This is a genomic window from Secundilactobacillus folii (assembly GCF_009720675.1).
GTDB lineage: Bacteria > Bacillota > Bacilli > Lactobacillales > Lactobacillaceae > Secundilactobacillus > Secundilactobacillus folii.
Map to the genome: position 1 here is coordinate 115343 of NZ_WNJO01000004.1, position 57671 is coordinate 173013.

Sequence of the window (57671 nt, forward strand, 5' to 3'; positions counted from 1 at the left end):
TTTAGTTTTAATTGCGCATCAATTCGTACCGGTATTTTGTTATAATTTAATTGGAAGTGACGCTGAGGTTCTGATGGGAGCGAATGAGCATGCGAAAAGTGCAGGTACCCTTTGAGATTGTTTTTAACGGTGAATGGCGGCGTTATTTAAGTTTCTTGCGACGTCATGAATTAGAGGATTCGATTGGGGTTGATCATGAAGTTGCGTGGACCGCGATCAAAGCCTTGTTTCAAGTGATGTATGACGTTTATGACCTGCCTTTTTCAAACTGGCAACCAGGCAATCTTCAACTGTTGTTATATCGTTTTTTTAACACTGCTTATGAGCGTGAATATAACATCCAAAGAACCGCTGAGGTCTATGACAGTATTGACCTGTTTATTACGGCTGAATGCTTAAACGGTCGGTTGCCGTTTTCTTTTCAAGAATTGGATGACTTAATGAAGCCAGTCAAGACGGAATATTATTTGCCATTAGGGCAGCAGCGGGAACTACCGGAATGGTCAGCTTACGTCAAACAGTCGATTCAAGAATACACACAGGAATGGGTTAAGGCTTTCAGTGCTTCAAAAGACGCTGAGCAATTTCAGCAGTCAATGACGGCTGACGACTTTGATCTATATGCCTTAACGTTTGCAACGCAGCTGTATGACCGTGAACGTAAAACGCTTAAAAATGCATCTAAGCAATCGGTTAAGGTAGTCTTAATGGATCATTTTGCAGGATTGCTATTAAAGAAACGGGACTATCTGTCAATACAACAATTTCTACCCGCGTTCCTCAATTTTTTAGGAGCCAATGGTTTCATGCCTGCAGCGCACACCCATGCCATGATTACCGGATTTGACGCCGGAATTTCCATTTTAATCAAGGAGCTGGAAAATCATCAGTGGTACGAGTACGCCAAACAGCGGTATGCCAAAATGGAACGCACCTATGGATCAGACTTTGGCGTTGACTGGGCGGAAGCGTTTTTTGTTAATTCAAATGAATTTGAAGAGGATTATAGGTAGCGTCAATCTACGACGAATGAAAGTTATTTAAAAAGTGGTCTAATTAGGAACAAAGCGTTCTTTTATTTAGTTCATGAAAACGACATTGGAAATAAAGAAGCGGCACTCAATTTGGTCAATCGAAATTGAGTGCCGCTTTATGATATTCAGATAACCTTACAAAGGATCTTTCAAGATCGATGAATTCATTATAGTTCTACTGATTACTGGGCAGTCGCACCACCATCAACTGGCAGCTCAACGCCGGTAATGAAAGACGCATCATCTGAGGCTAGGAAGGCAACCGCTGCGGCCACTTCCTCTGGCTTTCCTAACCGGCCAAGTGGGTGCATCTTACCCAGTTCATCAGCAGAAGCTTGGTAAACATCAGAAGCGTAGTCAGCCATTTCGGTTGCAATCAGACCTGGATGGACGGAGTTGACCCGCACTTGAGCAGTGGCATATTCCATGGCGGCATCCTTGGTCATGATTCGAACGGCACCCTTGCTTGCGCCATAGAGTGTGGCCTGTGGGCTGCCAGCTAAGCCGGCGATTGAAGAGGTGTTGATGACCGATCCGCCACCCTGCTTCGCCATAACTGGAATGACGTGCTTCATACCAAAAAAGACGCCCTTAACATTGATCGACATTAATTGATCCCATTGTTCTTCAGTCGTGTCCGGAAGATTGATCAAACGAAAAATCCCCGCATTATTAAATAGAATGTCGATTTTACCATAACGGTCGAGGACGGTTTGAACCACGTTTTCCCAATCGGCTTCTTTACTGGTATCCTGCTTAATAAACGCTACTTTGTCCGTGTTGAACTCTGCTTCAGTAGCCTTGCCGGTTTCGTCATTGATGTCGGTAAAGACGACCGTGGCGCCTTCATCCAGAAATCGCTTAACGGTTGCCTTTCCAATTCCAGCGGCACCGCCAGTCACAATTGCAATTTTACCATCTAAACGTCCAGTCATTATAAAAACCCCCTTAATGATAAAGTAAATTGTACCCAATATTATTTTACTCTCATTCTTGTGAAATATGTAACAAATTTGGACTATAAATTTGTTATTTTTAAGACGTTTGAGCCGATTGGGCATCTAATTAGAACTATTTAGTAAAAATGCCGTAGATTTACAATCTATCCTGTTCAAAGATAGCAGGTATCCCATAATAATCTTAAATTTTGAATACGTTATCATTATTTAGGGTAAAACCAATCGCATTGATCTCTTTTTAGTGTAAAATGAGAGGTAATTAATTGGCATTTATGAATAATCAGCCAATGTAAGTGAGGGACTTAAATGATGAAAGTACGTAAAGCTGTTATTCCGGCGGCGGGTTTAGGGACGCGTTTTTTGCCCGCAACTAAAGCGCTGGCTAAGGAAATGTTACCAATCGTTGATAAACCGACCATCCAGTTTATCGTTGAAGAAGCCAAAGCAAGTGGTATTGAGGATATTTTGATCATTGAGGGCAAAGGGAAACGCTCAATTGAAGACCACTTTGATTCTGCTCCGGAGCTGGAACAGAACTTGCAACAAAAGGGGAAGACGAAGCTCCTTAATCTGGTCAATCAGACGACTGCTGCTGGATTAAATATCTACTACATTCGTCAGCCATATCCTAATGGTCTTGGTGACGCGATTCGTTACGCAAAATCGTTCATTGCTGATGAACCGTTTGTCGTGATGCTGGGTGATGATTTAATGAGTGATGAGGTGCCACTGACTAAACAGCTTATTAATGAATATGAAAAGACCCATGCCTCGATTCTAGCCGTCAAGAAGGTGCCTCACGAGGAGGTTTCCGCTTATGGTGTGATCGATCCGCAAAGCGAAGTCGATACTGGCCTCTACAACGTGAATAAGTTTGTTGAAAAACCGGCTGTTGAGGATGCCCCCAGTGATTTGGCAATTATTGGTCGCTACTTGCTAACGCCTGAAATTTTTGATGTTTTGGCTAAGCAGAAACCGGGTAAGGGCGGCGAGGTTCAGTTGACGGATGCTATCGATACGCTGAACCAGACACAAAGAGTTTTTGCCCACGAATTCAAAGGTCAACGCTACGATGTTGGTAATAAGTTTGGCTATGTTCGTACGAACGTTGAATATGGCTTGGAACACCCTGAAATCAAGGATGAACTGCGTGCTTACATTTTAGCAACTGCCGATCGGCTCCGTAAGGAAGATGCAGCTAAAAAGCCCGCAAAAAAATAAATAAAAGTTTCAATGTTAAACGGGTGGCTAGGCTCCAGTTAATGGAACTTAGCCACCCGTTTTGAGTCTGATTAAACTTCCAGGTCAAACGAAATATCTAAAGCTTGGACGCTGTTGGTCAGGTAACCAAGCGAGATGAAATCAACGCCCGTTTGTCCGTAGGCGGGTAGATTGGCCAATTCTATACCGCCAGACGCCTCCGTTTTTATGTTAGCAGGAATGCGTTGACACCAATCCGCTACAGTGGTCGGTGGCTGGTTATCAATAAGAATCATATCGACTTGGCTATCAATCGCCTGTTGTAATTGATTCTCATTTTCGACTTCGACTTCAATGGATTTGGTTGGACCAGCAGTCTGTCGAAGAACTTTCACGGCCGTGGCTAATTTTCCGAAAAGCTGCCAGTGATTGTCCTTTAACATGATTGAATCGTAGAGACCCATCCGGTGATTAACACCGCCACCACAGCTGACGGCATACTTATCTAATTGGCGAAGACCAGGCACCGTTTTGCGGGTGTCCAAGATGCCAACGGCGGCGTTATCTAGTGTCGAGACGGCTTTGGCGGTGGCCGACGCGATACCACTCATCCGCTGAATCAAGTTGAGCGTGACGCGTTCTGCTGCTAATAAGTCACGGGCACTGCCGTCGACGGTGGCAATTTTGGTGCCGGCTGCCACAGTGTCGGCGTCTTTAACCAATGGCTGATAAGTGACTTCGTGTTCAAACAGCCGATAGATCAGTGCTGGGATTTGGATGCCGCTGATTACGCCAGCTCGTTTAGCTAGAAAATAGCCGTGAACCGGCTGGTCTGGAATGACACTAGCAGATAGATCGCCAGTTCCAATGTCTTCAAGCAAAACTCGGCGCAATATTGGTATCAGATATTCATCATTAAGCATCATGGCTGACCAACTTCCTTGACTTCAGCTACGTGATCACGAACACCAAAGACCAGCAAAACGATACCAATTAATAGAATGCCGACGAATAAGGCCCAAATAGTCGGTACACCAAAATTCAATTGCAAGAGCACCCCAACCATGTAAGGACCGATTGTTGCGCCAATTCGGCCAATTGACTGAGCCATACCCATGCCAGTACCACGAATTGCCTGCGGAAACTGGGAAGGCGTGAAGGCAATTAGTGTTCCCCAAGCACCAAGGTCAAAAAATGACAACCACGCACCACTGATCAAAATGGCGGTGTTGTTGCTGGCGATGCTAAATGCAATGGCACTGATCACAGTTCCCAACAGGTAAATGGTCAGCACCGTCTTTCGTTGCAGCTTACCCATCAAATAAGCAGCCAAGTAGTAACCTGGAAGCTGAGCTAAGCTAATCAGCAATGTGTAGCTGAAACTGGTGACGATTGGGAAACCGCGTAATAATAACACACTAGGTAGCCATAAGAACATGCCGTAATAGGTCAGCATCACCACGAACCAAAGCGCGCTCAAAAGCACAGTCTGTCGACGGTATTCAGGTTGCCAAAGGGTTCGATAAGACTGCTTTTTCGTCGGCCGGGAAGGTGAATCAGCGGGGAGATGCCGCCGCATGAGGAGGGCGTATAAAACGGTGATCCCGGTTGCCAATACAGTCCATCGCCAACCGATTAGTGGCATGACCCAGAAAGCTAAAATTGAAGCAATGATCCAGCCAATCGCCCAGAAGCTGTCAGCTAGCACTAGCATCCGTGACTGCTGGGTACCACGATAGTGATCAGCAATTAGTGTGGCGGCCACAGGTAATTCACCACCGAGGCCCACACCAGTTAAAAAACGGGTGGCAATAAACAAAGTGACATTTGGCGTCATGCCGAGTAGGATGTTTCCAAATGAGAAAAGGATCAGGGTATACATGAGAACGCGTTTACGGCCGATTCGATCCGCTAAATAACCGCAAATACTGGCGCCAAAAACCATCCCGACTGATGTTGCCGCGCTGACAAGCCCTAAAGTGGCTGGGGTTAACTGCCATTCAGTTTTTAGATAAGTCATGATAAATGACAGCATCGCCACGTCCATGGCGTCAAACAGCCAGGCTGTACCCACCACCCCAAGTAATTTGTACTGCTTAAGTTGCATTAGAAGTTCCTCCCATAACATAAAAAGTATAAAGTACCTAAACAACTGCAAAAAATAAAAGTAATAAGAACTTTTATATTGGTCAACAATATACGGGAAATGGTGAACAATGTCAAGGGAATTTGCTTGGGGAATATCATTTTAAAAAGTTTGTGAGTTGTAAATTTAGTCGTTTTCGGGACGCTTTTTGAAGTGCCCAGCGTTTTAATAAAGCTTGCATCAATGTATTCTGGAAAGCACTTTGAGCCTCATCTGGGACATCTTTTGGGGGACTATTTACGGATGTATCTTAACCGGTAAACCTTTGCTGGCCGGCCGGGTCGGACACTGGTTGAGGTTCCAACTGATTCAAAAATATGGCGGTGATTTTTTTTGAAGTTGGAATTATCAATGTCAGCGAGTTTGACTTTCTCGAAAACTGCGAACACCTGGCGAGCCTGCTTCAAAGTAAATGTTGGTCCAAGAATCAGCAAAATATTAGGCTGGTAATCTAATTTATTTCGAATGCGTTCGCAGGCAATTTTGAGGATCCAGTCATGGTCGAAGGCCATTGTTGAGTGTAATTTTGAATTTCGTGTAAATAACCTGTGATAATACTCGGTCTCACCAGTCATTTCAGCGGTTTCAAAATGATCCTTGTCGTGCTCAAAAACGTAGTGGTCACCATCTGAGTTCAGGGTGAACCATTCGGCGTCAAGGGCGCCGTAACTTGGTTTTAAAGCCGGTTTTTCAGGCAGAAAAGTCATGTAGGCAAGTGATAGTGTTCGACCGTCCGGAGTTCGTTTAGGGTGGGTGAACGTGGCCAGTTGCTCGGTATGAAAGCTGGCTAGTTTTAGTCCGATCTTTTCTTGCACTAAACGTAGTGCAGCTTCATCAGCACTTTCTTCCGGCCGCATTAGAGTCTCGGGCAATCCCCAAAAATTGGCAAAGGGCTCATCGGCTCTTTTTACCAACAACAAATTGACTTGCTGTGATTGTCGGTCAAAGCTCCAAATAATGTTTGTAATATTGATTGTTAACGGTTTTGCCATAACGGATACCTTCCTGGAATTAAGAGTCACATTCATTTTACTTGAAAAGGTTTTAAATTGCAGTAAATCTGATAATATGCTTTAAAAAGAGGTACATGAAGCTATGTGAAAGCGTATACATTAAAAACAAAAATGGGTTATACTTATGTATGAAACAACCCTAATTATTGAATGGAGGAAATTACCGTGACAAAAATTTTTGGTAGTCCATCATCGTATATTCAAGGTCGTGGCGCACTTTTTGAAAGTGCAGACCCGTTGCATAAGTTGGGTGAAAAACCGGTCGTTATGGCTGATTCAACGGTTTATAAAATTGTGGGTAAACAGTTTATTGATTACTTAGGACAGCAAAAGTTCGACGTTCGTAAGGTGACTTTCAAAGGTGAGGCATCAGATCAGGAAATTGACAGAATCACAGGTATTGGTCAAGACTTCGGTGCTGATTTGATTATTGGTCTCGGCGGTGGTAAAACATTGGATTCAGCCAAGGCAATTGCTGATAACTTAAAGTTGCCAGTTGCCATTTTACCAACGTTGGCCTCGACTGATGCGCCTTGCTCACGTTTGTCAGTGATCTATACTCCTGATGGGGGTTTTGAAAAATACCGGTTCTATAGTAAAAATCCCGATTTAGTTCTGGTTGACAGTCAGTTAGTCGCAAACGCACCGACGCGTCTGCTTGCATCTGGCATCGCGGATGCACTGGCAACCAACGTTGAAGCCCAAGCCGTCGCTCAAGCAAACGGGCAAACGATGTTGGGAGCTAAGCAAACCTTAGTTGGAAATGCGATTGCTCAAAAATGTGAAGAAACCTTGTTTGCATATGGTCTGCAAGCCATTGACGCTGCTAAAGCTCACGCAACGACCCCAGCTTTGGAAAAGATCATCGAAGCCAATACTTTGATGAGCGGGGTTGGTTTTGAAAGTGGCGGTTTGTCTGGTGCTCATGCAATCCACAACGGGTTAACGGCGCTGCCAAATGAAGCCTTGCACGCTAAGACTCACGGCGAAAAGGTAGCCTTTGGAACGCTGACCCAGCTCTTCTTGGAAGGCCGTGACACGGATGATATCAACGATTATCTGCAATTTGACCTAGCCTTAGGACTGCCAACAACCTTTGCAGACCTAGGCGTTGCTGATATTTCCGATGACGATCTTTTGAAAGTCGGCCAAGCCGCAACGGCACCAGCTGACACAATGTCTGAAATGCCTTTTGAAGTGACACCTGAAGACGTTGTCGCTGCTATGAAGGGTGCCGACGCATACAGTCGTGCGATTCAGGGAATTGCTTAAAAATGAGTTGATAAGGTTTAAAAGATAAGACCCTTAACTGTCTTCATGATGACGGCTTAACCAAGAGGTGCTAAGCATTGATTTTTAAAATACTTGGCACCTCTTTACTATGCAATGAGAACCACGTGCTGACCTCATAGTTGATTTTGCTTGTGAATGGCAAGTAGCAACAGTATAATGTGATAGTCTTCAAGTGCTAAAGCATTTTAATCATAAAAGGCAAAAGGGGTGAAGGGTCATCAACACGCAAAGAAGGGCTTATCGAATCTCCATTTTAGCGTTATTTATTGCAATTGTCGTTATTCAAAATATTATTCCCTTTTTAGGCTATATTCCGATCGGACCTTTCAGTATTGTGATCATTCAAGTGACAGTGGTGGTTGCAGCGATTATGCTGGGACCTGCAGATGGTGCTTGGGTTGGTCTGACCTGGGGTTTGATCAACTGGATTCGCGCGTTTGTCTGGCCGACTAGTCCGCTGGCAATCTATGTACTAGTTAATCCGCTGGTGTCAGTTCTGCCACGAGTTGCCGTTGGTTTGATCAGCGGCTATTTTCTACTAAGTCTGGTGAATGATCCTCGTCATGCTAAAATTTGGCAACTGTCATTGACTGGAATCGTTGGTTCAGTCATCAATACCGTGTTGGTACTGGGTTTTATGGGAATTTTGTACTATCTAGGTTGGCTGCCGTTAAATAAACTCAATGTTCACGCTGTAATGCCTTGGCTCCTAGGTATCATGGGTACTAATGGTGTGCCTGAAGCCGTCTTGTCAGGTGTACTGGTGCCGTTGATCAGCAAACCATTGCTGCGTTTTGTAAAATAAAAATTCAATTAGACCATTTGCTTAAATGTAGCTGCACCGTTTCTTTTCTGATATACTGAAGGTTCTAAGAAAGAAGCGGAGGAAAAGTAATATGAAGATTGTGGTATTAGCAGGTGGCCGCTCAACAGAACGCAACGTGTCCCTGTCTTCGAGTGCCAAAGTAGCCAATGCTTTACGGCGGAAAGGTTACGAAGTTGCCCTAGTCGATTTATTTCTTGGTCTGCCGGATACAGACGATAGTTCATTAGCCGCATTATTCACCAGTGAGGAACAAACAGTGGACCTCAACATCTCAGATGAGATCATGACGGATGATGTGATCAATGCACTTCGCCCGGATGGCAGCACCCAGCTGTTTGGTCCAAACGTTTTAAAAATATCAGCGATGGCTGATATCGTTTGGATCGGACTGCATGGTGGTGATGGTGAGAATGGTAAGGTTCAGGCCGTTCTCGATTTGAATAACATCCCATATACGGGTAGTGATCCACTGGCTTCGGGGATCACGATGGATAAGAACGTTTCTAAGCAGCTGATGTTATACAATGGCATTAAGACGGCTCAGTTTGTGAATTTAAAACAGGATGATTTGGGCACCGTTGTGCTGCCATTCGGTTTTCCGGTGGTGATTAAACCGGCTAATGGCGGTTCCAGTGTTGGGATGTACATTGCTAAGAACGAGGATGAATTTAAGCGGGACTTGAAGAAGGCCTTTGAATTCGAAAATGATCTGGTGGTTGAAGAGTATATCGCTGGCCGTGAATTTTCCATGGCAGTGGTCAATGGAAAGGCGTTATCAGCCATTGAAATCATCGTTACTGATGGCTGGTATGATTTTGAGCATAAATTTGTAACTGGCAATACAACTAAGTTTGTGACGCCACCAGATATTCCAGATGATGTACACGAAGAAATGAAACAAATTGCCCTGAAAACATTCAACGTACTTGGTTTGAGCAACTATGGTCGAATCGACTTTTTCTGGAATGATAATGGTCTATATGTGATCGAAGGCAACTCATTGCCAGGGATGACACCATTATCGCTGATGCCTCAAGAAGCCGAGGCTGATGGTATCCGCTACGATGACCTCTGCGATCAGATCGTTCAGGGTCAGGTCAAAGCACTTGGTTTGAAGGTCAATTAATATTAGAACCGGATCGGGACTGTTTTGGAAAACGTGATTGATTGAGACCCCAATGATTTGCGTGGATGATTGCACTGAAACTTGAGTAAATTAAGAGACTAACAAAAAAAGGTGATTTCCTAGACTGTGGGAAATCACCTATTTTGCTTATTGATTAAGTTTGAAGTGGTGCTGGGTGGCCATTCTTAATTATTGAGGATCAAAAAGTTGCCTGGCCTGTTTGATCACCATTTCTGCCCCCTGAGTTAACGACAGGTCATACGTCCAGCGTCCGCCCTTCAATCGTTACCCGGTCACGCCCGCGCTGTTTTGAGAGGTACAAACTGTGATCGGCTGCTTTATAAATATCGTGTGAATTATATTGATCAGTGCGGCTATTTGCCTGGCCGACAGAAACGGTCACGTTGACAAGCTCACCGTGAATGTTAAATTTGAGGCTGCCGATATGCTGCCGAAGCTGGGTGGCAATTTTTGCCGCCACATGTTTATCGGTACAGTCATGATGAACGATCAAGCTAAATTCTTCGCCACCGATTCGGTAGGCACGAACGGGGAAGGAGGCGTTAGCAGTAAAGAAGGCTAATTCCTGTGCAACAGCCCTTAAAACGGTGTTGCCCATGGGGTGCCCGAAACTATCGTTGACCCGTTTAAAGAGGTCGATATCGAGTTCAAATACGGCGTAGGGGACTTGGTCAATTTGAAATTGGATGAACGCCTGATTCAAATCGTAGTCAAACTGGCTAAAATTATTGAGGCGCGTCAGCCCGTCCGTTCTTGCTAGCCAAGCGGTCTGCCGGTTACGCTTTAACGTTTTTGTGGAGGCCCGTGTGTATTCAATTCCTGTGATGCTTAAAATGATCAGAGCAGAGATTTGTCGTAACCAAAAATAGCCGTCAGTCTGTGGTGCCCCCATACTGGCAATCAGCGAGATAGTGCAAAACGCCATCAAAGCTAAAGCTAGATACATCAGCCAACCGTGCTGGAAAAGAACCTCGCGCCACTGGTAACTGACGAACAGCATGACGATGAACCCAAAGTAAAAAGTCAGGGTGATGAGGCTTAAGTGGCTGGGATACAACAGGACATACAAGAACATCAAGACGGCTTCAATAATGCCTTGCCACCAGATGCCGAGGTGAATATTTAAAAGGAACATAATGATGATCAGCATGTTTAAAAAGGTCCAGTGTAGCCCAAAGCCGTTGGGCTCGATGGTCGTATGCAACCATGATTCCCCCCAGAGAAAGACGAGAAAGAGGGTGCTGAGGATCGTTTCGATTAACGGGCGCCAACGAATGACCTTTAAATTGGTCTGTTCGTCGAGCCAGTATAAGAATGAGATTGAGCCACTGAGTACAATCATGTTAGTTATTAGGGATAGAATAAAAGATACCCAGATATCGAATGGACTCATTTGGACACACCTTTCTGATCATCGGTAGCTTCATCATACCAAAATTTTGACGAGGGTAACAGACACACCGATAACTCAGCGGCACAAAAATCACAGGTCTAAACAAAAAAGTGATTTTCCAGCTCAATTTACTGAAAAATCACTTTGGCTCAGAACCCAAACGTTCGATAGCAGGCGACTAATCATCCTTGTCGTCTGTTTCTTCAGTATCTGGAGCTGCTTTAATCAACTTCAGTTTCTTTTTGTTGATGACGACGCGATCATGATACTTATCCAAAATTTCTGCGTCATCAGTTTTGAAAGTAATCATGAACGAATTCTGATATGCCTTATCGATGAATCCGGTAAAGTCTTGACCTTCTAGCTTAAAACTCACTTGATCGCCAATTTTCATTTCAAATTCATCTCCCAATTAAACATTCCTATAAATTACTCGATTTTCCTGTATTTGTCAATCTTATTGACGTGAATTGAGAAAAAATTTGTATTTGTAACTTTTTGTAAGGGCTTCCTATTGAAGATTCACTTATCGGTCGATATAATAAGGTATGTAGCATAGGATTATTTTTTGTAAAGCTGTTGAATAAATTGGAATGTTCAATGGTCATAACGAGTCCTAATTGCGTCATCCTTTGCTCAAGGATTCGTTAACTAATGTCAGGGGGGGTATCATGTTAAGTGCTGGTCTTACAGTATTAGGTTTATCGCGTTTCCAGTTTGCTATGACGACGGTTTTCCACTACTTCTTTGTTCCGTTTTCAATTGGTTTAGCTATCGTTGTCGCCGTTATGGAAACTGTTTACGCGGTTAATAAAGATGAGACTTACAAGAAGATGGCTCAATTTTGGGGTAAGATCTTCCTGTATAGCTTCGCAGTTGGTGTCGTTACCGGGATCATCCAAGAGTTCCAATTTGGGATGAACTGGTCGGAATATTCACGGTTTATGGGTGATATTTTTGGTGCACCACTAGCAATCGAAGCTTTGGCTGCGTTCTTCTTGGAGTCGACGTTTATCGGTTTGTGGATGTTTACCTGGGATCGATTTAAACCGGGGATTCACGCACTGTTTATTTGGTTGGTTGCCTTTGGTTCATCGCTGTCAGCGATTTGGATCTTGGCGGCGAACAGTTTCATGCAAAACCCAGTTGGATTTGCGATCAATAAAAGTACGGGGCGCGTTGTGATGACGAGTTTTGGTGCCGTAGTTTCGAACCCACAGTTGTGGTTGGAATTTCCTCACGTTTTGATGGGTGCTGGAATTACTGCGTCATTTGTTGTCGCGGGGGCATCAGCATGGCGCTTACTGAAAAAGGATCACGAATCCTTCTACCGTAAGTCAATGAACGTTGCTTTGATTATTGGGTTGATTGCAAGTTTGGGGTCAATTGCTTCCGGCGATATGCAGACTCGGTTCTTGATCAAACAGCAACCGATGAAGTTTGCCGCTATGGAAGGGTTGTACAAGAACTCAACAAATAAAGGTGACTGGGCTGTTTATAGTAGTTTTAACACCAAGCAGCATAAGACGACTTCTTCGTTGGAAGTGCCTTACGTGCTTAATATTTTGAGTTATCACAAATTAACAGGGACGGTCAAGGGTCAAAACGCAGTCAATAAAGAGATGCATGCGACCTACGACAAGAAGTTTGGCAAGGACATGAACTACTACGTCCCAACCAAGACGTTGTTTTGGAGTTTCCGGTTGATGGCGGTATCAGGCGGCTTATTCGCACTGGTTGCGATCATTGGCCTGTTCTTCAACCGTAAGAAGTCTCAGATGATTATGCGACAGCGCTGGTTCTTGTATATTATGGGTCTGATGCTGTGGTTACCGTTCTTGGCAAATACAGCTGGTTGGTTCATCACAGAATTCGGTCGTTATCCATGGGTCGTCTACGGTCTCTTAACGATCGCCGACGCTGTTTCACCAACGTCAACGGTTACTGGCTTACTGTTTACGAATATTGTTTACTTCTTACTCTTTGCTGGTCTAGGGTTAGTGATGATTATTCTGTCTCACCGGGTTCTTAAAGCTGGTCCAGACTCCGTTGAAACCAATGGTTACTCAACGGAGGATCATAATGAAGGCAAAGTTGAAGATCCTTACGGAACGGAGGCGTTTAACCATGACTAACTTGCAATTTCTGTGGTTCCTGTTGATTGGCGTTTTGTTCAGTGGCTTCTTCTTCCTCGAAGGTTTTGACTTCGGTGTTGGGATGTCGATCAAGTTCTTTGGTAAGAATACCGCTGAACGTGATACGATTATTCAGACTATCGGCCCGCACTGGGACGGTAATGAAGTTTGGCTGATCACTGCCGGTGGTGCAATGTTCGCCTCATTTCCAATGTGGTATGCATCATTGTTTTCAGGTTACTACATCGTTTTGTTCTTAATTTTAGTTGCTTTGATCTTCCGTGGTGTTTCGTTCGAATTTCGGGCTAACATGCAGACGGCAGGTTGGCGAAACTTTTGGGAATGGGCAGCCTCAATTGGTAGTTTCTGTGCTGCATTCTTATTTGGCATGATGTTTACCAGCATGATCGAAGGTGTACCGATGGATAAGGATGGTAACATCTTCGGAAGCTTTACGACTTACGTGAACTGGTTCTCGTTAGTCGGCGGTGTCGCAGTGACGCTGTTATGCCTCATTCACGGCTTGAACTTCTTGCAGTTAAAGACGATGGGTGAACTGCGTGACCGGGCACAGAAGTGGAACAAAGTCCTGTATCCCATTTTGATCGTTGGTGAAGTCTTGTTCGTGGTTCTGCTTTACCTAAGCACCGATTTCTTCGCAAAGAAGCCTGGTTCAACTTGGGGAATCCTGATCGTCCTCGTTTTGTTGACCCTCATTGCATGGTGGGGCGTTGTCAAAGCGCACAACTGGACCTCATTTATCGCCAGTGGTCTATCGCTGATCAGCGTCGTGGTTTTGATCTTTAACGGTCTCTTCCCACGGGTTATGATTGGCACGAACAACGTGAACTCGATTCTAATTAAAAATGCATCGAGCTCACCTTACACTTTGCACTTAATGACGATTATTGCCTTTTCAATTTTACCAATCGTTTTGATTTACTTCATTTGGAGCTACTGGGTCTTCTATAAGCGTCTTAAGAGTCCAAAAGCAGCTTAGATAGCAGAAATGAAGGTGTGTTAAAACTCGTTTAACTTCTCGAGTTTAGCCACCAAAAGGAGATTCCCTACATTGGGGAATCTTTTTTTAGTCGCTTAACGGTCTTAATCTGAGATTTAGTATCGTTATTGACTAGATAGAGATGATGAAATGATAAATAATGAATGTTGAGTAAAAATCAGGCTCATTTTTATCAATCCAGGGTTTTGGTTCCCGTTTCTTTTCGGTCAAAAATGCATTTTAAGCAACTAATTTGCCTGCTATGTATAGTACCTGAAAGCGGTTAATGCTAAACTATATCTTGTAAAGTATTGGAGGGAGTAATGTGATAGATAGGCGTTTATTTGATTTCCCGGGGATCAAGCCCCGGGTTGTCATGATTGCAGTACTGATGCTGATTCAGTCACTGATGATCATTATTCAGGCTCGCGCACTGTCGGTGGCCGTCGTGGGTTTATGGAATCAGCAAGCCCTTGCTACGATAGTTGTGCCAACCGCCATTTTTGCAGTTAGTTTTATGTGTCGACACGCGATCACTGTGGCTCAAAACCGGGTGTTCTACCCGTTCGTTGAAAAAACGACCGGTGATATGCGTGAACGGTTAATGACTAAACTGTTCCGTTTGGGTCCAAGTATCGTTGAAAAAACTGGGACTGGGAACATGGTCACCATGGCCTTGGAAGGTATTGATAAGGTTCAGACTTACCTGATGCTGATCATCATTAAGATCATGGATATGGGGATCACGCCTTGGGTGATTTTGATTTACATCGCTTTTCTTCAATGGAAAGAAGCCATTTTTCTGCTGATCATTTATCCAGTTATTATCTTATTTATGATCATTTTGGGCTTAGCAGCTCAAAGCAAGGCTGATCGGCAGTATGAGGGCTATACGCGGCTTTCAAACAACTTTGTGGATACCCTCCGTGGTTTAGGTACGTTGAAGCAGTTAGGACTGTCTAAAAAATACGCCGGCAACGTTTATCAAGTGAGTGAAGACTACCGGAAAGAAACGATGTCGACGTTGCGGATCGCGATGACGTCAACCTTTGCACTTGATTTCTTCACAACCTTGTCAGTCGCTGTTGTTGCTGTTTTCCTTGGTTTTGATTTGATGGATGGTAAGATTTTACTGTTGCCTGCGTTGACAATTTTGACGCTGGCACCAGACTATTTTCTTCCAGTCCGAAATTTCGCGAATGATTACCATGCTACTTTGAATGGTAAAAATGCGCTTCAGGCGGTCTTAGATGTGCTTGAGGTTCCTGAAACCAAGGACCGTGACGAGCTCAAAACGTTCACCTGGGATGAGAATGCATCAATCAAATTTGATGATGTGAGCTTAACGTATGATGAAGCGAAGAAGCCGACCTTGAGTCATATCTCATTTGACGTTCACGGTTTTCGAAAAGTTGGTATCATTGGTGCTTCAGGTTCGGGAAAGTCCACTTTGATTAATCTGATTGGGGGCTTTTTGACGCCGGATAAACCGGATCACATCAGTTTGAACGGGCAAAAATTACCGCATTTAAGTCAGGAACAGTGGCAGTTTAACAGCATTTATATTCCCCAATCACCTTACTTGTTCCACGCTACACTACGTGAAAATGTTAGCTTTTACCAACCTCATGCAACGCTTCAAACGGTTGAAACGGCCTGTGAAAAAGCTGGTCTAACCGACTGGATCAAAACGTTGCCTGATGGTCTTGAGACCATGATTGGTGAAGGCTCGCGTGGTGTTAGTGGTGGACAAGCACAACGAATAGCGCTGGCACGGGCTTTTTTGGATGATAAACGGCGTGTCTTATTATTTGACGAACCAACCGCCCACTTGGATATTGAAACCGAAGCGGCATTGAAGGAAGACATGCTTCCGTTACTAGATAACCGGCTGGTTTTCTTTGCCACTCACCGGCTTCACTGGATCAACCAAATGGACTACGTCTTAGTCATGGACCATGGCAAGCTGGTCGAACAGGGCACTCCCGCCGAATTAGCCGCACATGAAGGCCCATACACGAGATTACGTGCAGAAATGGGGGGATTACATGCACTCGATTAAAAGTACTTTTTCTCATGATACTTGGGTCATGCCTTATTTGCGTAAATACAAGTGGTTACTGGTTCTAGTCCTTTTCTTGGGCTTGATGACTTACCTGTCAGCTGCCGCTTTGATGTTTAACTCTGGTTATCTGATCAGTGAGGCGGCTCGGCGACCGGATTCCATTATCTATATTTACGTGCCAGTCGTTTTAGCGCGGGCATTTGGGATTGCCCGACCGGTTTTTCGTTATTCAGAACGGCTGACCTCGCATAACTGGGTCTTACGGATCGTCTCCGATTTTCGTAAGAAACTATACCAAGCCGTTGAAACCAAGGCTACGGCGATTAAACAGACGCACCAAACTGGCGATATTTTAAGTATTTTAGCTGACGATATCGATCACATTGAAAACCTGTATTTACGGACCGTCTTTCCAATCGTTATTGGCTGGCTACTATATCTGTTTATTATTATTGGCATTGGCGTCTTCAGCTGGCCAGTAGCATTGTTAATGGCGCTACTACTAGCCGTGATTGTTTTGGTCATGCCACTCATATCGGTTGCCGTTAACGGTGCGCGTGAATTTAAACAAAAGCAAATTCAATCTCAGTTCTACACAAGCTTAACGGATGAGGTCTTAGGCCTGACCGATTGGGTGATTTCAGGACGCTATCATGATTTTATGGCATTGCAAACGAAGCCCATTGATGAGATTGCCGCCCTGCGGAAAAAGGATCACTTCTTTCAATGGTGGCGAGGCCTTGGTGTACAAGTCTTCTTCTTGTTAACCGTGTTGACCCTGCTGATTTGGTCGGGGGTCGCTTTCACCTCAACTAAGTCTCTGGCCAACTGGGTGGCTGCTTTCTCACTCGCCTTATTTCCAATTGTTGAACCGTTCTTGGAGATCAGTCAGGGTGCCAGTGAATGGCCAATCTATCAACAGTCAATCGAACGGGTCAATGCCTTATCAAACGACGAACCTGAGGTACCTAAGCAGGAAACGTTGACAGTACCCGTTAAAACGATTGACGTTAATCACGTGACCTTTAGTTATCCGGGCGATGACCGAGTTATCCTAAAGGACGTCTCATTATCCATCAAACGTGGTGAAAAGATTGCTTTGCTGGGCCCGAGTGGTACTGGTAAGAGTACCTTACTAAAACTGCTACTGGGTGATGAAACGGCTACTAACGGGTCTGTGACGATCAACGGGACGCCGATTACTCACCTTCAAGACCAACGTGCGCAATTATTTGGCGTTTTAGATCAACAACCTTATCTTTTTGATACAACGGTCATGAACAACATTCGCTTAGGTAATTTGAACGCCACGGATGAGCAGGTCAAAGCAGCGATCGAAGCCGTGGAATTAAAACCCTTGATCGAGTCACTACCAGACGGCTACGATACAGAAGTCCAAGAGTCTGGTAGTCGGTTCTCCGGTGGGGAACGACAACGGCTGTCACTTGCTCGAATCCTACTGCAAGACGCACCAATCATTATTTTGGACGAGCCGACTGTTAGTTTGGATCCGATCACTGAACGCCATTTGCTTGATACGGTCTTCAACGTTTTAAAGGATAAGACGATCATCTGGGTCACCCACCATTTGGCGGGGATTGACCACGTTGATCAAGTCCGTTTTCTTGAAGACGGTGCCTTTGATATGCAGGGGACACCGAAAGATTTGTACCACGACGAACCGCGATTCAGAAAATTATACGAATTAGACGCTGGTAAAATTGAGTAAGGGATGAATCTCAAATACCGTTATAGGTATTAAAAAATGAGTCACCAGAGGAGTTTTGCACTCTTTTGGCGGCTCATTTTAGTTTGTAAATTAAGGTGATCTTAAAATTCACGATAGCTATAAGGAATTAACCGTTACTGCTGTTGATTAGTCTGGCCAATCGAGCAACTGCGTTGAAAAACGTTGAATGTTGGTTCGTTTTTCGCCCATGGGCAACTGGTTAAGAAGCTCATCGACGTGGTCCTTCAGTGTTTTGAGTTGCGCTTTCATCGCCGGTTTATCCAACTGTTTCTGAATTGCTAAGACGTCATTGACAGAAAGTTGATTGCGCTTATTTAGCTGCTGTTGAACAGCTGTATTTTTCAGCATTCGAATCACCGGTAACGGATACAAACCACTTTGGAGTGCTGACTGGAGTTGTTCTGGTTGACCAAAGCTTAACTGGAGGTCTTGAAGTACCCGGTAAGCCATGCCGACAGCCGCGCCAATTTCGCCGCTCAAACTGATCAATTCTGGTTGTGCCATACTGGCCGCGGCTCCGCGTTCCGCACCAAAGCGAAATGCTTCAGCGGTGCTCGCATTGACGGTGGCGAAGTAAGTACTTACCGTCTGATCAAAATCATAACGGTGCGATAACTCCTCAATATGGCCGGACAAAATACGTTGCATGGTGTTAACATGCAATTGAAGGACTTGGGGACTTGGTTGAGTGTTTAAAACCTCAGTGAAGTAACGTGTGAAGAGGTAGTCACCCGAGTAAATGGCATTGCGCTGACGGGTATCCCGAGCGTTTAGAAAGTTATTTTGGGTGTTATCTGAGACTTGGGAATGGAAGCGAACGGCTAAGTGGAGGAATTCTTGGGCGCTCGCACCGGCCAGTAACAATTGTTTGTCTGGTTTTTGTCCCAGTTCAGAAAAGAGATAGAAAATCCCTGGCCGCAAGAACTTGCCACCTGATTTGAGAAGTTTTAAAATCTTTATATGTATGGGCCGACTTGGTAGGTCTGTCGTTGCTAACAGGTGGGCCTCTAAATGTTTGAGTTCATCTTGAACTTGCGGCAATGAAGCCCAAAATAGTTCGTTCATCAGTACACTCCTTCAAAAAGACTATAAAGTAAAGATACAAAGCTCAAGTAAAATTGTCAATTATCACACACTATACGTTGGAGGTTATTCATGTCAGTCAAAGTATTTTTAGAACTTGTGGAAGCCAAAGCTAAAATTGCCTCGGTTTGGCCATTTTTCATGGGACTTTTCTTTTCGTACTACGTTTTTGGCCTAGTCAACTGGCCACTAGCAATTACCTTTTTTGTTGCTATGCTGCTGTTTAACATGTCGGTGGATGCTCACGATAATTATTCTGATTACCGCGGCGCTTCAGATAAAGCTTCGGAATGGAAACGTAAAACTAATATTATTGGTGTTCACCATCTCTCATTAAAATTAATTAGAAATTTGATTTTACTCATGGCAGGAAGTGCAGCCATACTTGGTATTTTATTAGTCATCGAGACTGGTTGGTCCTTGTTAATCATGGGAATCTTCTGTTTCTTAGTCGGTTATTTCTATTCCGCCGGTCCACGGCCAATTTCATCAACTCCGTTTGGCGAAGCAGCGTCTGGTATAACGATGGGATTTGTTATTACATTGATTTCGGTTTATATCAACACTTTTCCCGTTCAAACCATTACTTGGCGCTTATTTCTGCGCGTTTTACTGGTTTCTGGAATCGCGGTTTTTGCTATTAGTAACATTATGCTGGCAAATAATCTTTGCGATGCCGATGAAGACCGAACGCTTAACCGGCACACGATCGTTTATTATTTTGGAAAGCCAGTCATGCTGCGAGTCTTTGCAGGTAGCGTAGTTGCCGGTTATCTGTGCTTGATTGCCAGTGTAGCACTGAATTTATTACCCGTTATGAGCTTATTGGTCCTCCTCAGTATTCCCATCATTTACCGAAACACCAAGGCTTTTCTTGCCAAACAGGTCAAAAAAGAAACCTTCAAGTTTGCGGTTCAAAATTCTCTCGTGCTCGCGCTGTTTTGCATTGTTTCGATCGGTATTGGAACGATTTTGAACTGGTAAGTGGTTTCCTGTTGGCAATACTGCGGTTTTTCGAGTAAACTAAACGTAAACATTTATCGTTTGCTGGACATGATTTAGGAGGAACTTTTTGATGAAGTTACTGGAAGACAGAATTAAACGGGATGGCACAGTACTCCCCGGTGAAGTACTTAAGGTCGACAATTTTTTGAATCATCAGGTCGATCCGCAGCTCATGTTTGAGCTGGGTGCCGAGTTTAAGCGGTTATTTGAAAACGAGGGTGTCACACGGATCTTAACGGTGGAGTCATCCGGAATCGCACCCGCATTGATGGCTGGGTATCAGATGCACGTACCGGTTGTCTTTGCCCGCAAGCACCGTTCACTAACGTTGACCGATGATCTGTATACTGCCCGAGTTTACTCATACACTAAGCAGGTTAATAATGATATCAGCATTGATAAGCGGTTTATTAAGCCGAATGATAAGATTTTGATCATCGATGATTTCTTAGCGAATGGACAAGCTGTTGAAGGGATGCTGGAGATTGCTAAGGCCGCCAAAGTTGACGTTGTCGGCGTCGGCGTGGTCATCGAAAAGCGGTTCCAGAAGGGCCATCAATTGGTCCTTGACGCCGGTATTCACTTAGAAGCACTGGCTAGTATCGCATCATTAGATAACAACCAAGTTGTATTTGCAAATAGCGCTGAATAATTTATTGAACCACTGCCGTTTCTAGCCTATGAACGGGGGGATCTCATGGTTTGGACGCTGATTTTGATTTTCGTGATTAGCTTTATCTACATTACGTTGAATACGATTCGCTTTATGCTGACGATGAAGGGTTTTCGTAATTTGGCGCCGATTTTGAGTATGGTTGAAATTACGGTTTATGTTGTGGGTCTGGCGTTAGTATTGAATCGGCTAGATAATATTTTAAATATTATTGCTTATGCGCTAGGCTATGGCGTGGGCGTTCGGGTCGGCATCTGGGTCGAAGACAAGCTAGCGTTGGGTTACATTATGGCCACGGTAATTTTGCCAAATACCGATAGTGAGTTGCCGACCGTTTTGCGTTCCAGTGGCTTTGGCGTCACTCAGAGTTCTGCCCAAGGGTTGGAAGGTCAGCGGCTGGTGCTAGATATTTTGACACCGCGGAATCAGGAACGTCGACTCTACACCATTGTGAATGAAAAAGAACCCAAAGCGTTCATTATTACCTATGAACCGAAATATATTTCTGGTGGTTTCTGGGTCAAACGCGTGCGCCGACGTTCACGACAGTAATGGTAGTGCTAAAATAATTCTAAAGATTAATATATTTACTAGTACCTGTTTGGCATAGCATTATAATAGAATAAAAGATTAACTTTTATTGAGAAGAAGGTAGTGAAAAACTTTGGACAATCATGTTTTGTATCCAGGAGGAACCATTGGGGTCATTGGTGACAGCACTGACGGTCCAATGATCGTTGCAGCAGCGCGGCAAGCTGGCTTTAAAGTCGGTGCTTTTGGCCCCGATGAAACCAGCGAAATGCTTCAACTGGCTGATTTTAAGATCGTTGGGCAACTGTCAGACCGTGCGCGCTTAACCGATTTTGCTGAACGCTGCGATTTGGTCACTTACGATTCCCAACATTTAAGCCCGGACGTCCTATCAGTGATTGAGGAGACTACCGCACTGCCTCAAGGAATCGATTTTCAGACCATGATGCAAGACCGGTTGTTGGAGCGGGCATTTTATGAACAATTAAACGTTAACATTCCACCGTACGCCACAATTGTAAGCTTGGACGATGTGTATCAGTCAATCAATTCGATTGGTTATCCTAGTATTTTGAAACCGATCCAAAAGGACTTGATCCACGGCGAAGAGCTGACTATTCGGACACAAACAGATATTGCTAAAGCGGCCGGTTTAATGGACTGGGGGACTTATATTCTGGAGTCCACGGTTTCCTACACCCGAGAATTTGCTGTGACGGTTGCCCGTACCTCATCCGGAGAGTCCAGTTTATTTCCACCAGTAGAAGTTAAACGACAAAATGGCCAATTTTCTTGGGCCTTTTTGCCAACTAGTATTGATCCTGATGTCCAGGCTGAGCTTGATCGTATTTGCCATGAAATTATTTCTAATGTGAAGTATGTCGGTGTTTTTGAAGTCGACTTTATGATCAATGACAATGGTTCGATCTACGTTAAACAGATTATCCCGACCTTTGGCGAGGCCGGTCGTATTTTTGACCGAGCAACAACGGTGAGTCAGTTCGAACAGCATCTGCGCGCAATCGCCGGGATGCCGTTAAGCGACGTTGAAGTTTTAAAGCCGACCGTGATGGCTGCCTTTACCAATGAACAGTCCGGTGCCATTCGTACCCAGTGGACGCTAAAGCCTAACTGGCACTTTTCATTTTACCGTCAAGGTCACCAAGACGTTGACAATGCACAGTTAGCGGGGCACGTACTGGTTCAAGGTGATGACATCAATAAACTGCTGGAACAGTTAGAAGACACTGAGATTTGGTCCCGAAATAATAATGATTCGGAGACGGAATAACCGTTTTCAACGTGATCATTTCTCGAATTAAAAACTGCACACAAGCGTGATTTTCTTTGTGAGAATCACGCTTGTGTTTTGTAGCATGGCAGTTCAAAAAAAGAGCTTAGATGATGGTTAAATGGTAGTGTATTTTACGAAAATGAGTAATTTTTAATACGAACGTATGTTTAATTTTTAGCACAAAACTATTGCTTTATGAGCCAAGATAGGCGACAATTTCAATAGTGAATTTTACGATGCACACCGGTGTTTAGTCGCTGGTGTAAAGATTAAGGTACAAACAGGAGAGGAATTGAAATCGTGGCTGAATCTGCACTATTAGCAAAGTTAAACAAGGAACAACGCGAAGCCGTCGAGCACACTGAGGGACCGCTGCTGATCATGGCAGGGGCAGGCAGTGGCAAAACCCGGGTGCTGACCCATCGAATCGCTTATTTGATCGAAAAGGGTGTGCTTCCCTGGCACGTTTTAGCGATTACCTTTACCAATAAAGCGGCACGCGAGATGCGTGAGCGGATTGTCAAACTACTTGGGCCGCAGGGAAATGACGTTTGGGCGTCAACTTTCCATGCCCTGTGTGTTCGAATCCTGAGACGTTATGCCGACAAATTAGGCTACAATAAGGCGTTTACAATTGCTGATACCGCTGATCAGCGAACACTAATGAAACGGGTACTGGCTGAGATGAATGTCGATCCCAAACAGTTTGATCCGCGGATGCTTCTTGGCAAGATCTCGAACGCTAAAAACGAATTAAAGACCGCCAAGCAGTTGGCTCAGGAAGCTGGAAATCCGGTGGAAGAGATGACCGCACAGGCTTATAATGCTTATCAAAATGCGTTGCAGAGAAACCAAGCAATGGACTTTGATGATCTGATCATGCTGACGATTCAATTATTTAAGGAAAACCCTGATGTTTTAGCTGAGTATCAGCAGAAATTTCAGTACATCCACGTCGACGAATATCAAGATACCAATGACGCTCAGTACACACTGGTCAATTTACTGGCTCGTGAGCACCATAATTTATGCGTTGTAGGTGATTCCGATCAAAGTATCTATGGTTGGCGGGGTGCCAACATTGAAAACATTATGAACTTTGAAAAGGATTATCCCGATGCTCATGTGACCATGCTGGAGCAAAATTACCGGTCCACTAAGACGATTTTGGACGCGGCTAATGAGGTTATTCAAAACAATGGCTACCGGAAAGATAAGAATCTCTGGACGGAAAATCCCCAGGGTGAAAAAATCGACTATTATCGTGGCCAGAGTGAAAATGATGAAGCTCGTTACGTGGTTTCCCAGATTCAAAATTTGATGCAAAAAGAGCATTATCACTTTGGCGATTTCGCTATTTTGTACCGAACTAACGCTCAGTCACGGGTGATGGAAGAGACTCTGGTTAAAGCTAACGTGCCCTATACGATCGTTGGTGGTCATAAGTTCTACGATCGTAAAGAGATCAAGGACATGCTGGCCTATTTAACACTGGTGGCGAACAATTCGGATGCGATCAGTCTTGAACGGGTCATTAACGAGCCGAAACGCGGAATCGGGTCTGGTTCATTGACTAAGCTGCGGCTATTTGCCCAGGATAATGGCTGGTCTGAACTAGAGGCAGCTACGAACGTGGATGTGGCAAATGGCATTACCAGCCGTGCTCGTAACGCGATTGCCGGTTTTGCAACGACGATTCAAAAATTACAAGCCATTGCGCCAAACAGTACCGTGACTGAGTTAACCGAGCAGATCTTGGATACGACCGGTTATAAAGCGGCTCTGCAAGCATCACGCAGTCTGGAGTCTGAGACCCGCTTAGAAAACATTGAAGAATTTCTGTCAGTGACAAAGAAATTTGACGAAGGCTATGACGAAGAAGAAAGTGACTCTGGCAATCGTATTGTTGATTTTCTAGCTGATTTGGCGCTAGTCTCCGATCAAGATGACGTCGAGGAGGAACCGGCTCAAGTGACTTTGATGACGCTACACGCGGCAAAGGGTCTGGAATTTCCGGTGGTCTTTTTGATTGGGATGGAAGAGGGCATCTTTCCACTTAGCCGGGCTGCAGAAGACCAAGATCAATTGGAAGAGGAGCGGCGCCTAGCATACGTTGGTATTACGCGTGCGAAGAAGCGGTTATTCTTAACCAATGCCTATTCGCGGATGTTATACGGCCGTGCTCAGCGGAATCCGCAATCTCGGTTTATTGAAGAGATTCAACCAGATCTATTGAAGATGGATAACGTGGCTGGTGGACAAAGTCAAAGCCATGCCACACCTTTGCGCACGCCATTTGACCGTCACACTAATTCGATTACCGGTTCCCACCAGAAACAGTCTAGTGCGGTGTCGGTGTCCTCGGGTACCGGTGCTGATAAAAAAGCTTGGCGTACCGGCGATAAGGTGACCCATAAAAAGTGGGGGACCGGTACAGTGGTTAAGATCAACGGTACAGGTGAAGATATGGAATTAGACATTGCATTTCCACAAGAAGGTGTCAAGCGGCTGTTAGCTGCCTTTGCACCCATTACAAAGATTGAAGAATAACAGAAGGTGTTATGATGAGCGAACCATCGATCGATAAGATGACCAAGCGAGAAGCTGAAAAACTAGCCAACGAGTTACGACCAGTTCTACGTGCATGGGGCGAGGCGTATTACAGCGAGGACGCACCTAAAGTTGAAGATGCAGTATATGACCAAAAATATGCGCAACTCGTGGCAATCGAAACTAAGTATCCGGACCTGATCACGCCTGATTCACCAACTCAAAATGTGGGTGGTTCCGTTTCAACAGATTTTGCTAAGGTCAATCATGATATTCCGATGCTTTCTTTAGGAGATGTTTTCTCAAAGGAAGAGTTGGCTGATTTTGTGGATCACATTACCGAAAATGAAGCGGGAACTTACAACTGTGAACTGAAGATCGACGGGCTCGCAATCTCACTAAGGTATGAACATGGCCATTTAGTTCAGGGTTCGACCCGTGGAAATGGTCAAATTGGTGAGGATATTACGGCTAATCTGAAAACGATTCCGTCAATTCCAACCGAATTGAAGCGGCCGCTTACGGTTGAAGTGCGTGGTGAGTGTTACATGCCTAAAGCTTCATTCATTGAATTAAATAACAAGCGGGATGCGGAGGGTAAACCAGTCTTTGCGAACCCGCGAAATGCGGCGGCCGGCAGTTTGCGGCAGCAGGATCCACGGGTGACTGCAGCGCGAAAGTTAAGTACTTTCATGTATAACGTGGCCGATTTTGATCCGTTAACGACCCGAACGCAAAGCGGGTTACTAACGGAATTGGCTGAATTAGGATTTACAACTAATCCAACCAACCGCGTGGCTCATAACATGGAAGAAATTGATGCTTACATTGATGAATATACTGGCCAACGCGATGATCTTGCTTATGGTATCGATGGAATCGTAGTGAAGGTAAATGCCTTACCTGTTCAACGTGAAATGGGAGCGACAGTTAAAGTTCCTCGCTGGGCGATCGCCTATAAGTTTCCACCAGAAGAGGCTGAAACAGTGGTTCATCAAATTGAATGGACCGTTGGCCGGACAGGGGTTGTCACACCAACCGCAATCATGGATCCAGTCCAATTGGCAGGTACGACGGTTTCACGTGCCTCCTTACACAACCCGGATTACCTGAACGAAAAGGGCATTCGTCTTGGGGATACGGTGATGCTGCATAAGGCCGGCGATATCATTCCAGAGATCTCAAATTACGTTGCCAATAAACGTCCAGCTGACAGCGTACCATACGTAATTCCAACGCATTGTCCGTCCTGCGGTGCCACCCTAGTGCATTTAGACGAGGAAGTCGCTTTACGGTGTATCAATCCGCGTTGTCCAGCTCAATTAGCCGAGCAGATGACCCACTTTGCTTCCCGGAATGCCATGAATATTGATGGACTGGGTCCAAGGATCATCGCGCAGCTCTTCAGCAAACACTACGTTGAAGATGTCGCCGACCTGTACAATTTAACCTTTGATCAATTGATCACGCTAGATAAATTTGGTGAGAAATCTGCTAATAATTTATTAAATGCACTTGATAATAGTCGCAATAATTCCCTAGAACGCTTATTATTTGGTTTAGGGATCCGTCACGTTGGTAATAAAGCGGCGCGGTTGATTGCTGCTCATTTCAATACGATGGCAAACGTAATGGCCGCTGGTCAAGAAGAGATTGCTCAGATCGACTCCGTTGGCGATACGATTGCTGACAGTATCGTGACCTACTTTAGTAATGCCGGTGCCCGCGAACTGATCAGTGAATTGGAAAGTCGCGGTGTCAATATGGCTTATACTTCAGGTCCAAGTGATCAGAAAGCAGCTCCTGAGGGTTTCTTCAGTGGCAAGCGGGTAGTTTTGACTGGTAAATTAACCCAAATGACGCGTGGTGAGGCTAGTGAATGGCTAACAGCTCACGGTGCTACCGTTACTAGCAGCGTCTCGAAGAAGACGGATCTTGTGATAGCAGGGACCGATGCCGGCAGTAAGTTGACTAAGGCTCAAAACCTGGACGTTAACGTTTGGGATGAGAATCAGTTTGCGACCGAAATGGCAGATCAGTCTGAAGATGGAGGAACGAATTAATGAGACGATTTAATACACTGTTTGTGGTAGCACTTTGCAGTCTGTTCTTAGCAGCCTGTGGTAATTTAGGTAGTTCTAGCGGGACGAGTGGGACCACAACAAGTAAGGGTACCCAATTGACCGGTCAAGCTGCCTCGGGTGATTACCAAAGTGTGATCAAGAACGGTCGTTACGTGACTAGCAAGTCACGGGGTGTGAACGTGTCTCAAAACGACAATCAGTATAATTTAAAGAGTTTTGAAAGTGGCTTGCTGACAGTGTCAAAGAAGGTCTATTCACCTAGCAAGTACATCTTTGAAGAGGGTCAATACCTAAGCACGAACACGGTGCAAAACTGGTTGGCACGTAAGTCCAAGTCTAACCCAACTGGTTTGAATCCAGTTAATAATGGAAAGACTGGGGCCAATACCCGTAATCCCATTTATTTACAGCAAATGGAAGAGCAGGACTACATGAAGCAAAACGGTAAAAAATTGACCCTTTCAGGGGTTACGATCGGTTTAGGCTTAAATTCCATTGATTACTATCAAAAGCAGAATTATGGGGCGACGTATGAGACGCATATCAGTAATGCCACGATTCAAAGAGAAGGCCGTCAGATTGCTAATCAAGTGTTAGCAAGGCTACGTAAAAAGGCCGCTTTAAGAAACGTGCCAATTACGATTGCACTGTATAAACAGGCATCAGACGACAGCCTCGTTGGTGGTAATTTCTTCTCCTATTCGGTCAATCGGGGCAGTTCGACTTCTGTTGGATCGTGGAAGGCCATCAGTGAGAAAAACTACGTCTACCCAACCACATCATCCAGTTCGTCCACAGGAAACTCTAATGATGAGAGCTCATTTGAAAACTTTAAGACTCAGATTCAAAATTATTTCCCTAATTTGAGTGGTGTAACTGCTCAGGCGCACTATGTTGACCATCAGCTTTCAGGAATGAATGTCAGCATTACCACGCAATTTTATAGTGAAACAGAAATTATTAGTTTTACCCAGTATCTGCAACAGGCAGCTCAGAAATACTTACCTTCTGGTGCGCCAATTGACATCACGGTCAAGTCGGCTGAAGGGGTTCAAAGCTTCCTAAGTCGTGATCAGGGCGAAAAGAAGTTTACTTCTCACGTTTTTGACAGTTACTGACATTTAAATGGAAGAACTAAAATAGCACCGGTCTCTCTTTAGAAACCGGTGCTATTTATGGTCGGAATGTGTTAGAATATTTGATGTGTATCGTAAAAATTTTATGAAGAATTCCAGATTACTTGTGAAAGAGGGAAACTTGATGGCAAGTCGAATTGATCAAGACCAAGTACAACACGTTGCGTCATTAGCTAAATTAAGTTTAAGCGATGATCAATTGAAGTACTTTACCACCCAATTAGATGAAATTATTGGGCTATTTGAAACGTTAAACGAAGTCGATACAAAGGGTATTGAACCAACTTCTAGCGTCAGTGACCAAATCAATGTGATGCGTGAAGACGTTGCGGACAATTGGGGTCAAAGCAAAGCCTTATTGGCGAATGCACCCGATGCCGAAAACGGCTATATTAAAGTGCCAGCAATTATTGATGAAAGTGAGGATGAGTAAAGACCGATGAATTATTTCGAAAAGGATCTCGCGTCGCTTCACGATGATTTAGTGGCTAAAAAGATCAGTGTGACCGAGCTAGTCAACGCAACCTATGACAACATCGAGACCACCGATTCTGATGTTAATGCTTTTTTAACACTAAACAAGCAGGTAGCTTTGAAGAAGGCTGCTGAATTAGACGAAAAGGGTATTGATTCTGATAACCCTTTGTCTGGTATTCCGTTGGCCATTAAAGATAATATCGTGACCAAGGGCTTGACCACAACGGCAGCTTCTAGAATGTTGGAAAACTTCGTGCCCGTCTATGACGCTACAGTGATCGAGCACTTAAATAGTCAGGGCGCAATCAACATTGGTAAAACCAACATGGATGAATTTGCCATGGGTGGTTCAACCGAGAACTCTGCCTTTAAGACCACTAAAAATGCTTGGGACTATAATCGCGTGCCCGGTGGTTCATCAGGTGGTTCTGCAGCCGCAGTCGCTTCTGGTGAAGTTATCGCTGCTCTAGGTTCTGATACTGGTGGTTCGATTCGTCAGCCTTCATCATTTAACGGGATCGTTGGCATGAAGCCAACGTATGGTCGAATTTCTCGTTGGGGCTTGATTGCCTTTGCATCAAGCCTAGACGAAATCGGTCCAATGACACGAAACGTCAAGGATAACGCGATTTTATTGTCAGCAATTGCTGGGCATGACGACCATGATTTGACCACTTCAACTAAGAAAGTTCCTGATTTTGCGGCTGAATTAAACGCTCAAACCAGTGTGAAGGGCATGAAGATTGGTCTGCCAAAAGAATATTTAGGTGAAGGGGTCGATCAAGATGTGAAGGATGCCATTTTAGCTGCCGCCGATAAGTATCGTGAACTTGGTGCCACGGTTGATGAAGTTTCTTTGCCTCATAATAAATATGGTGTGGCAGCATACTACATCATTGCAAGTTCTGAAGCTTCTTCAAATTTGCAGCGGTTTGACGGTATTCGTTACGGCCATCGTTCCAAGAATATTCACAACTTGGACGACGTTTACATTAATTCACGGACTGAAGGCTTCGGTGACGAAGTTAAGCGGCGGATTATGCTGGGAACCTTCTCGCTTTCTGCTGGCTTCTATGATGCGTACTTCAAGAAGGCTGCCCAAGTTCGGACGTTGATCATTAACGATTTCCAAGCAGTGCTGAAAGACCATGACTTCATTATGGGACCAGTAGCACCAACGCCAGCGTTTAAGATCGGTGAAGAAATTTCCAACCCAATGACAATGTACATGAATGATATTTTGACCATCCCGGTTAACCTTGCGGGGTTGCCAGGGATGTCCATTCCGGCGGGCTTTTCAAACGGGATGCCGGTTGGCATGCAGCTGATTGGTCGCCCATTTGATGAAAGCACACTTTACAAAGCTGGTTATGCATTTGAACAAGCAACTGATTTTCATAAACAAACACCAAAACAAGGGGGCAAAAACTAATGAATTTTAAAACAACTATTGGACTTGAAGTCCACGTTGAGTTAAAAACCAATTCAAAGATTTTTAGCCCTTCCCCAGTTGAATTTGGTGATGAACCAAACGCCAATACCAACGTGATCGATTGGGGCTACCCTGGCGTTTTGCCGACCACCAATAAAGGAGTCGTTAAGAGCGGCATTATGGCTGCTTTAGCCCTTCACGCCCAAGTGGAACCACATCCGCATTTTGACCGTAAAAATTACTTCTATCCTGATAACCCGAAAGCTTATCAAATTTCGCAGTCTGATAAACCGCTGGCTCACGATGGTTGGATTGAAATCGAAGTTGACGGCGAAAAGAAGCGGGTCGGTATTGAAGAGATGCACATTGAAGAAGATGCCGGAAAGAACACCCATGAACGTGACTTTTCTTACGTTGATTTGAACCGTCAAGGCACACCGTTGATCGAAATCGTGTCGAAGCCTGAAATCAGTTCACCTGATGAAGCCTATGCTTATCTGGAAGCGCTGCGGCAACGAATCCAATTTACCGGGATTTCCGACGTGAAAATGGAGGAAGGCTCAATGCGTGTCGATGTTAACATCTCGATTCGTCCAGAAGGCCAAAAAGAATATGGTACAAAAACCGAGTTAAAAAACTTGAACTCGTTTAATTACGTGCGCAAGGGCCTTGCATTTGAAGAACAACGACAGCAGCGGGTCTTGATGTCTGGTGGCCAGATTCAACAAGAAACACGTCGGTTTGATGAAACAACTGGTCAAACCATTTTGATGCGTGTTAAGGAAGGTTCAGACGATTACCGTTACTTCCCAGAACCTGATTTACCAGCACTAAACATTAGTGAGGACTGGATCAACGAAATTGGCAGTGAAATGCCTGAAATGCCGGGAAGCCGTCGGGCACGTTACGTTAGCAAGCTGGGCTTGACCGACTATGATGCCATGGTTTTGACTCAAACAAAGGAAATGGCTGACTTCTTCGATCAAACCGTTGCGTTAGGTGCTGATCCTAAGTCCGCAGCTAACTACCTTCAAGGCGACGTTAACGCTTTCTTGAACGAAAAGCATGCCGATCTTCAAGATACTGATCTGACCCCGGCAAACCTGGCTGGGATGATCAACTTGATTACTGATGGCACGATTTCGACTAAGATGGCTAAAAAGGTGTTTAAAGCGATTACCCAAGGCAAAGAACCTAAAGCTTACGTTGAAGAAAAGGGCTTGATTCAATTATCGGATCCAGCTCAATTGCAACCAATTATTGATTCTGTTTTAGCGGATAATCAGCAATCGGTCGAAGACTTCAACAATGGTAAGGACCGGGCCGTTGGTTACTTAGTTGGTCAGATTATGAAACAGACCCATGGTAAGGCTAATCCGAAAGTAGTTAACCAGTTATTAATGGCTTCACTGAAGAAGTAAGCCAGACCGTTGAAATTGGAGGGAACACAATGCGTAAACGTGCGCGAGTGATTTACAATCCGTCTTCTGGTCGTGAGGCCTTGAAGAAGGATATGATCGACATTTTGGGCGTTTTTGAACAGGCAGGGTATGAAACCAGCGCCTTTGCCACTACGCCAGCGCCTAACTCTGCGCGTGATGAAGCTGAACGGGCCGCCCGTGAAGGCTTTGATTTGGTTGTTGCTGCGGGTGGTGATGGTACGATTAACGAAGTCGTTAACGGAATTGCCGGTCTGAAGAGACGGCCTAAAATGGCCATTATTCCTGCTGGGACGACTAATGATTACGCCCGGGCACTTAGAATTCCTCGAGAAGATCCATTGGCCGCAGCCAAAGTGGTGCTGAAAAACCAAACCATTAAGATGGACATCGGTGTCGCTGGCAAAAATTACTTTGTCAATATTGCTGGTGGTGGCCGCTTGACTGAGCTAACGTATGAGGTTCCTTCCAACTTGAAGACCTTATTTGGTTACTTAGCTTACCTTGTGAAGGGTGCCGAGTTACTTCCGCGCATTCGACCTTTCAAAGTGGATCTAAAGTATGACGGCGACGAGTACGTTGGCGAAGCTTCAATGTTTTTTTTGGCACTGACGAATTCAGTCGGCGGCTTTGAACAAATTGTGCCGGACGCTTCGTTAAATGATGGCAAGTTCACAATGATTATTGTGAAAACCAGCAACTTAGCAGAAATTTTGCACTTGCTGACACTTGTTTTGAACGGCGGCAAGCACGTTAACGATCCACGAATCATTTACCGCAAAGTTCGGAAGGTTGAAGCCAAGCCGCTTGAAGGGTCACGCATCATGATCAATCTGGATGGGGAATATGGTGGCGACGCACCAATGACTTTTGTGAATCTTAAGCAGCATATCGAAACTTACGCTAATCTGGATGCAATTCCGGATGCTGCGGTTGAAGAAGAAGATCCAGATCTCCTTGAAGCTGAACGAAAATTCCTTGCTGGTGTTCAAAAATTACCAGAGGACCAAGAGATTCAGCCTAAAGAAGAGAATAAATAAGCGTAACAGGTATGAATTAGAAAGGTTTTGCTGTATGATACTTAAGTCAGCAAAACCTTTTTTCAATATAGTAAGGAGATTTCATGAAAACAAAAGCACCAGTTACCAAAAATGAGACTTATACAGGTACGGTCATGGACCTGACCTACGAAGGCCTTGGCGTTGTCAAGATCGACAACTATTCATTATTCATCACCAATGCATTACCAGGTGAAAAGGTTAAATTTGTGGTCACTAAAGTTGGCAAGAGCTTTGGCTTTGGCCGTGTTTTAGAGCATTTGACCACGTCACCAGACAGAGCCGAGATTGATGCCAAAGATCGAAAACTCGCGCAAGCTGGCATCGCCCCGCTTCAGCACATGGTATACCCTGCACAGCTGCGGTTTAAACAGCATCAAATTGAATCACTTCTAGCTAAAAATAAACTCGATATTTCAGTTTCGAAAACGCTTGGTATGGACAAACCATATCATTATCGAAATAAAGCCCAGATTCCGGTTCGATTAGTGAACGGCCAACTCGAAACCGGATTCTACCGTCAACATTCACACAACTTGGTACCACTAACAGATTTCTATATCCAGGATCCTCGAATCGACCAAGCAATCGTGGTTGTCCGTGATATTTTGCGGCAGGAAGACATTTCGCCATACGATGAGAGAACTCACCGGGGAATTATTCGAAACGTGATGGTGCGCCAGAGTCACTACGAAGATGAAATGATGATCGGTCTGATCACCAATAGTCATACTTTGCCGCGCGCAAAAGAAATCGTAGCCCAAATTACGGAACAATTACCGCACGTCACCAGTATCATCCAAAACGTGAATAGTCGACCAACAAACGTTATCATGGGGCCAATCACCAACGTTTTGTATGGTGAACCAGTAATTCACGATTCATTATTAGGTAATCGTTTTGAAATTTCCGCGCAATCCTTTTACCAAGTTAACCCGGTACAAACGGAAAAATTATATCAACTGGCCATTGATCGTGCAGGTTTAACTGGCAATGAAACGGTTATTGATGCCTACTGCGGCATTGGTACGATTTCTTTAGCGATGGCTCGCCATGCCAAGGAAGTTTATGGTGTTGAAGTGGTTTCAACTGCGGTGGAAGATGCTAAGAAGAATGCGAAACTAAACGGTTTAACTAATTTGCAATTTGAAACCAACAAGGCCGAATATCAAATGGCAAAGTGGCAAGAACAAGGTTTAAAACCGGACGTGATTGTCGTTGACCCCCCTCGGAAGGGCTTAGATGAGACCTTAATCGAAAGTGCAACTGATATGCAGCCCAAAAAGGTGGTCTATGTGAGCTGCAATCCATCGACGTTGGTTCGCGACATTCAGCGTTTTGGCGAACGTGGCTACCACGTTACCGCACCGATTCAGCCTGTTGACCAGTTTCCACAGACGCCTCACATTGAATCTGTGACGGTTTTAGAAAAAGTAGCAAATTAAATTGGCGGCATTTCAGGGAATGTAAAGCGTAATCAGCACGCAAAGAAGGTTGAATTTCTGACTTCTTTGCGTGCTTTTTGGGTGTTCTAGACTGAAATGGGTTTGTAGATAATTCTTAGTGATTTTAAGCTTCCATCTTTCGACTTTAAGAATTAGTGTTGATTTACAACACCGATTGAAAATTGTTAATTTTACTTAGCTTTAAACCGATCACTAGCGGATAACTGAATATTATTTCATATTGATTATTTTTGATGCTTGATTACTCACTAGGTTTTAATCTATAATCAATTCAACACGAGCACATCACAACTGGGGGATCTCGGATGTTAGATAATCTATTGCACGTTATAAAAGAAGAAGACGTTAGTGAACAGTTGTACCATGGATTAATTGGGGTTGAAGTCGAGGAGAATCGAATTGACAAAGCTGGTCGAATGAGCCGTGAACCACACCCGCAAAGTTTAGGTTCCCGGACGTTTCATCCGTATCTGCAATCTGATTTTGCAGAGGCGCAAAGTGAAATCATTACGGATCCTAACCCAAATATTGGCGGTGTTTTGGATCAGCTTGATACGCTCCAAACGGTTCTGTACCGCTCTTTGCAGGGTGAGGATCGGATCTGGCCGTTAAGTATGCCACCCCGAGTTGACGCTGATGACATTGCATTTATTAAAGCTCATTTTGGGCGGCCTGCCTACGCTGATTATCGCAAATATTTGACGGTCAAGTACGGTGTGTGCCCTAAGATTATTACTGGTGTGCATTTAAATTACAGTATCCCTGATCCGGTAATCAACCGCCTTTACACACATTATCTAAAGGAATTTGAGACGGTAACTGAATTTCGGAATGCTTTGTACTTCCGGATGGCCCAGAATTTGGTGCTCAACCGATGGCTGATCACCTACTTATTTGGGGCTTCACCAATTGCAGAAAAGGGCTTTTTTGAACAGGTTCCAGAAGCACTAACTCAACCAGTCCGTAGCATTCGAAACAGTCACTTTGGGTATGCAAATCACCCTGAAGACGGTGTTGATGCAACGATTTATCAATCACTTCCGCACTTTGTTGATCGGCTGGAAAGCTTGATCAAAGCCAAGAAGCTGTATAATCAAGCAGAATTTTACGGTCCCGTCCGTTTGCGCGGTAACACGTTGTTAGCAGATGATTTGACTAAGGGCATTCGTTACTTGGAATTTCGATGCTTAGATTCGACTCCGTTTCATTCAAATGGTATCACTCGCCATGCCTTATACTTTATGAAATTATTCTTTATCTACGCTTTGGTAACGCCAGTTAATGATGAGCGTATTGATGCCGAACTATCTCAGGCCGAGGCAGACAATGAGCGAGTGGCACTTGAAAATCCCCTGGAACCCACTTTTAAGGCGAAAAGAGGTCTGCAAGTCTTCGATGACTTACGGGAGCTTGCCAAAACGCTAAACGCGCACAGTGAACAAATCAATGCCATTGATGATTTTGCTGAAGTTGTGACCCATCCCGAATTAACGCCCGCTGCCAAATTAATCAGTCATCTGGATGACAGTGGTAGCTTAATGACTTTTGGGGTTCGTAAAGCCACTGAGTGGAAGGCGCAACGTCTAGGAGCTGATCAACTACTACCGATGCTGTCACGGTTATCCGCACAGGCACAGGAGCTGGTTTTTCGAGCGATTCAGTTAGGCATACGTTACTACGCTGTTCGTGATGAAAATGGGGCAATTATGTTAATGCTGACTTTTAATGAACTAACACAGGTCATTGAAGCGGACAAAGTATCGGATGGATCAGCGACTGAGTATTTGAAGCATATGTTTCCTGATCTGCCGTTACCAGGAAAGTCGAAAAGTTAAGGTTTAATGAATTCAATTAAAAATGGTACCGTTACAAGTTGGGCCTTGGACCCACTCTGTAATGGTACCATTTCTGTTTTTAAGGTTTAGAATTGCTTTGCTTTTTGAAATGCTGATGATAGTAATATACGGGAACGCCAATACCGGTTAGAATCAAACCGGTGATTGCGAGTCCTGTCTGGGTCCATATCGTGACGATTAAAATAAAGAGGCCACCAAGAATGGCGATTGCAGGGATGACTGGGTAGCCGGGGACACGGTACGGCCGTTTCAGAGCCGGCTCACGCTGACGGAGGACAAAGAGGGCAATGAACAACATGACGTTAAAGATCCACATCACGAAGACCAGCATATCAGTCAGGGTGTCAAAAGAGCCCATGAACATCATAATAACCGCAATGATAAATTCAACCATGCCCGCAAAGTAGGGGACGTAGGTTCGACGAGAAATCTTTTTTAATTGACGACTGAAAGGCAGTGAATCTTCGGACGCCATTGCAAATGGTACTCGCATTCCCGTTAGAGTATAGCCATTGATCGCACCATACACAGAGATTAAGATTCCAATGGTGACTAATTTACCGCCCAGCGGACCAAAAATCAGTTGGGCCGTTTCCGAAGCAGTATTTTGATTTCCAGCAATTTGGTCAATTGGTAGACTTTTCAAGAAGACAAAGTTGACAAGTACGTAAATCAACATGATACATAAGAGTCCCAACACGATGGCACGTGGGAGATCTTTTTCTGGTTGTTTCATTTCTCCAGCGATGTTGCCAATATTGATCCAGCCATCGTAGGCAAACATCGTTGCCAGTAATCCGCCGCTAAAGGCAGTCCAGTAATTTAAGTGTGCACCGGCCGTGATAGGGATTAGGGACACTGAAGTATGAGCAGGTGCAAAAATGCCAAAGCCAACAATGAGCGCAATTGGAATCAGCTTAAAGACTAACGTGATCGACTGTAAGGCACCACCAACGCGGGCTCCCAAAAAGTTGATTAAAGTCAGGCTCAGGCCACACAGAATAGCGATTGGCAGGTGCCACATCAATGACAGGTGAAACAGGTTCAAAAACTGGGTGGAAAAGATGATCGATAGTGCAGCGATGTTAGCCGGATAATAGACTAACATTAAAGCCCAGCCCATTAAAAAGCCGGGTAACTTCCCGTAGGTGTACTCAATGTACTTGATTGCGCCCCCGGTTTTAGGAATTGCAGCAGCCAGTTCGGCAGCCGTTAACCCGGCACAAATTGTTAAGATACCCCCAAGGATCCAAGCTGCGAGGGTCATGCTCGACGACTTTGTTACTTCAACAACGCTGGCGACTTTAAAGAACACCCCACCGCCGATTACGGTCCCCATCACTGTTGATAGGGCGGTAAATAATCCAATATCGCGTTTTAAATGTGGCTCGCTCATGATAGAAAAATGCCGTCCTTCCGAATCCAATAGATATAAATTATAGCAAACAAAAACCCCAGTGACAACGCACTGGGGAAGGGTTTATGATTAGAAATCTATGATAATATTTAGTGGAAAAACATATTTAATATCATAACAATTATAATACCTACAACGGAGATCACCGTTTCAAGCACTGTCCAAATGGAAAGTGTCTGCTTTACAGTCAAATCAAAATATTCTCTAAACATCCAGAACCCGGCATCGTTCACGTGAGAAGCAGCAAGTGAACCAGCACCGATAGCAAGTACCATCAAAGCTGGATCGACACCAGAAGCTGACATTAGAGGTGCCACGATTCCGGCAGCCGTCAAAGCGGAGACGGTTGCGGAACCAAGAGCGACACGCAGTACAACGGCGACTAACCAGCCAAGGATCAATGGGCTAATACTTGAGTGGGTAAAGATCTTAGCAACTTCGGTACCAACACCACCATCAATCAGGACTTGTTTGAAGGCACCGCCACCACCAATAACCAACAGCAGCATGGCAATCGACTTCACGGCATTTTCAACGGTTGCCATGATATCTTTGGTTGCTTTGCCCCGGGCCCAGCCCATTGACCACATTGCAAAGAGCAGTGAGATCAACATCGCAATAGCAGGGTCACCGATTAGACTAATAATTTGATCCATCATTGAAGGATTGGCGGGCGTTTTGCCCCCGGTCATGGTCATCTTATAAATGGTCGTAATGGCCATCAAAAGAACTGGGAAGAGGGAAGTTAAGGTCGACATACCAAAACTAGGTTCTTCTTCTGGTGCCATTTCTTTAACTTCACCTAATGAACTCAAGTTTCCTTTTTGGGCAAATGCAGCTGGTGCGAACTTTTCTGCCAGCCGAGTAAAGAGTGGCCCAGCAATGTAAGCAGCTGGGATAGCAACAACTAAACCAAATAGCAGTACCTTACCATCATTGGCACCCAAGGCTGCCGCAATGGCAGTTGGTGCCGGGTGAGGAGGTAAGAATCCGTGGGTAACTGACAAAGCAGCAGCCATTGAAATTCCTAGGTATAGAACTGGCACACCGGCCTCAACAGCGATGGCAAAGACGATCGGAACTAACAAGACCATACCAACTTCGAAGAATAGCGCGATACCAATAATGAATGATGCAAGCATAATAGCTAATTGAAGTCGTTTCCGACCAAACTTATTGATCAGGGTCGTGGCTATTTTATGAGCCCCACCAGCATCGGCAACTAGCCGACCCAGCATGGCACCAAAGCCAAAGACCAGTGACAGCTCACCTAATTGACTCCCAATACCAGTTTCGATACTGGTGGCAATTTTGGTGAGGTTCATGCCAAGTAAAATGGCAGTTAAAACAGAAGTCATTATTAGGGAAACGAAAGTGTTCATTTTGAATCGAATGATCAAAATTAACAGGAATACGATCCCGATAATCAAAGCAATTATTTGTTCCATGATTAAACCCCTTCAAAATAACTTAAGAGACGCAGCCCTAATCGGCGCCTCTGAGCGACAGTAGACAGTAAACCCTTTTTGTATTTTTAAAAAGTGACACGCAAATGATTAAAGATCCTGGGATGCATTCTTTTTCTTTGCATCCATCTTTCGCTGATAATCGGCAATCGCTTTATATTCCGTTTGTAATTGACGGCTTAAACGAATGTAGATTGGAATCAAAGCGCGGTATGCTTCATAGGTATCAGGATTTGGATGATGAACGTTAGTGACGCCAACAAACTTCTTGACCTCACTTAAATCATCGATCAATCCGAGGCTGTACATTCCTAACGTAGCCGCGCCTAAAGCGGTACCTTCGACACTTTCCGGAATGGTCACGTCCTGTTCAAAAATATCAGCTAACATTTGACGCCAAAGCTTTGAACGGGCAAAGCCACCGGTAGCCTGAATGCTAACCGGTTTACCAACGACTTCTTCCAGGGCAATCATGACGGTATAGAGGTTATAAACGATCCCTTCTAGTGCGGCACGAACCATGTGGGCCCGGGTGTGCGTACGAGTCAAGCCGAAGAATGAACCACGGGCGTTTGCATCCCAGATTGGTGCTCGTTCACCACCTAGGAATGGGTGGAAGATCAGGCCATCGGAGCCAGCTGGAACTTTTGAAGCAATCTCAGTCAACAGATCGTAACTATCGATCTTCATTTGTTCAGCCGTGATTTTTTCGGGTGCAAACAACTGATCACGAACCCAACGGAAAACGATACCGCCATTATTGACAGGGCCACCAACGACCCACTTATTAGGTGCTAGGTAGTAACAGAAGACACGACCTTTGGGATCGATCTTGGGCTTATCGGTAACGACTCGAACCGCACCGGAAGTCCCAATGGTGACGGCTACGACTCCGGGATCGATGGCATTGACACCAAGGTTAGCTAGCGGACCATCCGAGGCACCCATCACAAATGGTATGTCTGGGTCAATACCAATAACTCGAGCATAGTCCGGATTCATCCCGGAAATCGTATCAGTCGTGTCAGCCAGTTCAGGTAGTTGTTCACGTTTGACACCTGCTAGTTCCAGCGCCTGATCATCCCAGTCCATCTTGAAGATGTTAAACATGCCAGTTGCGTTGGCGATTGAATAATCTTCCTTCAAAACACCGAATAGTTTGTAAATGACGTATTCTTTGATACCAACAAACCAGCGAGCTTTGTCAAACAGGTCTTTATGCTCGTTACGTAGCCAGATTAACTTAGTAAAGGGAGTCATCGGGTGGATCGGCGTCCCAGTCTTCTCGTAAATTTGTTTTCCAATGCCATTTTCACGGAGTTCATCAGCGTACTTGACGGCTCGATTATCCGCCCAAGTAATGGCACGGGTCATTGGCTTGTGGTTCTCATCGAGTAGGATCAAACTATGCATCGCGGCTGAAAAGGAGACACCCTTCAATTCGCCAGCTTTTAAGTTTGCCTTTCGAAGTACAGTGGTCAACCCGTCGACGATGGCTGAAAAGATCTCCTCGGGATCTTCCTCTGCCATATCTGGCACGTCTTGGTAAAGCGGATACAAATTGTTCGAGTATCCTTGAACTTTACCAGCGTTGTCAAACAAGACGGTTTTCACACTGGTGGTGCCAATGTCCACACCAATCATATAGTCCATTATGTTGACTTCCTTTCTTGGTTTAAACTTGCAATTGCAGTTTATCTGACTTTTAAACCGTTTTCAAGAAATGGCCTCTGAAAACGGAAAATAATCAAGCTGACCTGGTCAATTATATGAAAAAAGTTTTCAAATAACAAGCCTTAATACGCAAATTTATTACAAAGGTTCTCGATATCGGTCTGAATAGCTGGTATAATACGGATTAAGGAACCTGATTAATTGAACGTTGAACCTTAAAAGGTTGGTAAACGCAGCTTAATTTCAAATCAAACATGACTTCTTATTTCATCACCTTAACTCGTATTAAGCAGTTTCTTATCAATAAAGGAGGAAGTATATTTGGCACAGTCAGTAATTGGGAGTATCAGGTCTTATTATCCTAATCTTAGTAAATTACATCAAAAGATCGCCGATTTTGTATTTGCCCAGCCCCAGATGGTCAGTGAGCTGACGATTAATCAGTTAGCTGAAAAAGTGGGGGTCTCGACAGCCTCTATCTCACGTTTTGCTAAAGCGGTTGGCTATTCAAGTTATCGCGAGTTCAGTATGGATCTAGCTAGCGTTTCGACGGATATCACCCAGAGCTCGATTTTTAAAAAAATCGATCCAGAAGATTCCGATGACGTGATGGCTGAAAAAACGTTTCAAGCAATGATTGATGCTTTAATCTCGACTAAGTCGCTGCTGCACAATGATGATCTGGAAACGATTGTTGACCATATTTTGAAGTGCCAGCAGCTAGCTTTCTTTGGCCTCGGTGGCTCTTCTGTGGCGGCACTGGATGGTTACCACAAGTTTTTACGAACTTCCATTAACAGCGAATATTATCCGGATTTTGATGTTCAGTTGATGCAGGCCGCTAAAATGACTGAAAAAGACTGTGCCATTATGATCTCCCATTCGGGTGAAAACCAACAGGCACTGACAGTTTTGAAACAGCTGCAGAATAATCATGTCCCTGTCATCGCCATCACTAGTTATGGCAAGTCTTCATTGGCTCAGCGTGCCGATATGGTGTTACTATCACTGGCTGATCAAATGTCTAGTACGTCAGATGGGATGTACACATTGATTGCTCAGCTAGCGCTGATCGATAGTCTATTCACCATTGTTGCCGTTAAATTGGCCAATAAGACCGAAGCCGTCATGAATCGTGTTCGGGAAGCAATCGGGCGAACAAGAACTTAAAAATTGCTTGCGTTTACCACGCCATTTGCGAAGCATGTTAGAATGGAAGGTAACTATCAGCAGAGGGTGACCGTGTTTGAAACGACGTCGGATTGAACCAATTTATACGAATACCTATCAGCAGTTACGAAATCGTTCCCGGCGATTCCGTTATTTTCTAATTGCCTTGATTTTGATCCTGCTGGTTGGTGGTTGGTTTGGTTACCGGCATTACCAGCAAAATAAGATGCATCAATTTCCAGTTCGTGGCGTTTCACTCACACAGAGCAATGGCTTCGTTGATTTTCAGCAATTGCAACATCAGGGTTACCAGTTTGCGTATTTACGCGCTACTTCTGGTGCTACATACACGGATGACGAGTTTCAAAGTAATTACGACCGCTCACAGGGAACCAACCTTGAGATGGGGGTCTATCACGTCTATAGTTATAGTACGAGCGCCAAAGCTCAGTATCGTAATTTCATTCAGGAAGTTGGTCAGCGTCACGGGCAGTTACCAATCGCCGTTCAGGTCACAACTTACGGTTCTTACACCGCTGATTATTTGAAACGGACTAAAGCTCAGCAACAATTGCAAGCCTTCATTTCACTAATTAAAGATCACTATCAAAAAAGGGTGATCATCTGGTGTAGCCAGCCAGTTTGGCGGGTGTTGGCACAGACACCGTTAGGCCGTGATCAACATTGGCTGCAGGCTTCCCTGTTAAATCGTCAGTCACAAAAAACGCGGTTTATTGAGTACGATGATGGCGCTGCTGTTAAATTAAATGGTCAGTCGCAAACCGTTGCTGCTTCAGTGTTCAATGGCAGTCAAAAGCAGTGGAACGCGTGGGTCACCGAGTAATTGAAACAATAAAAGAGTGGTGGCTGATTCCTTGATTTCAAGGGGTCAGACGCCACTCTCGTCTTTCATACTAAAATCATTGAAATTCCGGGCTAAGCTTTAACTTTCCTTGGCAGGAATAATGTAATAAACAACATCATCAGCTTCATCAAACATTTTAACGGGGGCTTCATCATCTGCCGTAATGGTGATGTGATAACCGTAATGGTCAAGTAAAACGAGTTTGTCAGGTGCCATTGAAACCACCTGAGCAGGAATGGTTCGATGATCGATATTGATTGTTAGATCGGGGCCAATCACTAATGAATGGGTACGAGCCGTTTCTGAATGACGCAGTTTCCAGGAACCAATGAAAATCATTGGCGAACTTTCAGATGATTGCTTCTTTTTTTGATGTCGAGAAGAGTGCCGCGATGAGCGCACAAAGTGTTGCAAAAACGACTGACCCGATTCGAATAGGTTTTTGGCGTTCATTTTGAAACCCTCCTTTATCTCATCTCCTAATAATCTTAACATGTTTGGAATCTAATTCCTCGTTCTTTAACTTAATTTAAAAAATAAATCAGCTAAGAATTATCATTTATCCACGGAACTGCTATCATAAGTATAAAAGCAGAAAAAGGAGCGTTTTTGATGATCAAATTTGGGATTATTGGCACTAATTGGATCACTCAGCAATTTGTCGAGGCGGCGCAAGCCTCCAGACTGTACCAACTGTCAGCTGTTTATTCACGGCACCAGGAAACTGCGGCGGCCTTTAGCGCTAAAAACGGCGGTGCAGACACGTTTACTGATTTGGATGATTTTTTCAAAAATGGTGTCTTCAGTACGGTCTATATTGCCTCTCCAAACAGCCTGCATTTTCAACAAGCCAAACAAGCAATTAACGCCGGCAAGCATATTATCGTGGAGAAGCCAGCCTTTGAAAATCAAGCTGAGATGGAATCAATTCAGGAGCTGTTGAAGCAAAATCCGCAGATTCGCTACTTTGAGGCGGCTAGAAACATTCACACGCCAAACTTTAAAGCCATCCAGGAACAGGTCGAAAAAATGCCCGTCGTTCAGGGGGCAAGTTTAACGTATATGAAATACAGTTCACGGTATGATCAGGTTTTGGCAGGTAAGGAACCAAACGTCTTTTCGCTGCGCTTTGGCGGTGGTGCACTTCAGGATTTGGGTGTCTATCCCCTGTACGACGCGATAACTCTGTTTGGCATGCCCAACGAGTTCAATTATTTCCCAGAATTCATCCAAACTGGTGTTGATGGTAAAGGGGTGGCAATTTTACAGTACGCTGAGTTTAACGTGACCATCAATTTTGGCAAGACTACTAATTCGTATATGACTTCTGAAATCTATGGCTTAAAGGATACGATTGAAATCGATGACGCCGGTGAATTAGGTGAAGTTAGCTACATCGATGCCGATGGTAAGCGGACAAAGATCAGTCAACCGGTAACTGAAAATCCCTTATTGCCAGAAGTTCGTGACTTTGCGCGGGTCATTAATGAACCTGAAAATGTTGAAAACAAGGCTGATTATGAACGTTGGAATGCGCTCAGTGTCCGGGTCAATAAAATGATGTTTAACCTGCGGCAATCTGGTAAAATTGTATTTTACGATGAACGAGACAATTAATAGAAATGAGTGACTAATGATGATCCCTCAATTTAAAAATCGTTTTGAAAAACTTGGCTTTTCAGTCTTATCACCAATTCAAGAGGCCGTTTACGAACCGTTGAAAAATGGCGATAGTGTGCTTGGACTGGCGCCAACTGGATCGGGGAAAACGCTCGGTTTTGTCGTTCCTATACTGGAACGGCTAGAGCCGGAGCAGGGAATTCAAGCAATAATCATTGCGCCTTCACAGGAATTAGCGATGCAATTGACAGGCGTGACACGTAGTTTTGCAACGCTTGTCAATCTAAAGGTGACCTCAGTTACGGGCGGTGCGAACGTCAAACGACAACTGGAACAGTTGAAAAAGCATCCAGAAGTGGTTATTGGCACCCCTGGCAGACTATTGAACCTGATTGAAGACCGAAAGTTGAAGACGCATAACGTCCAAACCGTCATCGTTGATGAGGCAGATGATCTGCTGGACGGCGAAACGTTTGATACAGTCCGGACGATTCTCCAAAACGTTCCTGCTGAAGTGCAGTTAGGCTTCTTTTCAGCCACTGAGACACCAATTTTATCCGACCTGCAAAAATGGTTTGGAATGCCAGTACGACGAATCGATGTCCGTGCCAAAGATCATACGCAAGGCGAAGTTCGGCACGGCTTAATGGAGGTTTCCAATGCCAAAAAAGCGAGCCTGCTGGGTCGGTTGTCATCCGTTAAGCAGTTCAAAGGACTGGTCTTTTTCAACCATGTTGGTGCTTTGCAACAAACGAAAAGTACTTTGACACACCACCACGTGCCGGTTGCAGTATTAACGGCTGATCAACGTCAAACTGAGCGTCAAAAAGCCCTGACTGACTTTCGGTTAGGTAGGGTCAAGCTGTTATTATCAACGGATGTTGCTGCACGCGGTTTGGACATCGCAAAGTTACCAGCAGTGGTTAACTTTGATCTACCTGAAACGGCAAATATTTATACTCACCGTGTTGGTCGAACCGGTCGAATGGGTGAGCCAGGGCAAGTCATTAACTTTGGCGATGACCATGATTTGCGGGATTTAAAACGATTGTTGAAAGATACTGACTACCAACTGGTGCCAGTTTATTACCAAGACCATCAAATCACCACTTCCTTGAAAGCAGAAACAACGCAACCGGTTGATGCTGACCAAGTTGCAATACCGGAAGCAAAGACTGCGGGTCAGGCCAGGGGGTCAATTGATGCCCCGACAGAAGCCACCCGTCAACCAAGAGTTAAGGCGTCATTGCCAGCACCAACGAGAAAGAAAAAGGGTCACCATAAACACTTGAAACGCAAGGGTATGCGGCATAAGCATATTAAAGAAGCAGAGCAAAATGACCACATGAGTGATTAACTTTAACGACAAAAATAGCGGTGCCAGACAAATCTTCAATTTGAAAATTTGTCTGGCACCGCTATTGATTATTTGGCAATTTGATTTGAACTTGACCTAAAACATGCGAGCTGACTACACCAAAATTAGGCCTTTCAACCGACAGTCTTCAGTCACTTTGCTTAGCCATTATTAAAGCACCGAAATCACTTTACCAAACTAGACTCAATGATTATGTTGCAAATCCTCTAGAAATTTAGCAACAAGATCCAGTTCCTCTGGTGAATACTTTGAAACCAAGGCTGCGTGCTGTTTGTCAAGCAGAGCGGTTAACTCGCCTTGCACAGCGACTACTTTTTTTCCGGTTCTCGTTAGTTGGTAAGATGGTGTGTCAGTATTGGCATTTGTTTTAGCCACGAAACCTAAGCGCGACAGCTTGTTTAAATTCTTAGCAATGACCCCAAAGCTAAGGTCAAGTGCCGCAACTAATTGCGGTTCTGAAACCGGTGCAAGTGCACCCACTTTTTGAAGTAACTTTAAGCTGAGCGTGGACAATTGGGAAATAGCGTATTGCAGATCATGGTTAGGAATGTGCAACTGGAGCCACTGACGTTCGAAGTTATTGTCCTGAGCCCGGGTATTAATGATATCGATCAACGAGTTTTCAATGTGGTTTTTATAAAAAGCTAATTTGTCCAAAATTTATCCCTCAATTTCTTTCAAATGCACTATATCATAAATCGATTCATTGCGGAAGCTGTTTCTCCAGGTCGGGTTAAAAGACTTGCTCAGTAAGTTAATTTTACGCCTTAGTTAACTTAATCGTTCAGCTTTCTGAGTGCACAAAAAGCTTGAAACCGATATCAAAATGCTCCACAATATAAGTGAATCATTATTCCTCAGAAAAGGGTTGATTAAAATGTATGATCACATTGTTGTACCGCTTGATGGTAGTCACAATTCAAAATTAGCACTTTCTGAAGCGCTTAAACTTGTGAAACAGTTTAACGCTGAGTTAACACTGGTGCACGTTGCGGATGATAAACGTCTGATTTACCAAGTCACAGGAACTGGAATTGCCAATACTGGTGGCTATTATCAGGAATTGACTGACCGCGCAAATTCGATTTTAAACGAGGGCAAAAAAATTGCTGCAGACGCCGGAATCGACGTTAAAACGGAGATCTTACATGGCAATCCTAAACAGGTGCTAGCGGTTAATTATCCAGCTGATCACGATGTTGATTTGATCGTTATGGGTAAGTCTGGAACCGATGCCATTGACCGGTTACTGGTTGGTTCAACCACGGCAGCTGTGGTTAGGAACGCTTTAACGAACGTTTTAGTGATTGCTGAACCAACGAGTGGTAACGTCTAAACAGGCTTTACAACCCGCAGGATTCATGAGAAAATGTTCAGTGTGCTTTTTGGCCCCATAGCACAACTGGATAGGGCACCCGCCTCCTAAGCGGCTGATCCCGGTTCGAGTCCGGGTGGGGTCATTAAATGTCATTTTTAAAATACTTTTATCCCTCTGGATCTTTGATTTGGAGGGCTTTTTGAATGACAGAAAGCGTAGTAGGATGAAAAATTGATGCACTTTGGTTTTTTATGTTCAGTTTTGTGCAAAGTACCATACATAGCAAAAAGAGCAGCTGACTCTTCACTGTTTCCCGTGTTTTATTTTTTAAAAATTTAGCTGTAGATTTGAATCCTGGGCGGGCTAAAGAGACGTAACGTAGATTAAAATGGCCCTATAGATTGAGTAGTATACTTTAAACGGTGGACGACGATGTTTTTTAGCCCAAACCGTTTTGAGTCAAGAATTATCTTATTGTCATTAGCACCATCTGATACTTTTTGTGTTGATTTAGAAAGATGACATTAAATGACAAAGAAGATTCAAAAACCCACATGTCAGTTAGTTAAATTCTAACTAGCGTATCTATTTTAAATTGCGTCTTAGAGTTTTGACGTCTTATTTATTAACCACAATTTTGGTTAACATTATTTGATTGTGAAAAAGTTGCAAGTGAGTCGAAATTTCTGATAGAATAAATTGATGAGAATTTGCATTGTTTTCACAAGAAAGGATGTTTGCTTTGAAGATTAAAACAGCAGTTGCTCAATCTAAAGGTGAAGATATTAAGATTCAAGATGCGATTTTGGACGAACCAAAAGCCAATGAAGTGCTTGTTAAAATTGTGGCATCTGGTATTTGCCACACTGATGCTGCAGGCCGGGATAGCGGTATGACCCCTTACCCTGTTGCTCTTGGACATGAAGGAGCTGGAATTGTTGAAAAGATTGGTAGTAGCGTAACCACAGTTAGACCTGGTGATCACGTGGTATTATCATTTCCATATTGTGGTCACTGTCAGAACTGTTTGAACGGACACCCAGCTAACTGTTTTCGGTCAGGTGAGCTATGCTTTGCAGGTCATAACTATGACCGGACACATCGTATTCACTCAACTGATGACCAGGATATTTCAGTGTTCTTTGGTCAGTCTTCATTTTCGACTTACTCGGTTGCTGATGAGCACGGCGTGGTTAAAGTTGATAAGAATGTTGACTTGAATTTACTTGGGCCTCTGGGATGTGGCTTCCAAACTGGTGCAGGAACCGTTTTGAATTTCTTGAAGCCAGAGTTTGCTTCCAATATTGTAATCTTTGGGACAGGGGCTGTTGGCCTGTCAGCTATGATGGCCGCTAAGATTGCTGGCTGTGATCACATCATTGCAGTTGATATTCATGATAATCGGCTTGATATGGCAAAGAATCTTGGCGCAACTGAAACCATTAACAGTGTTACTACAGATGCTGTAGATGCCATTAAGGCGATTGTGCCCGGGGGAGTAGATTATAGTATTGATACTACAGGTGTTAGCAGCGTGATCAAGCAATCTGTAACGGTTCTTAAACCATCTGGTGTGAATGCGTTGTTGGGGATCGCTGGTGACGTCACATACAATATCATGAACGATATTATGGGCGAATCCAAACAGGTTGTTGGGGTCATCGAAGGTGACGCTATTCCACAACTCTTTATTCCAAAATTGATTCGATTCTATCAAAAAGGCGAATTTCCGTTTGATAAACTGGTTAGATTCTATAAATATGAGGACATTAATCAAGCCTTTGCTGATTCGGCGGATGGTAGTGTAATTAAGCCGATTATTAAAATTGCTGAGTAATTTTGTTGGCTGATAATCTAAATCACCAGTGATTTTGAATGGATCTCTAATAATGACCGGGTTCATTATTTTCAATTTTTTTATATGGGATTTTTCAATCCCTAACAAAGTTCGTATAATATCAGACATAGGGCGTAGCACCAACTTTCCTGAAATGTGGTTGTGGGGGGCAAACGAAGGCTACGCTCTTTTGCGTCCAATCAATACAAATAAAAATATCTGCCGTCAATAAGCAAGGACAACTTACCAACAACAGATATTAGAGAACCACTTTGGTTCCGTTTCCCAGTTTCATTCAGCTTTAATAATGAACAGAATTATTGTCATTTCCTGGCGTGTCATTAGGATTGATATTATCGCCAAATGAATTATTAGGCTGAGTTGGCGCTCCCTGCATAAACGTATTTGATTGGAAATTGTTTGGCACTGTTCGCCGGTTTAAAATCTCCTGAGCAGCCTGTTCCTCAACCACATTTTGATTGTTTTGTAACCAGCCGCTGATTAAAAATAAATCCACAATTTCCCAAATCCCGGTGACCAATGTACCAAACCCTAGCGTCAGAACGGTAATTAACGTCATTGCGATAGCAGAACCGGTTTTCCCCATATAATAGCGATGAGCCCCTAAAGTGCCAAGAAATATACACAGAAGGTAAGCTGCTGCTGTTGATTTCTTGCGCTTTTCAACCTCTGAATTAACTAGCATCAGCTCTTGATTGGTGAGCTGACTGAGATAGTATTGATTGTTCATCCTGATTCCCCCAGTATTATTCAGCTTTTAACGTCATCAGTGTCTGGACGATTCTATAGCCCGTGATATTAGTCGGGTCCTTTCAGCTTAACTGTTGAGTTTGTAAATTTCTTAATTTCCTATGTATAACGATGTGATAAGGGTAGTTGGAGGCTACTTACGACTTTCCAATTGTAGTGATAATGAGCCTTATATTCTGCAACGATTGGGCTTTATAGCCAAAGTTTTCCAAGATTATATTTTAATATTTAACATTTTTGTTGATGATAACTTAAGATCTTAAAGTTATACAACTACAAAAACGATCCAAGAGCTTTTCACCAGCTCAGCTTTGAGAATTTCCACTGGCAGCCAAGCTAGCTGCCAGCGCCTAGTCATAATATAAATAGTAACGTAAGAGATTCAATCATTATCCATTTCATATCAGTTATATCCGATAACCTTATTATAAGCTATTAATGAGAAATGAGCGGATTTTTTTATTTTGTCATAATGAAGACAAAGCATGCGCGATCTTCCACCGGTTCGGTAGAGGATCGCGCATGTCTTTTAGCTAATATTCATTTGTTAATACTACTGATGGACTCTGAAAATAAACCATTTGGAGAAGAAGTAGTTTAAAATCACGACGATCACATTATCAATAATTTTGACCAAAAGTGGGTTTCCTGATAACAGAGTGATACCGACGTACATGATCAGCAAGTCGATTGCCAGTGAAGCGAGTCTGAAAGCAAAAAACGAAAATGTTTCTCTCAGAATGGTACCAAGTTTTAATGATTTCGAATTAAAAACCCAAAGTTTATTGGTGATAAAAGCAAACAGTACCGACAGAAACCAGGCAATCACATTTGCAATTTGATAGTTCATTTTCGGTTGCAACAGTGCGAAGACAACGATGTTGATCAACGTTGTTAACCCGCCAAAAAAGAGGTAACTGATGACCGATTGGTACTGTTTAAATAATTTCCAGATGGTGTTCATATTGAATTCCTTAATTTACTTTTTTTCTTTGACAATGTATTTTGGTCGGTGCTTAGATTCCAGATAAATTTTGCCGATATATTCGCCAAGAATACCTAAACTGAACAGTTGAATGCCACCGAGCAGCAAAATAATTGAAACAATGGAAGGCCAGCCTGCAACTGGATCGCCCACCGCTAAGGCTCGGACGAAAACAAAAATGAAGCCCAGAGCAGCGAGAATACAGGAGATACCGCCGATCCAAGTGGCAATTCGAAGTGGGACATCAGAAAAGTCAACGATCCCGTCAATCGCGTAATTGATCAGTTGCATCATTGACCAATGAGAAGTGCCGGCTGCCCGTGGCTGACTTTCATAGGTTAAATAAGTAGTCTTATAACCGACCCACGCAAAGATTCCCTTTGAAAAACGGTTATATTCAGGAAGTGAAGTGACCGTATCAACCATTTCACGAGTCATTAGACGATAGTCACGAGCATTTGGCTCGATGCGAACTTCTGAAATTGCATCGATTACACCATAAAAGCGACTGGATAGGAAGGCCCTAATGCGACCTTGACCACGGCGTTCCTTTTGAATTGTGCCGACACAGTCGTAGCCTTCGTTTTCAATTAAATTAATCATTTTTGGCAGTAATTCAGGCGGATCTTGAAGGTCAACGTCCATAACGGCAACTAGGTCTCCAGTCGACGCATCCAGCCCACAGGCCAGCGCGGATTCCTTTCCAAAATTCCTTGAAAATGACAGGTAATGAACTGTTGCTGGATGTGCCTGCTGCAATTCTTTTAGAATTGGCAACGTTTTATCGCTGGAGCCGTCGTTTACGAAAAGGTACTCAGGCTGGTAGCGTTCAGTGTCCTTATTGATACTCTCGAACACTTTAGCTACTGCATCGTAAAAAATATTGATTGATTGTTCCTCATTATAACAAGGCACAATCAGACTGATGGTACGCATATTATCCAACCTTCCCTTCTTAGGCCTACGTACCATTCTAAAGCAACAATAGCTGATAGCAAAGTAAAATTTAGTTAATTTTTGTTGAAGATATCAGCTAGCAAAATGAAATTTAAGAAATGTTTCAAGATTGTAAAATCGTTCATAAATGTATCTCAAAAACACTTGTTCTGTTACAATAATAAAGTTGAATCAATTAGTAGGAAATTTTAAAATTAGGGAGCATTGCGGATGACTAATCCAATCAGAGTAATGACAGTCTTTGGAACCCGCCCAGAGGCCATTAAGATGGCACCAATTGTGCTGAGAATGCAGCGGGATCAGAAACATTTCACACCGATTACGACAGTCACTGCTCAGCATCGAGAAATGCTGGATCAAGTGTTAGAAATTTTTAAAATTAAACCGGATTATGATCTAAATATTATGAAACCTAATCAGACTCTGGCTGAAATCACTAGCCGAGTCTTGATGCACCTTGACGGTGTGATGGAAGCGGCTAAACCGGATATTGTTTTGGTTCATGGTGATACGACAACCACGTTTGCAGCTAGTGTCAGTGCTTTTTACCACCAGATTCCACTGGGGCACGTTGAAGCAGGGCTACGGACCTGGGATAAGTATTCACCGTACCCAGAGGAGATGAACCGGCAGCTCACTGACATCTTAACCGACTTCTACTTTGCACCTACTCAGTTGAGCCGTCAGAATTTACTGAAACAAAATCATCCTGATCGGCAAATCTTCGTTACCGGCAATACGGCGATTGATGCACTGCAGCAAACGGTTGACGAAAACTATCACCATGCGGTGTTAGACAAAATCAATAAGGATCATCGAATTATTTTGCTGACCATGCACCGGCGTGAAAATCAGGGTGAACCGATGCGTCGGGTTTTCAAAGCTATTCGGCAGGTTGTGGCGAACCATGACGATGTTGAACTGGTCTATCCAGTACACCTAAGTCCAGCTGTTCAAAAGGTTGCAAAGGCCGAACTAGGTGGGGTTGACCGCATCCATTTGATTGAGCCACTAGACGTGGTCGACTTCCACAATTTGGCCGCGCGGAGCTATTTGATCATGACGGATTCTGGTGGTGTTCAAGAAGAGGCGCCTTCGCTAGGAAAGCCGGTCTTGGTTCTTCGCGATGAAACCGAACGACCAGAAGGGGTTGCGGCAGGTACTTTAAAGTTAGTGGGCACGGATCCTAAAGTGGTCACTGAGGCAATGGAAAAGTTACTGACAGACGCAGATGCGTATCGTCAAATGGCAACGGCTCAAAATCCGTATGGTGATGGTCATGCATCGGAAAGAATCTTAAAGGCAATTCAAGATCATCAACAGCAACTGTGAGGTTAAGATATGGAAACGGGAATGAAAGGCTTTTTAAAACAGCTTTGGCAAAGATACTTGAACGCAAATATTACGGATTCAGCAGCCGTCCTGAGCTACTATATGTTACTGGCCATTTTCCCAATTCTCTTGATAGCTGGTAACTTGATTGCCTTCTTACATTTCAATACGAACCGTGTTTTAAGCTACATTGAGCCAATGTTACCTGATGCGGTCTTTCAAACGCTGTCACCAGTGATCCGTTCTTTTTTAGAACAGGGAAGTACGGGGACACTGTCGTTAGGTATTTTGGTGACGATTTGGTCTGCTGGGCGTGCGGTGGCTGCTTTTCAGCGGAGCATTAATCAAGCTTACGGGATTAAAAGGCCGAACGCCATTTTTAGCCGGTTCTTTTCGTTTTTGTTCATTTTAGTCATCATTATCGCGATTGTGGTGATTGGATTGCTGTTTAGTTTAAGTGAATGGCTAGGTAGTATTCTAAAATCTTGGCTCCATATTTCCAATTCATTTACTAATTTTATTGGCAGTATTCGCTGGCCAGTCTCGTTTGTCGGCATTTTCTTCTTAAGTGCGTTACTGTACGCCGTAGTGCCTTCAGCAAAGGTAAAGATTCGCTACATCTGGGTCGGCGCCTTCGTGACTACCACCGGCTGGTTACTGTTAGCGCAGGCTTTCTCAGCTTACATTCGGTACTTTGCCCATAATATTACGGGTTATAAAACCATTGGAACCTTCATTGTTTTATTGATTTGGATGAACATTTCAGGCATGATTTTGCTGTTTGGTGGTGTAATCAATGCTTCCCTGCAGGAGTGGCGCCAAGGCGAGATCGAGCAAAGTGATATGATGCAAAATTTTGTGGATCAGGCTCGCAATAATCGTCATTGGCAGAAACGAAAAAGATCCACTTCTCATCGTAAGAGAAGGGGATCTTCACGTAAAAAAACGTAACTATTTAGCTTGGTCAACTAGCTTTTTAGCAAATGCATCAAGGGTTTTGATGTCGTCATCTTCGGGCTCCAAGTTGATTTTGACATCATCAGCACCCTGGGTGGCACCAGCATCCCGTAAGGCCTTGCTAAAGGCATCCACTGCCACGCAGTAGTCATCTTCATAGAAGACATCACCAGAGCCAGCCACACCATAAATTTTACCGCTCAGGTCTAAGTCTTGAAGGTCATCGTAAAAGTCCATGCCCTCTTCAGGTAGCTCGCCTTCGTCGTACGTGTATGGACAAACCACGCAGATATCGACGTTTTCAAACGAGTCAGCATCGGTTTGTGAAATTTCTGACTCGGTGACGTCGACGCCCAATTTCTGAAATTGTTCAGTGATAATATCAGCAATATCTTCATTATTGCCAGTGATGGTTGCAAACACAACGTGTGCAGTTGCCATTAAAAGTCGCCCCTATTCTTTATACGTTAAACTACGTTTAGTATATCAAACAACCGAGGGAGTGTGAAATAATCTTGACAGCAGATTCCAAAGCTAAAATGCAGATTACTAAAATTGAGGCGCAAAAGCGAGCTGGTCGCTACAACGTTTACGTTGACGGACAATATGCATTTCCAGTTAGTGAAGATGTCATGATCCGCTATCGGTTACTGAAGGGGACTGAACTGACCCCAGAGATGATTGACGAGCTAAAATCAGCAGATAGTCAGTCGAAAGCATTCGAGCTGGCGTTAAATTATTTATCCTATCAACAACGAACGGAAAAAGAAATCAGTGATTATCTCATTAAAAAAGAGATTCCGGTCGAAACGTTAGCGCCGGTCATGGCTCGGTTGATCGATGAGAATTTGATTGATGATGAACGTTTTGCCCATAGTTATGTTCGTACCATGAAACGGACCAGTGACAAGGGACCCAGTGTGATCAAGCGGCAGTTGAAACAAAAAGCGGTCGCTGAGGATTTGATAGAAGATGCTTTAGCAACCGACTATCCGTCAGCTGACCAATTAGAAAGGCTGGCCGAATTGATTCCAAAACTTAAACGTCATTATCAGCGCAAAACGCCGAAAATTCAACGCCAAAAAGTTCTGCAACGCTTGGTTGAAAAGGGCTTCTCGTTCGATTTAGTTAGCCAGGCACTTTCAGAAGTTTCTTTTGAAATGGATGCTGACACGCAAGCAGATTTGCTGTCGGTGCAGGCGGAAAAGTTGTGGCATAGGTATCGCAATCAGCCAGCTCGGACACGGCAGTTAAAAGTTCGCCAAGGGCTCTATCGTAAGGGCTTTGATGGTGACGCAATTACTCGGTGGGTAGACCACAAGGAAGCGGAAGCCGAACGTTAGTAGTGCTGCCATATTTTAACCTCTTTACTTGATTTCATCCATTTATCGGCTCAGTTGTTTTAACAAAGTTGGTTTGTTATAATGTAAAGCGAATTTAATTAATCATACCCGATACTTTGGAAAGTAGGGTTTAATATGGCGCGCGAAGCTAGAGGACCTAAGGAAGGCGACTTCATTACGATCAAAAGCTATAAGCACGACGGAAGTTTGCATCGAACTTGGCGCGATACAATGGTACTCAAAACAAGCGAAAATGCCTTAATTGGCTGCAATGACCACACCTTAGTCATTGAAGACGATGGCCGGCGATGGGTTACTCGTGAACCAGCAATTGTTTATTTTCATAAACACTATTGGTTTAATGTAGTCGCAATGATCAGGGATAATGGGGTGTCTTATTATTGTAACTTAGCCTCCCCATATGTCTTAGACAAAGAAGCATTAAAGTATATTGATTATGATTTAGACGTTAAGGTGTTTCCTGACGGTGAAAAACGATTGCTCGACGTTGATGAGTATGAGGTGTTTAGCCGTCGTTGGCAGTATCCGCCTGAAATCGACAAAATTTTGAAGGCCAATGTGTTGATCCTTGTTGATTGGATCAATAATCGCAAGGGGCCTTTCTCAAAAGAGTACGTTGATCTATGGTATTCACGCTATCTCGAGCTTTCCCGCCGTAAGTAATGGGTTGCTTTAGAATGAAAGCGAGGTTAGCTAAAAGAGCTGACCCCGCTTTTTGTGTGTGATAAGATGAGAGCAATTAGTTCATTGAAAGAGGGTGCGGCAATGTTCAATCAATTAAAGCAATCCAAGTTGCTGTTTTGGTCTTTTGAAATTTTGATCGTCACAACCATTATTTGGGTGTGCAGTAAGCTTAACTTTGTCTTTACGCCCATTGAGACCTTCTTTCGGACTATTTTTATGCCAATTTTGCTGGCAGGGGTTTTATTTTACATGTTGAATCCGATCGTCAAACTGCTGCAGCGGGTTAAGATTGGGCGCTTTAAGCTGGGTCGAACCTGGGCAGTCGCAATCGTTTTTCTAGTGTTGTTGGGCTTGCTTGCCAGCGGTATATTCTGGCTAGTACCGCGGCTGATCCAACAAGTTGCCAACTTAGTCAACAATGTGCCAAACATTGTTAAATTGATTCAAAATGGTCTTAACGGGATGAACCAACATCTTAACCGCTATCAATGGTTGCAAAACGTTGATTTTGAATCCTATGCTAAGCAGCTTGAAAAGGGCCTTTCTCAGTATGCTCGAAGCTTTATGACTGGGTTAACAACTAGTGTGGGCACCGTGATTGGGATGGCAACTAGCGTGACTGTCGTTGCCATTACAGTTCCGGTGATGCTCTTTTATATGTTAAAAGACGGCGAAAAATTGGTGCCAGCATTGCGACGGATGTTGCCAGCTAAACATGCTGACCAGACGATGGACTTGCTGGCAAAAATGAGTCAGACACTTTCCCACTACATTGGCGGTCAAATGATCGAGATTTTGTTTGTCATGACCTTTACCTCCATTGGTTTTACGTTGATTGGGCAAAAATACAGTTTGTTGCTGGGTATCTTTGCCGGCATGTGCAATATCATTCCGTATGTTGGCCCGTACATTGGCGTTTTGCCAGCCGTGATCGTGGCACTTGGTTCGGGATTGGTACAGGTCATTACAGTGCTGATCGTGACGGTGATCGTTCAGCAGGTCGATGGTAACTTTGTGTATCCTAACGTGATTGGGCGGACGTTAAAAATCCATCCGTTGACGATTATTGTTATCTTACTTGTGGCGGGGAACCTTGCTGGTTTAATGGGCATGATCTTGGGGGTTCCACTGTATGCAGTGGTCAAGGTGATCGTTGAGTACATTTACCATATCTGGTTGATTCAAAGTGAACAGAAAACTGAGACGGGACCTCGACCGCCATCGCAGACCTAAACGTTTGTTAATTCCAGTGTGATTTGCTTGCAGAGCGTTTGGGTTGTGTTAAGATTTATGATATTATAGTCGAGTCAGGAAAAAGCGTGTTAAATTAAAAGGTAAGCAGGAGATTTATATGAAAAAAGTAATTACGTATGGGACCTTTGATCTACTACATAAGGGTCATGTTAGACTGTTGAAAAGAGCTCGGGCTTTGGGTGACCATTTGACCGTCTGCCTGTCGTCGGATGAGTTTAACGCCGTGAAGGGCAAAAAAGCTTACACACCATATGAAGATCGTAAATATATTTTGGAAGCTATTCGGTACGTTGATGAGGTGATTCCTGAAAGAAACTGGGATCAAAAAATCAAAGATGTTCAGGATAACGATATTGATATTTTTGTGATGGGTGACGACTGGAAGGGCAAGTTTGACTTTCTGAAAGATTATTGCCAAGTGATCTACCTACCACGGACAGAAGGCATTTCAACCACTAAGATCAAGGAAGACCTAGGTCTTAAGACCGGGGTTGACTGGAAAAAATAATCAGTTGAATGAAACGATAAATATCCCCGGTTGCGACTAGGGATATTTTATTGCAATTTAAAGTGAGGT

Annotated in this window: 50 protein-coding genes and 1 tRNA gene; 35 read left to right on the top strand and 16 right to left on the bottom strand. The window is 44.0% G+C overall.

The annotated features are described in order from the left end of the window. The first annotated feature begins 89 nt into the window (after positions 1-89). The gene (locus GM612_RS04630; RefSeq protein WP_155431213.1) at positions 90-1013 is read left to right on the top strand and encodes a hypothetical protein; all 924 of its coding nucleotides are present in this window, start codon (positions 90-92) and stop codon (positions 1011-1013) included. A gap of 203 nt (positions 1014-1216) precedes the next feature. Here the strand turns inward: GM612_RS04630 and GM612_RS04635 are convergent, their stop codons facing one another. Next, complete coding sequence (locus GM612_RS04635) at positions 1217-1969, bottom strand: SDR family NAD(P)-dependent oxidoreductase (RefSeq protein WP_155431214.1); 753 nt, start codon at positions 1967-1969, stop codon at positions 1217-1219. 333 nt (positions 1970-2302) lie between these two features. Here GM612_RS04635 and galU point away from each other — a divergent pair, with 333 nt between their 5' ends. After that, positions 2303-3214 carry a UTP--glucose-1-phosphate uridylyltransferase GalU gene (galU, locus tag GM612_RS04640; protein WP_155431280.1) on the top strand — a complete coding sequence of 304 codons (912 nt, stop codon included), beginning with the start codon at positions 2303-2305 and terminating at the stop codon, positions 3212-3214. Positions 3215-3285: 71 nt separating this feature from the next. On the opposite strand, the gene nadC is transcribed toward galU, so the two are convergent. The 3 genes from nadC to GM612_RS04655 form a co-directional block, all read right to left on the bottom strand. Next, entirely contained in the window at positions 3286-4119 is an 834-nt protein-coding gene (gene nadC / locus GM612_RS04645) for a carboxylating nicotinate-nucleotide diphosphorylase (RefSeq protein ID WP_246147561.1), read from the bottom strand. Beyond that, entirely contained in the window at positions 4116-5300 is a 1185-nt protein-coding gene (locus tag GM612_RS04650) for an MFS transporter (protein WP_155431215.1), read from the bottom strand. Before GM612_RS04650 ends, nadC begins: the two co-directional genes overlap by 4 nt. Positions 5301-5572: 272 nt before the next feature. After that, the gene (locus GM612_RS04655) at positions 5573-6331 is read right to left on the bottom strand and encodes an NUDIX hydrolase (RefSeq protein ID WP_246147563.1); all 759 of its coding nucleotides are present in this window, start codon (positions 6329-6331) and stop codon (positions 5573-5575) included. A 186-nt stretch (positions 6332-6517) separates the two neighbouring features. Here GM612_RS04655 and GM612_RS04660 point away from each other — a divergent pair, with 186 nt between their 5' ends. The 3 genes from GM612_RS04660 (at position 6518) to GM612_RS04670 (ending at position 9597) form a co-directional block, all read left to right on the top strand. Beyond that, complete coding sequence (locus tag GM612_RS04660) at positions 6518-7624, top strand: glycerol dehydrogenase (protein ID WP_343031804.1); 1107 nt, start codon at positions 6518-6520, stop codon at positions 7622-7624. A gap of 271 nt (positions 7625-7895) precedes the next feature. Next, positions 7896-8450, top strand: coding sequence for an ECF transporter S component (locus GM612_RS04665; RefSeq protein ID WP_343031812.1), 555 nt, complete (start codon positions 7896-7898; stop codon positions 8448-8450). Between the two features lie 91 nt (positions 8451-8541). Next, positions 8542-9597, top strand: coding sequence for a D-alanine--D-alanine ligase family protein (locus GM612_RS04670; RefSeq protein ID WP_155431218.1), 1056 nt, complete (start codon positions 8542-8544; stop codon positions 9595-9597). A gap of 256 nt (positions 9598-9853) precedes the next feature. On the opposite strand, the gene GM612_RS04675 is transcribed toward GM612_RS04670, so the two are convergent. After that, positions 9854-11011: a GGDEF domain-containing protein gene (locus tag GM612_RS04675; protein ID WP_155431219.1), complete on the bottom strand. Its 1158-nt coding sequence runs from the start codon at positions 11009-11011 to the stop codon at positions 9854-9856. Between the two features lie 178 nt (positions 11012-11189). Then, positions 11190-11405: a DUF2187 family protein gene (locus GM612_RS04680; RefSeq protein WP_155431220.1), complete on the bottom strand. Its 216-nt coding sequence runs from the start codon at positions 11403-11405 to the stop codon at positions 11190-11192. Positions 11406-11682: 277 nt separating this feature from the next. Between GM612_RS04680 and GM612_RS04685 the strand changes: the two genes are divergently transcribed. The 4 genes from GM612_RS04685 to cydC all read left to right on the top strand — a co-directional run bounded on the left by GM612_RS04685 (position 11683) and on the right by cydC (position 17940). Continuing rightward, a complete protein-coding gene (locus GM612_RS04685) occupies positions 11683-13146 on the top strand; it encodes a cytochrome ubiquinol oxidase subunit I (RefSeq protein WP_155431221.1) in 1464 nt (487 codons plus the stop codon). Continuing rightward, positions 13139-14146: a cytochrome d ubiquinol oxidase subunit II gene (cydB, locus tag GM612_RS04690; protein ID WP_155431222.1), complete on the top strand. Its 1008-nt coding sequence runs from the start codon at positions 13139-13141 to the stop codon at positions 14144-14146. The genes GM612_RS04685 and cydB overlap by 8 nt, the downstream gene beginning before the upstream one ends. A gap of 325 nt (positions 14147-14471) precedes the next feature. Further along, positions 14472-16208 (top strand): thiol reductant ABC exporter subunit CydD, encoded by a 1737-nt coding sequence (gene cydD, locus GM612_RS04695; RefSeq protein WP_343031805.1) that lies wholly within the window; start codon positions 14472-14474, stop codon positions 16206-16208. Then, the gene (gene cydC / locus GM612_RS04700; RefSeq protein WP_155431223.1) at positions 16195-17940 is read left to right on the top strand and encodes a thiol reductant ABC exporter subunit CydC; all 1746 of its coding nucleotides are present in this window, start codon (positions 16195-16197) and stop codon (positions 17938-17940) included. Before cydD ends, cydC begins: the two co-directional genes overlap by 14 nt. A gap of 147 nt (positions 17941-18087) precedes the next feature. Here the strand turns inward: cydC and GM612_RS04705 are convergent, their stop codons facing one another. Then, a complete protein-coding gene (locus GM612_RS04705; protein WP_155431224.1) occupies positions 18088-19026 on the bottom strand; it encodes a polyprenyl synthetase family protein in 939 nt (312 codons plus the stop codon). Between the two features lie 90 nt (positions 19027-19116). Here GM612_RS04705 and GM612_RS04710 point away from each other — a divergent pair, with 90 nt between their 5' ends. The 13 genes from GM612_RS04710 to GM612_RS04770 all read left to right on the top strand — a co-directional run bounded on the left by GM612_RS04710 (position 19117) and on the right by GM612_RS04770 (position 36024). Beyond that, positions 19117-20028, top strand: a complete 912-nt coding sequence (locus tag GM612_RS04710; protein ID WP_155431225.1) for a prenyltransferase — start codon at positions 19117-19119, stop codon at positions 20026-20028. Positions 20029-20119: 91 nt separating this feature from the next. Next, complete coding sequence (locus tag GM612_RS04715; RefSeq protein WP_155431226.1) at positions 20120-20701, top strand: xanthine phosphoribosyltransferase; 582 nt, start codon at positions 20120-20122, stop codon at positions 20699-20701. 45 nt (positions 20702-20746) lie between these two features. Then, positions 20747-21274 (top strand): DUF2179 domain-containing protein, encoded by a 528-nt coding sequence (locus GM612_RS04720; RefSeq protein WP_155431227.1) that lies wholly within the window; start codon positions 20747-20749, stop codon positions 21272-21274. A 112-nt stretch (positions 21275-21386) separates the two neighbouring features. Next, positions 21387-22544, top strand: coding sequence for an ATP-grasp domain-containing protein (locus tag GM612_RS04725; RefSeq protein WP_155431228.1), 1158 nt, complete (start codon positions 21387-21389; stop codon positions 22542-22544). A gap of 303 nt (positions 22545-22847) precedes the next feature. Beyond that, positions 22848-25097, top strand: a complete 2250-nt coding sequence (pcrA, locus tag GM612_RS04730; protein ID WP_343031806.1) for a DNA helicase PcrA — start codon at positions 22848-22850, stop codon at positions 25095-25097. Between the two features lie 11 nt (positions 25098-25108). After that, complete coding sequence (gene ligA / locus GM612_RS04735; protein ID WP_425500331.1) at positions 25109-27160, top strand: NAD-dependent DNA ligase LigA; 2052 nt, start codon at positions 25109-25111, stop codon at positions 27158-27160. Further along, a complete protein-coding gene (locus tag GM612_RS04740) occupies positions 27160-28299 on the top strand; it encodes a CamS family sex pheromone protein (protein ID WP_155431230.1) in 1140 nt (379 codons plus the stop codon). The genes ligA and GM612_RS04740 overlap by 1 nt, the downstream gene beginning before the upstream one ends. A 142-nt stretch (positions 28300-28441) precedes the next feature. After that, positions 28442-28750, top strand: a complete 309-nt coding sequence (gene gatC, locus GM612_RS04745) for an Asp-tRNA(Asn)/Glu-tRNA(Gln) amidotransferase subunit GatC (protein ID WP_155431231.1) — start codon at positions 28442-28444, stop codon at positions 28748-28750. Positions 28751-28756: 6 nt separating this feature from the next. Next, on the top strand, positions 28757-30226 hold the full coding sequence (gatA, locus tag GM612_RS04750; RefSeq protein WP_155431232.1) for an Asp-tRNA(Asn)/Glu-tRNA(Gln) amidotransferase subunit GatA: 1470 nt from the start codon (positions 28757-28759) through the stop codon (positions 30224-30226). Continuing rightward, positions 30226-31647, top strand: a complete 1422-nt coding sequence (gene gatB / locus GM612_RS04755; protein WP_155431233.1) for an Asp-tRNA(Asn)/Glu-tRNA(Gln) amidotransferase subunit GatB — start codon at positions 30226-30228, stop codon at positions 31645-31647. The genes gatA and gatB overlap by 1 nt, the downstream gene beginning before the upstream one ends. A gap of 29 nt (positions 31648-31676) precedes the next feature. After that, entirely contained in the window at positions 31677-32705 is a 1029-nt protein-coding gene (locus GM612_RS04760; protein ID WP_155431234.1) for a diacylglycerol kinase, read from the top strand. 83 nt (positions 32706-32788) lie between these two features. Beyond that, positions 32789-34168 (top strand): 23S rRNA (uracil(1939)-C(5))-methyltransferase RlmD, encoded by a 1380-nt coding sequence (gene rlmD / locus GM612_RS04765; RefSeq protein WP_155431235.1) that lies wholly within the window; start codon positions 32789-32791, stop codon positions 34166-34168. A gap of 326 nt (positions 34169-34494) precedes the next feature. Then, positions 34495-36024, top strand: a complete 1530-nt coding sequence (locus GM612_RS04770) for a gamma-glutamylcysteine synthetase (RefSeq protein ID WP_155431236.1) — start codon at positions 34495-34497, stop codon at positions 36022-36024. Positions 36025-36103: 79 nt separating this feature from the next. Here GM612_RS04770 and GM612_RS04775 read toward each other — a convergent pair whose 3' ends face one another. From GM612_RS04775 to gntK, 3 genes are all read right to left on the bottom strand, one after another. After that, on the bottom strand, positions 36104-37441 hold the full coding sequence (locus GM612_RS04775) for an APC family permease (RefSeq protein WP_155431237.1): 1338 nt from the start codon (positions 37439-37441) through the stop codon (positions 36104-36106). 110 nt (positions 37442-37551) lie between these two features. Continuing rightward, the gene (locus tag GM612_RS04780; RefSeq protein ID WP_155431238.1) at positions 37552-38910 is read right to left on the bottom strand and encodes a gluconate:H+ symporter; all 1359 of its coding nucleotides are present in this window, start codon (positions 38908-38910) and stop codon (positions 37552-37554) included. Positions 38911-39018: 108 nt separating this feature from the next. Next, complete coding sequence (gene gntK / locus GM612_RS04785) at positions 39019-40581, bottom strand: gluconokinase (RefSeq protein WP_155431239.1); 1563 nt, start codon at positions 40579-40581, stop codon at positions 39019-39021. A 342-nt stretch (positions 40582-40923) separates the two neighbouring features. Here gntK and GM612_RS04790 point away from each other — a divergent pair, with 342 nt between their 5' ends. Both GM612_RS04790 and GM612_RS04795 read left to right on the top strand, forming a co-directional pair. Then, positions 40924-41772 (top strand): MurR/RpiR family transcriptional regulator, encoded by an 849-nt coding sequence (locus GM612_RS04790; protein WP_246147564.1) that lies wholly within the window; start codon positions 40924-40926, stop codon positions 41770-41772. Positions 41773-41848: 76 nt separating this feature from the next. Continuing rightward, positions 41849-42616, top strand: coding sequence for a GH25 family lysozyme (locus GM612_RS04795; RefSeq protein WP_155431240.1), 768 nt, complete (start codon positions 41849-41851; stop codon positions 42614-42616). A 99-nt stretch (positions 42617-42715) separates the two neighbouring features. On the opposite strand, the gene GM612_RS04800 is transcribed toward GM612_RS04795, so the two are convergent. Then, positions 42716-43090: a DUF4828 domain-containing protein gene (locus tag GM612_RS04800; RefSeq protein WP_173021224.1), complete on the bottom strand. Its 375-nt coding sequence runs from the start codon at positions 43088-43090 to the stop codon at positions 42716-42718. Between the two features lie 159 nt (positions 43091-43249). Between GM612_RS04800 and GM612_RS04805 the strand changes: the two genes are divergently transcribed. Together GM612_RS04805 and GM612_RS04810 are read left to right on the top strand one after the other, a co-directional pair. After that, positions 43250-44254 (top strand): Gfo/Idh/MocA family protein, encoded by a 1005-nt coding sequence (locus tag GM612_RS04805; RefSeq protein WP_155431242.1) that lies wholly within the window; start codon positions 43250-43252, stop codon positions 44252-44254. A 16-nt stretch (positions 44255-44270) separates the two neighbouring features. Further along, positions 44271-45614 carry a DEAD/DEAH box helicase gene (locus tag GM612_RS04810; RefSeq protein ID WP_246147565.1) on the top strand — a complete coding sequence of 448 codons (1344 nt, stop codon included), beginning with the start codon at positions 44271-44273 and terminating at the stop codon, positions 45612-45614. A 204-nt stretch (positions 45615-45818) separates the two neighbouring features. Here the strand turns inward: GM612_RS04810 and GM612_RS04815 are convergent, their stop codons facing one another. Beyond that, complete coding sequence (locus tag GM612_RS04815) at positions 45819-46292, bottom strand: hypothetical protein (RefSeq protein ID WP_155431243.1); 474 nt, start codon at positions 46290-46292, stop codon at positions 45819-45821. A gap of 220 nt (positions 46293-46512) precedes the next feature. Here GM612_RS04815 and GM612_RS04820 point away from each other — a divergent pair, with 220 nt between their 5' ends. From GM612_RS04820 to GM612_RS04830, 3 genes are all read left to right on the top strand, one after another. Continuing rightward, positions 46513-46971 (top strand): universal stress protein, encoded by a 459-nt coding sequence (locus GM612_RS04820; protein ID WP_155431244.1) that lies wholly within the window; start codon positions 46513-46515, stop codon positions 46969-46971. A 51-nt stretch (positions 46972-47022) separates the two neighbouring features. Next, positions 47023-47095, top strand: a tRNA-Arg gene (locus GM612_RS04825). Positions 47096-47695: 600 nt separating this feature from the next. Then, on the top strand, positions 47696-48790 hold the full coding sequence (locus tag GM612_RS04830) for an NAD(P)-dependent alcohol dehydrogenase (RefSeq protein WP_155431245.1): 1095 nt from the start codon (positions 47696-47698) through the stop codon (positions 48788-48790). Between the two features lie 301 nt (positions 48791-49091). On the opposite strand, the gene GM612_RS04835 is transcribed toward GM612_RS04830, so the two are convergent. The 3 genes from GM612_RS04835 to GM612_RS04845 form a co-directional block, all read right to left on the bottom strand. Then, on the bottom strand, positions 49092-49541 hold the full coding sequence (locus GM612_RS04835; RefSeq protein WP_155431246.1) for a TM2 domain-containing protein: 450 nt from the start codon (positions 49539-49541) through the stop codon (positions 49092-49094). A 573-nt stretch (positions 49542-50114) separates the two neighbouring features. Further along, positions 50115-50525: a GtrA family protein gene (locus GM612_RS04840; protein ID WP_155431247.1), complete on the bottom strand. Its 411-nt coding sequence runs from the start codon at positions 50523-50525 to the stop codon at positions 50115-50117. Positions 50526-50540: 15 nt separating this feature from the next. Then, positions 50541-51482 (bottom strand): glycosyltransferase family 2 protein, encoded by a 942-nt coding sequence (locus GM612_RS04845; protein ID WP_155431284.1) that lies wholly within the window; start codon positions 51480-51482, stop codon positions 50541-50543. 231 nt (positions 51483-51713) lie between these two features. Here GM612_RS04845 and wecB point away from each other — a divergent pair, with 231 nt between their 5' ends. Both wecB and GM612_RS04855 read left to right on the top strand, forming a co-directional pair. Further along, positions 51714-52835, top strand: a complete 1122-nt coding sequence (gene wecB / locus GM612_RS04850; protein ID WP_155431248.1) for a non-hydrolyzing UDP-N-acetylglucosamine 2-epimerase — start codon at positions 51714-51716, stop codon at positions 52833-52835. A gap of 9 nt (positions 52836-52844) precedes the next feature. Continuing rightward, a complete protein-coding gene (locus GM612_RS04855; protein WP_155431249.1) occupies positions 52845-53786 on the top strand; it encodes a YihY/virulence factor BrkB family protein in 942 nt (313 codons plus the stop codon). On the opposite strand, the gene GM612_RS04860 is transcribed toward GM612_RS04855, so the two are convergent. Then, on the bottom strand, positions 53787-54233 hold the full coding sequence (locus GM612_RS04860; RefSeq protein ID WP_155431250.1) for a flavodoxin: 447 nt from the start codon (positions 54231-54233) through the stop codon (positions 53787-53789). Positions 54234-54307: 74 nt separating this feature from the next. Here GM612_RS04860 and recX point away from each other — a divergent pair, with 74 nt between their 5' ends. The 4 genes from recX to tagD all read left to right on the top strand — a co-directional run bounded on the left by recX (position 54308) and on the right by tagD (position 57602). Next, positions 54308-55135, top strand: a complete 828-nt coding sequence (gene recX / locus GM612_RS04865; RefSeq protein ID WP_155431251.1) for a recombination regulator RecX — start codon at positions 54308-54310, stop codon at positions 55133-55135. Between the two features lie 135 nt (positions 55136-55270). Then, the gene (ntdP, locus tag GM612_RS04870) at positions 55271-55819 is read left to right on the top strand and encodes a nucleoside tri-diphosphate phosphatase (RefSeq protein ID WP_054701377.1); all 549 of its coding nucleotides are present in this window, start codon (positions 55271-55273) and stop codon (positions 55817-55819) included. Between the two features lie 102 nt (positions 55820-55921). Continuing rightward, the gene (locus GM612_RS04875) at positions 55922-57073 is read left to right on the top strand and encodes an AI-2E family transporter (protein ID WP_155431252.1); all 1152 of its coding nucleotides are present in this window, start codon (positions 55922-55924) and stop codon (positions 57071-57073) included. 118 nt (positions 57074-57191) lie between these two features. Next, complete coding sequence (tagD, locus tag GM612_RS04880) at positions 57192-57602, top strand: glycerol-3-phosphate cytidylyltransferase (RefSeq protein ID WP_155431253.1); 411 nt, start codon at positions 57192-57194, stop codon at positions 57600-57602. Positions 57603-57671 lie beyond the last annotated feature (69 nt).

What these genes read in the sequence shown, in the direction of transcription:
- GM612_RS04630 (WP_155431213.1), top strand. Translation starts at nt 90, where the DNA reads ATGCGAAAAGTGCAGGTACCCTTTGAGATTGTTTTTAACGGTGAATGG.
- GM612_RS04635 (WP_155431214.1), bottom strand. Translation starts at nt 1,969, where the DNA reads ATGACTGGACGTTTAGATGGTAAAATTGCAATTGTGACTGGCGGTGCC.
- galU (WP_155431280.1), top strand. Translation starts at nt 2,303, where the DNA reads ATGAAAGTACGTAAAGCTGTTATTCCGGCGGCGGGTTTAGGGACGCGT.
- nadC (WP_246147561.1), bottom strand. Translation starts at nt 4,119, where the DNA reads ATGATGCTTAATGATGAATATCTGATACCAATATTGCGCCGAGTTTTG.
- GM612_RS04650 (WP_155431215.1), bottom strand. Translation starts at nt 5,300, where the DNA reads ATGCAACTTAAGCAGTACAAATTACTTGGGGTGGTGGGTACAGCCTGG.
- GM612_RS04655 (WP_246147563.1), bottom strand. Translation starts at nt 6,331, where the DNA reads ATGGCAAAACCGTTAACAATCAATATTACAAACATTATTTGGAGCTTT.
- GM612_RS04670 (WP_155431218.1), top strand. Translation starts at nt 8,542, where the DNA reads ATGAAGATTGTGGTATTAGCAGGTGGCCGCTCAACAGAACGCAACGTG.
- GM612_RS04675 (WP_155431219.1), bottom strand. Translation starts at nt 11,011, where the DNA reads ATGAGTCCATTCGATATCTGGGTATCTTTTATTCTATCCCTAATAACT.
- GM612_RS04680 (WP_155431220.1), bottom strand. Translation starts at nt 11,405, where the DNA reads ATGAAAATTGGCGATCAAGTGAGTTTTAAGCTAGAAGGTCAAGACTTT.
- GM612_RS04685 (WP_155431221.1), top strand. Translation starts at nt 11,683, where the DNA reads ATGTTAAGTGCTGGTCTTACAGTATTAGGTTTATCGCGTTTCCAGTTT.
- cydB (WP_155431222.1), top strand. Translation starts at nt 13,139, where the DNA reads ATGACTAACTTGCAATTTCTGTGGTTCCTGTTGATTGGCGTTTTGTTC.
- cydC (WP_155431223.1), top strand. Translation starts at nt 16,195, where the DNA reads ATGCACTCGATTAAAAGTACTTTTTCTCATGATACTTGGGTCATGCCT.
- GM612_RS04705 (WP_155431224.1), bottom strand. Translation starts at nt 19,026, where the DNA reads ATGAACGAACTATTTTGGGCTTCATTGCCGCAAGTTCAAGATGAACTC.
- GM612_RS04710 (WP_155431225.1), top strand. Translation starts at nt 19,117, where the DNA reads ATGTCAGTCAAAGTATTTTTAGAACTTGTGGAAGCCAAAGCTAAAATT.
- GM612_RS04715 (WP_155431226.1), top strand. Translation starts at nt 20,120, where the DNA reads ATGAAGTTACTGGAAGACAGAATTAAACGGGATGGCACAGTACTCCCC.
- GM612_RS04720 (WP_155431227.1), top strand. Translation starts at nt 20,747, where the DNA reads ATGGTTTGGACGCTGATTTTGATTTTCGTGATTAGCTTTATCTACATT.
- ligA (WP_425500331.1), top strand. Translation starts at nt 25,109, where the DNA reads ATGATGAGCGAACCATCGATCGATAAGATGACCAAGCGAGAAGCTGAA.
- GM612_RS04740 (WP_155431230.1), top strand. Translation starts at nt 27,160, where the DNA reads ATGAGACGATTTAATACACTGTTTGTGGTAGCACTTTGCAGTCTGTTC.
- gatC (WP_155431231.1), top strand. Translation starts at nt 28,442, where the DNA reads ATGGCAAGTCGAATTGATCAAGACCAAGTACAACACGTTGCGTCATTA.
- gatA (WP_155431232.1), top strand. Translation starts at nt 28,757, where the DNA reads ATGAATTATTTCGAAAAGGATCTCGCGTCGCTTCACGATGATTTAGTG.
- gatB (WP_155431233.1), top strand. Translation starts at nt 30,226, where the DNA reads ATGAATTTTAAAACAACTATTGGACTTGAAGTCCACGTTGAGTTAAAA.
- GM612_RS04760 (WP_155431234.1), top strand. Translation starts at nt 31,677, where the DNA reads ATGCGTAAACGTGCGCGAGTGATTTACAATCCGTCTTCTGGTCGTGAG.
- rlmD (WP_155431235.1), top strand. Translation starts at nt 32,789, where the DNA reads ATGAAAACAAAAGCACCAGTTACCAAAAATGAGACTTATACAGGTACG.
- GM612_RS04770 (WP_155431236.1), top strand. Translation starts at nt 34,495, where the DNA reads ATGTTAGATAATCTATTGCACGTTATAAAAGAAGAAGACGTTAGTGAA.
- GM612_RS04775 (WP_155431237.1), bottom strand. Translation starts at nt 37,441, where the DNA reads ATGAGCGAGCCACATTTAAAACGCGATATTGGATTATTTACCGCCCTA.
- GM612_RS04780 (WP_155431238.1), bottom strand. Translation starts at nt 38,910, where the DNA reads ATGGAACAAATAATTGCTTTGATTATCGGGATCGTATTCCTGTTAATT.
- gntK (WP_155431239.1), bottom strand. Translation starts at nt 40,581, where the DNA reads ATGGACTATATGATTGGTGTGGACATTGGCACCACCAGTGTGAAAACC.
- GM612_RS04800 (WP_173021224.1), bottom strand. Translation starts at nt 43,090, where the DNA reads ATGAACGCCAAAAACCTATTCGAATCGGGTCAGTCGTTTTTGCAACAC.
- GM612_RS04805 (WP_155431242.1), top strand. Translation starts at nt 43,250, where the DNA reads ATGATCAAATTTGGGATTATTGGCACTAATTGGATCACTCAGCAATTT.
- GM612_RS04810 (WP_246147565.1), top strand. Translation starts at nt 44,271, where the DNA reads ATGATGATCCCTCAATTTAAAAATCGTTTTGAAAAACTTGGCTTTTCA.
- GM612_RS04820 (WP_155431244.1), top strand. Translation starts at nt 46,513, where the DNA reads ATGTATGATCACATTGTTGTACCGCTTGATGGTAGTCACAATTCAAAA.
- GM612_RS04835 (WP_155431246.1), bottom strand. Translation starts at nt 49,541, where the DNA reads ATGAACAATCAATACTATCTCAGTCAGCTCACCAATCAAGAGCTGATG.
- GM612_RS04840 (WP_155431247.1), bottom strand. Translation starts at nt 50,525, where the DNA reads ATGAACACCATCTGGAAATTATTTAAACAGTACCAATCGGTCATCAGT.
- GM612_RS04845 (WP_155431284.1), bottom strand. Translation starts at nt 51,482, where the DNA reads ATGCGTACCATCAGTCTGATTGTGCCTTGTTATAATGAGGAACAATCA.
- wecB (WP_155431248.1), top strand. Translation starts at nt 51,714, where the DNA reads ATGACTAATCCAATCAGAGTAATGACAGTCTTTGGAACCCGCCCAGAG.
- GM612_RS04855 (WP_155431249.1), top strand. Translation starts at nt 52,845, where the DNA reads ATGGAAACGGGAATGAAAGGCTTTTTAAAACAGCTTTGGCAAAGATAC.
- GM612_RS04860 (WP_155431250.1), bottom strand. Translation starts at nt 54,233, where the DNA reads ATGGCAACTGCACACGTTGTGTTTGCAACCATCACTGGCAATAATGAA.
- ntdP (WP_054701377.1), top strand. Translation starts at nt 55,271, where the DNA reads ATGGCGCGCGAAGCTAGAGGACCTAAGGAAGGCGACTTCATTACGATC.
- GM612_RS04875 (WP_155431252.1), top strand. Translation starts at nt 55,922, where the DNA reads ATGTTCAATCAATTAAAGCAATCCAAGTTGCTGTTTTGGTCTTTTGAA.
- tagD (WP_155431253.1), top strand. Translation starts at nt 57,192, where the DNA reads ATGAAAAAAGTAATTACGTATGGGACCTTTGATCTACTACATAAGGGT.